Here is a 49,645-nt window from a genome sequence, read left to right on the forward strand (position 1 = left end):
AAGTGATTCCTTATAAATCGTTTTAGCTCTTTCTATTGAAATCAGAGAACCTTCTTTAACCTCATTTAGCTCCTGCTCTTTAGGGACTTCTAATGCTAAAAAGGTAATTCTGCCTGTCTCTTTTCCGACGGTTATAACACTAGCATGCTGATCCACTCTTACATCTTTATAATAATAATGAAAGTAAAATTCATAGGTTTCTTCTAACAGCTCGAAATCGTCTTCGAAATCTTCGTAGTCTTCCTCTAATTCCAATTGGTCCTCTAAATGGTCCACTTCATCTAAATCATCTTCGTTCTCTTCTAGTTCTATATCAAAATTTTCTTGTTCTTGTTTCTCAAGCTTGAAATTTTGATCGGCATTTGGATAAAGCTGAAACAAAAATTGTAACGCTTTTTCTTTTGCTTCGTCATAGCTTATTTTCTCATTAGAACAGGAGACACTTTCTTGACTTGTTATCTTTATTAGATTTCCACTATGCTCTTCAAAACAAAGTTTGATAATCTGCTCCTCAGCTTCTTCCATTTCATAAGAAAAGCTTTCCTTCTCAACTGCAACGCCCGACCAGATTTCTATTCGATTTCCATCTATAATTTTTTGATTAATTAATTGATAATCAGGTGTAATCCCTATCATTTCGTAGATGCTCTTTTTAAGTGGCACTAATTTATTGATTGGGGATTCTTCAATATTAAATTCTTGTCTAATACTAGAGCCTTCTTGACCATCAACTGGTATATCCATTACTTGTTCTATCACCTGGTAGGAGAATCGATACGTATCGTCACCGTTTTTATAAGTTGCTCGGTCAAATTTTTGAATCACTAATTCAAAATCTAATTGAGCGATATATTGTTTTAATGCTTCACTCTCTGGAATGATTTGTTCAGGATAATGAATGATATATGACTCATTACTGTAGTTGTAATGAGTCACTTGACCCGCTTTATTTACCGTCACAACAAACCCTGTACCTGGTAAAAAAAGATCATAAGTTGTTTCTTTTTTCTCGTAAACAATCATAAAGCTTTCATCTAATTCTAATAAAGAAGATAATTGAAAATCATTTAGATTTGGATTAAAAGCTTTAAAAAATTGTTTGCCTTTTTCTAAGATTTCGTTTTTATTTAACGTTGAAAGAGACTCTTCTTCTAATGGATGTAGAGAAAATGAGATTAAATTCCCTTCTTCTAATGAATAGGAACCTATTTCTTCTTTTGTCTCACCATTTAATAATGTAAATTCATTCTCAGCAAATTCCGAACGCTGGCTTGTAACTGGTACCGATATAAAAGGTAGGAGCTTCTCTATTATAGTCATGTTTGTTTTCCTTCTCTTTAATAGATATAATTTTAAAATGATTGCGTCTGTTGCATTAAATGCTTTCTAAATAAATAATTGGAAGCCAAAATGAAAGGCAATCCCGATAGCCATTGACCATACACTAATCGCGATTATTTGCCAAAGCGTTACATATTCCCTGCTAGTTCCAGCTGCAATGGCAATGATGGCACCGATATGATAGCCATATAATGGTCCTGCAAAGCTAACTCCAGGAACTCCATATTTTTGGAAAAGGCCTTGAGCTCTTTTCCACCTGCCGCCTTCTTTGTCTTTTTTAGGCTTACGAAACTTATCTATGAGCCAAATAAAAGCAACAACCGATAATATATTTCCTACAATACCAATGATAATGACCGCAATCGTAGGAAACCCTAAAGCAATCCCAACCGGTATAGCTAAATAAGATTCAAAAAATGGAATAATTGAAATAATAAATATTCCTAAGTATTGATAGATAACATCCAAATCATGAATGTACCTTATAATATCCTGCATCATGTTTTCCATAACATTCTCCTTCTTTTTCCATAATCATTAATATATACGTTAAATTAAGATGCATTGTTTCATATTTATTAGATTTTTTATGATTTTAAAGTAAAATCATAAAAAGCTGAGAACATTCCACATATTAAAGCAGCTATAGGGAAAATAAGCCAATTTATATACCATAGATGAAACACCAAACCAGTAATAAGAAATATAATGACGGCTAATGGCATCACAATTCCTGCCACTGCACCATTAAAGCTTTCAGACTTTTGTTCTTCTACTGAAACTACATAATCCTGTAGAAGCTTCTTATAGGTTTCATATAATCCACCAAAATAAATAAATATAAATACGGCTATAGCGACCATTAATAGAAGTAAGCTTATTCCATACATGACAAAATCTATTCCAATTGATGCAGTCCATAATAATGTTAGAGGAGAAAGAATACATAGAGCGATACCTAAGATGAGCATCATAACAAACGTCGGTTGAAAAGCATCACGGCTTTTTTGAACAATTCTTTTTACCTGCGCTGAAACTTCAAAGCTCCCTTCATCTATATGCTTATATTTTTGAAGCTTCATACCATTATAAATAAACAAACCGACTGCTACCGCTATACATACAAGGAATGTAGCTAATCCTAAAAATATACCACTACCTCCTGAAACCATTTGAATCATTAAAACTAATAAGGCAAAACCGACGATACAAAGAAAAACACCTAAACCAATCATTTTATTAAATGACTTCTTATCCTCAATATAAGCAAACACTTCAGCATCTTCTAAAAGAGGCAATGCTTCCTTTTCTTGAACGTTTAAACCTAGGTCAAATTCTTCGATAATCTCATCAATATTACCAAATTCTGAAATGACAACTCCAACCGCCTCATTTTCTGATTTTCCTTCTCTTTTTAACTCAAAATATTTCTCTTCCATATTTGCTAAAAGATCTTCTTTTAATTGTAATATCTCTTGTGATTTTGGTAATGGTGCAAACATATTATCTAAATAACTAATGATCGTATTCAATGTCTATTCTCCTCCTTAATAAATCGATTAATGACTTTTTTTGTTAGTGTCCACTCTTCACACTTTTCCTTGTAATAAAGCCTACCTTCTTCTGTAATTTTGTAATAGGTTCGCCTTTTCCCATGTGTTTGGTCTTTATGAAAAGATTCAATATATCCTTTTGTTAATAAACGATTGAACGCAGAATATAAGGTGGTCTCTTTAATAATATAATTTTCTTCTGATAACTCTTTTATATTTTTCGAAATTTCATATCCATATGAATCCTTCTCTAACAAGAGATAAAGAATAATCGTATCATTATAGCCGCGTATAACATCACTACTTATCAACTGATGTCTCCTTTCTAATCAACTTACTTAAAAGTGATTATTACTTTGACAGTCGTACTATGTCTGTCGTAGTAATTAAATCTTATCATGATTACTACGACAGGTAAAGTACTTTCCAAAAAAAATAACATAACCTTCCATAAGTTTGTCCTTTCAAAAAACACAATTAATCAAAAATTGTGCGATTACCAAATAATTGTTTAACAACATCAAGAAAGGGATATAGGTTAATATGTCTCTTCAACATATACAAAAACATCTTATTATGGTAAATTATAAACATAATCAATTATAAAATACCTTTTTGACCACTCTGAAAGGACATTCGTTTACACGCCGGAACAGTCCTCTGATAGAGGACATAAGTATATTCATAGTAGATGTTAAATAGTAAAAAAGGAGCGGATTTCTTATGACAAGTAATACATTACAACAATTTCTTATGACCAATTTAGATGATTTAAAAGAAAAAGGACTTTATAACACCATTGATACACTAGATGGCTCAAATGGAGCGAAAATTAAAATCAAAGGAAGAGAATTAATTAACCTTTCTTCTAATAACTACTTGGGGCTTGCAACAGATGAACGCCTTAAGGATGCTGCCATAAAAGCTGTGGAAGATTACGGAGTTGGTGCTGGGGCTGTTAGAACTATTAATGGTACTCTCAAATTGCATGATGAATTAGAGGCTAAATTAGCAGATTTTAAACATACAGAAGCAGCTATTGCGTACCAATCTGGATTTAATTGTAATATGGCTGCTATTTCAGCCGTTATGGATAAAAACGATGCCATCTTATCAGATGAATTAAATCACGCATCTATTATTGACGGATGTCGATTATCTAGAGCCAAAACCATTCGTTTTAATCACTCAGATATGGATGATTTACGTCAGAAAGCTAAGGAAGCAACTGAATCTGGTCTCTACAATAAGATTATGGTGATTACAGATGGTGTATTCTCTATGGATGGTGATATTGCTAAGCTTCCAGAGATTGTTCAAATAGCCGAAGAATTTGATTTGATTACCTATGTTGATGATGCTCATGGGTCAGGTGTCCTTGGAAAAGGCGCGGGAACGGTCAAGCATTTTGGTTTATCAGAGAAAATTGATTTTCAAATTGGTACACTCTCAAAAGCGATTGGTGTTGTTGGAGGCTATGTAGCTGGTAAAAAACATCTTATTGATTGGTTAAAAGTGAGAAGTCGTCCTTTCCTTTTCTCTACATCCCTAACCCCTGCTGATCTTGCTGCTACTATTACATCAATTGAAATTTTATCTAATAGTACTGATTTGCAAGAGAAATTATGGGAGAACAGTGAATACTTAAAAAATGGCTTAAAGAAATTAGGTTTTAACATTGGTGAAAGTGAAACTCCAATTACTCCTTGTATTATTGGTGATGAAGTAACGACTCAACACTTTAGTAAAAGACTTAATGACGAAGGTGTTTATGCAAAATCTATTGTCTTCCCTACTGTGCCTAAAGGAACAGGGCGCGTTCGCAATATGCCTACTGCTGCTCATACAAAGGAAATGCTTGATGATACGTTAGCCATTTATGAAAAAGTTGGGAAAGAAATGAATTTAATTTAAGAGTTGTTATCTTATTGCTTGATTTAGGAGGAGTTCACATGAAGAAAATCATAATAACTGGTGCTTTAGGACAGATTGGTTCTGAGTTAACCATGCAGTTAAGAAAACAATATGGAGTTAATCAAGTTATTGCTACAGATATTCAGAAAAGTAATAGTGATGTTGTCTATTCAGGCCCTTTTGAACAATTAGATGTGACGGACGATAAAGCTTTTTACGAAATTGCCCATAAATATGAAGTGGATACCGTTATCCATTTAGCCGCATTACTCTCTGCAACTGCAGAACAAAAGCCTCTTCTAGCATGGAATTTGAATATGGGTGGGTTAGTGAATGCATTAGAAGTGGCTCGTGAGCTAAACCTACAATTTTTTACACCAAGCTCGATAGGAGCCTTTGGACCTTCTACCCCAAAGAACCAAACGCCACAAGATACGATACAGCAACCGACTACGATGTACGGTGTAAATAAAGTATCTGGCGAATTATTATGCAATTACTATTTTCAAAAATTTGGAGTAGATACAAGAGGACTTCGTTTTCCGGGCTTAATTTCTTATGTTGCCCCTCCTGGAGGCGGTACTACTGACTATGCTGTTGAAATATATTATGATGCACTGAAAAAGGGGCATTATACTTCATATATTAATAGAGGAACCTATATGGATATGATGTATATGCCTGATGCATTAAATAGCATTATTCAATTAATGGAAGCAGATCCTGCTAAGCTTAAGCATAGAAACTCATTTAATGTTAGTAGTATGAGTATTGCACCAGAGCATATTGAGACAGAAATTAAAAAGCATATTCCTCATTTTTCACTTGATTACAAAGTAGATCCTATTAGAGAGCAAATTGCTCAAAGCTGGCCTGATGCTATTGATTCAAGCTGCGCAATAGAAGAGTGGGGTTTTAAGGCAGATTACGATTTAACGAAAATGACAGAAGATATGATATGGCAGCTAAGCCGCAAATTTCAAATGGAAACTGAAAAAGGCGCGATCTAAACCGCGCCTTTTTTGTTCACCCAATTAATCAGGATAATATTGTCCTTTTAACTTTTCCTTATAATTCTCTAATTTCTTTATTTTTTTGCCCGTTATCAATGAACCTATCACGACAAGAATTAGTAACGTTTCATGCGCTTGACCTCTATTTCCTAAGCTCATCATTTTAATCGTTTCCTCCCCTACTTCATATATGCCAACTGTAGCTCATTTATTTATGAAATACAATCAGTAATGTTTTGTGAATCCAGTAACTAATTAGATGAGCTTTTTGATAGATTGCTTAATACTTCATTGTTTAATAATTCCGTTAATTGTTGGGTGCTCTCTATCATTTCTTCATTTAATAGGCTAATGATTCCATCAGTGATATTAAAAGGTTCAAGACATACCTCTCCAATTGGTAGAGCCTCGATAACTGCAATGATTGGGATTAGTCCCTCTTTAAAATATAGTCTTCTTTTCTTTGGAAGCTCTTTGATCATCGCAAGTTGTTCCTCATTACACATTAAGTAAAGATCCAGTTGCTTTTTCATTTCTTCCACTAACATAAATGGTGGTTTTTTATAAAAAAGTAGCTTTCTTAAATCATTAGTAATCTCTAAATCAATGATTAAATATTGAAAAAGTTCGTTGAAGTTCTTTTCTTTCGTTTCTCTTAAAATCGTGTCTTTAAACTGCTGAATCGCATCATTCGAATTCTCATTAATATCGGCTTCAAAAGAGTCGTTTTTATAATGAAGTGAAACTAGTTCAATATTTGCTTGCTCTTGGCAAAAAGCTAAATCAATATGGGCATTGTTTGATTGAAGAAAAATTCCATTATGAATAGGCACTCTGCTTTGCAAACCGATAAATCCAAGGTAGGCTTCTGTCTCACTTTTAAAATAGTTAACCTTCTGTTCAAAAGCTTCATTAATCATTCTCGTCAATAGAATCGTGTTTTTCAACACTTGAAGCTTACGAGTCATGAATACAAAAGTATACTCACATTGATAAGCTTCTCTTACTTTTTCAAATTGATTTAATATCCAAGCTGTTTTTTGCATAGCTCTCTGGTTAAATTTACTATAATTTGCTAGATACTGTTCCAAATGAATTTGTACTTTTTTTCTAGCCACAATTAAACATTGAGTGTTTCGGTATTTAATAATCGTACATTCTAAAGCATTTGAGGATATTTCTATTATGGCATAATATCTCATCATCTCTACTCCATATGATTTTTTCCTGCCATTCCTTTAAATCACTACCAATAATCGTTAAACTTCTCTACCTAATATTGTAGTGAAAGTTTATGAACCAAATATAAAAATTACTTTTGATTTATGTTAAAAACGTAAAGAAAAGGTAAATGGATCAATTTCATCATTCATATCTTATAATGAAAACTGAACGATTAGATTTTTGATTTCCACTTTAGGTAGATGCTTTCCCAAGGGCTTGTCTTCAGCTAACTCCGACTACGCAAAGCTTCGTCAGAGTGGATCTTCACACTGCGCTCATCCTTTGGGAGTCACTACCTACGTTGCAATCAATATGTGAATTAGCAAACATTGAAAATATTCAAAACATACTTTATAAGAAACGTTCGGTTTCATTCACTTATAGAGCAATTATGAAATTCACTCAAATAGATAAACTTACCCTAAATATGTTGTTGAATTACTTAGGGTAGCTACCGTTTCTTCGATAAGCTTTTCCTTTTGAACCTTTCTCTGATCCAGCTTCCTTTTCGTCCAATAGAGCTCTTGCTTTTGACCTTTCCTCGATTTCAGCGCTGCTTTCCGTCCAAAAGTACCCTTTTCTATCATCAAACTCTCCGTTAATGCAAAAAAACATTTGAGAATAGTTTCTCAAATGTTTTTGAATAGTAGCCTTTTAGGTCCCACAAAAGGTTTTATAAGGAGTAGCGGATTTATTAGGTGGTGCTGTATATTTTTCTTCATAGAAATTATGTTCAAAAGGGTTTGTTACGACCTTTAATAGTTCATTCCATTTTTGATAATTCTCCTGCTCTACCGCTTCCTCTAACGCTTCTTCAACTAAATGATTTCTTGGAATAGCCGCTGGATTATTTTCTTTCATTAATGAAATAGATTCTTCCTTAGATTGGCTTTGCTGTTTTAATAAGTGTTCCCACTGTTTTTTCCATTGCTTAAATTCATCGAATTGATACACCTCTGAATCATTGCACTTTTCAAATGTTAAATCTATAAAGGTATTAGTAAAATCTAAATCGTTTTTCTCCATTAGTTTGAGGAGAGCTTCGCTTAATTCCATTTCATCGCTGTTACTTTGGAAAAGACCGAGCTTTTTACTCATACCACTGTACCAGAAGGAATCATAATAGGTTTGAAATTGCCCAATGGCTCCTTCTGCCGTTTTCAACGCTTCATCCTGATTTTCGTTCAATAAAGGTAAGATAGATTCAGCTAGCCTTGCTAAATTCCAAGCTGCCATATAAGGCTGATTACCGTAAGCATAACGGCCTTGATGATCGATAGAGCTAAAAACCGTTGCTTGATTATATTCATTCATAAAAGCACAAGGTCCATAATCTATCGTTTCTCCACTTATTGTCATATTATCGGTATTCATCACTCCATGAACGAAGCCTACTAATTGCCATTTTGCGATTAAAGAAGCCTGTTGTTTCATAACCGTTTGCAATAAACCTAAATAACGATTTTCATGTTCGATAAGAGAAGTAAAATGTCTAGTTATCGTATAGTCTGCCAGTGCTCTCAAGTCATCTATAGAACCATACTGTCTAGCATATTGAAAGGTTCCTACACGAATATGACTGGAAGCCACCCTTGTTAAGGTCGCACCTGGCAATACAGTTTCTCTATACACCGGGTTTCCAGTACTAGTCACTGCTAAGCTTCTGGTCGTTGGAATTCCTAATGCAAACATGGCTTCACTTATTAAATATTCTCTTAACATTGGAGCTAAAGCAGCTCGGCCATCTCCTCCACGGGAAAAATGGGTAGGACCCGAACCCTTTAAATGAATATCATATCGTTCCTTCTGAGGAGAAATTTGTTCTCCAATTAAGAGGGCTCTTCCATCACCTAACATCGTAAAATGTCCAAATTGATGCCCTGCATATGCTAGTGAAATGGACATCCCCCCATTTGGAGTTTTAGAGCCTGATAACACTTGGGCACCAGACTCTGTATGAAAGGCTTCTGAATTTAGGCCTAATTGCTCACCAAGCTGTTTATTAAAGACAACAATTTTTGGATCTGACGTATTATCCAGTTGCTCTATTTTATAAAAAATTTCAGGAAGTGTATGATAGCTTTTCTCCAAGTTCCACCCGAAATCATTGTCAAACGATTGACTCATATTTCATCCTCCTTTGTTTGAAATCATCTCAATATATTTAACTTAGGAGCTTACAATATCTTTACTGTTGATTATATCGTTATTATGGCAAAAGTAAAAAACATCTATTCGAAACGAATGAATGTTTTTAAAGGTACCTCTCTTTGAGAGCGCTTTCTAAAATAAAATCAATCACAAGCCTCTATTCGGTGAATATACTTTTTTTTGTTTTTGATGTTATCATTTAATTCGTTAATAAATTGTTTTAAAATCTTATAATCTTGATTCAGTAAAATAGGATCTTTTATCACTAATTGCTCTATCCCTTTATGAAGATAAACCGTAATAAAAGCTTGTGATAGGCTCTTTTTTTGATTCTCATCATGCTGCAATTCTACTCTTCTTACTGCACTTCTCTCCACATCCATATAACCTTCAACCCTACCTTGAAAATGCCTTTCTATTCGTAAACGCTCTTTATCATAGGTTAAATAATGAGTCCATTTGTCCGATTCATAAAAAATATAAATATGCTCATAGAAGAAGCTTTTTTCTTCATTGCTAGTAATAGATGTATGGAGATTGCGTTCATTCCAAAAGACGAAGCTGACAGTAGCAATCACAATCAATACGATAAGCATGATCCAACCCACTTGATAACTCCCCCTCGATTATCGATTATATTGTCTATTCGACACTTTTTAGCGTAATCCTCCATTTTATCAATGACAAAGGTCACACTTTGATAATAGGCCATTTCTCGTCTATCTACTAGAGTAAGAGGAGATAGTCTCTCTTTCATTCTTAAATCTATTACCTTTGAGAGGAGAAAAATAATGGAGCCTTTATATCAAAAGTGACTGAATAAAAAACTTCCTTCTTCTATTAGAAAAAAATAGGTTAGCGCCATAAAAAGGGGCATCTATCAAAATACCAAACGAAAACAGGCGACTTTCTTATGAAATAGTCACCTGTTTTTTGTGAAGTTTTGTCCCTATATTCTTTAATTTCCCTTTAAAATATACACATCGAATTTTTTTAATGTTGTTGATGCCGAGGCGACTTCTCCCGTTAAAATATCGGTTTTACCTACGAATTCCTCTGGCATAGCCTTTTCATCATCATGCTGATTAATGACAAAGTAATAGGCATGCTCTTGATTTTCTCTCTTTGTAATTTCTAATCCATCACTTTTTGCCACCAAGGCATTTATTTTTGCACCTTCTACTACTTGTTGTAGTATTTCGCTAATGCCAGACTTTTCAAGCTGAGTTCCTACATACCAAAACTTCCCTTTGCCAAAATCATTTTTAGTGACAGAAGGACTATTAGCGTAGAAATCTTCCTCATAGTAAGCTACCGCTTCTGCACCTTCTAAATGAATAATATCACAGAGTAAATTGCAAGAATGTTTACTCCCATTTGTAAATGCCACCTGATTTGATTGCTCAGGAGCTAGTGCATCAATTTCCTCTACCCATACTCCTGCCATTTCTCTTAATGGACCAGGATATCCACCTAAATAAACATTATCCGATTCATTAACAATCCCGCTCATGAAGGTTGTGACGAAATGTCCTCCATTCTTAACAAAATCAGTTAAACGGTTGGCTAGTCCGTCTTTAAGCATATATAAAACAGGAGCAACGACTAAATCATAATCCGAGAAATCACTATCAACTGAAATCATATCTACCGGAATATTGCGGTCGTAAAAGAATTCATAGTATTGGTGAATTTGATCAACATATTTTAAATCTTTATTTGGACCACTTGTATATTCTAAAGCCCAATAATTATCCCAATCAAAAATGATGCCTACTTTACTATTAAAGCGCGTTCCAATTACTTCGCTTAATGTTTCTAATTCTTTACCTAATTGTGCAACCTCACGAAAAACTCGAGTTTCTTCATGACCGACGTGTTCAATAACAGCTCCATGAAATTTTTCACAGGCGCCAACTGAACGTCGTAATTGGAAATATTGAATCGTATCGGCTCCATGCGCAATTGTTTGATAGCTTTGTGCTCTCATTTTTCCTGGACGCTTTAACGAATTGTAAGGTTGCCAATTTTGCTGACTTGGCGTTTGTTCCATCAGCATAAATGGCTGTCCATCCTTTAACCCTCTCATTAAATCATGAGTCATCGCTGTCAAGCTTAGAGGCGTATTGTAGCTAGGATAATTATCCCAAGAAACAATATCTAACTCTTTAGCCCATTTAAAGTAATCTAGTATCTTATAAGTACCCATTAAATTAGTAGTAATCGGTGTATTTGGATCAAACGAGCGGATCGCATTCTTTTCCATTTTATAATTTTCTAGCATACTATCCGAATTAAAACGGCGGTAATCAATCGATATACCTGCAAATGCCGTTTTATCTCGACCAATGCCCTCACTTAGTGCATTAGGTAGGACAATCTCATCCCACTCATAAATCGTATGACCCCAAAACTCCAAATTCCAAGCTTTGTTTAGATTTTCAATCGTTTTATAACGGTTTTGAACCCAGATACGGAATGCCTTCTCACAGTTTTCACAGAAGCATTCGCCACCATATTCATTGTTTATATGCCAGCATGTAACATGAGGATGGTCTCCATATCTTTCCGCTAATTTCTCTGCCATTCTTCTTGCATATTTTTGATAAACTAAACTGTTCGGGCAAGCATTGTGTCTTTGACCAAACTTATGATGACGACCTTCATAATCAGTTCTCGCTACCTCAGGGTATTTTTTTACCATCCATGCAGGTAGGGAAGCCGTAGACGTGGCTAAAACAATATCATACTTTTCTTCACTTAGCATTTCTATGATTTGATCTAATTCATCAAAATAATATTCATCCTCTGATGGTTGAATTTTTGCCCAAGAGAAAACATTAATAGTAGCTGAATTGATTGAAGCCTTCTTAAAAATTCTCATATCCTCTGACCAGATATCCTTTGGCCATTGATTTGGATTATAATCTCCTCCATAAAGCATTCTATTAAAAAGTTGCTTACTCATGTAAACGCCTCCATTTAAAGTTATTTATTTATAATTATAGAAAGGTTTTTGACTAAATTGTATAATAAGAACAACTATTTAATATAAAAATACGAAACAATTATAGGTGATAATAATGGAAGTATATTATGATTTAATGGATGGGATGAATCCGCTCTCCTTAGAGAGTATTGGAAGCGAGTGGGAGCAGCCTCCTGTTGTAAGAAACTCTGGATATCCTTACTATCATTGGATACAAACTTTATCAGGCGAAGGAATCCTTTTAATAGAGAAGGAAGCGATTGTTCTTAAGCCGGGTGAGGGTGTGTTAATTCCCCCTTTTATACCTCATCAATATGACTCTAATAAACCTAGAGAGTGGGTCACTAATTTTGTTACAATTGGTGGTTCACTAGCCTCTCAAATTCCTATTATTATTGATAGTAATCATTTTTTAAGAGCAAAGGATACAGATGACTTTTCTTTTAGTAAGCACATTACTGAAATGCTAACGAATATAAAAAAAGAAAACAAAAAAAATACAAAACAAAGATTATCGATTGAACTGTATACTTTTCTACTAAATTTAAAAGACTTTGGAATGAAAGAGCACAAGCAAACGAGTAAGCTCTATCAAGAATATGTTGATCCTGCGATACATTGGATTGAAGCTCATTATCAGGAAAAGCACGATATTGTAGAAATATCGAACCAACTATTTATCTCATCTCAATATTTAAATCGATTGTTCAAGCGTTATATGGGAATCTCTATTCACCAATATATTATTGCTTATCGCTTAAAAAAAGCCAAAGAACTTCTAGTCACCAATCGAACGTTAAAAATACAAGATGTTTCATTTATGACAGGTTTTACTGATTGTAGTCATTTTATTTCATCCTTTAAAAAACAAACCGGCTATACACCAAAAGAATTCCGACAAATTCATTAAACCTAAATTCGTTTGAACATTGATAAAGGATGTCGCCAACCTAACTCACTTAGAAAAAGTGGATATCGGCATGGTCACTTCATTCCAGTGGGTCTCCGTACCTTGTTTCTGCTAGATTACATATTTCATAGAGAATCTACAAATTCAACAGGATTTTCCTTCTTTTTATAAGAAGGAGGGTCCTGTTCATTATTTGTGTTTGCATTATCTCTACATGAGCTCATCTAAAAACAGCACTTATCCAAGTCTCTTTCCTTAACTTGCATATTTCTACATAAATCTACTTTTTTTATTGTTTTTATGTAAAAAAATGAAAAAATAGCACAATTACTTTTACAATTGTGATATATTTACCATTATGTAAGTCCTACATACTTCAAAAATAGAAAGAAAGAAAGGAAGGAAAATATAATGCTTTATTGCAAAGAATGTGGTCATCAAAACAACTCTTCAGATCGTTTTTGCTCAGAATGTGGCCAAGCTCTATCTCAAAACCGTGAAGCTTCACCTTCACTCAATCAAGAGAAGCCTCTTAAAAGTAAAATGAAGTGGACCAAAAAACAATTGATTATCACGATAAGCTCAGCTATAGCTGCTGTTTTATTATTTGTCGGTTTTCAAATAGGCTCGGTTCTTACTGACAAAGATAGACTGATTGACCAATTTGGTACGGCACTATTAGATGGAGATACAAAAAAGATCGTTCAGCTCCTTCATTCGGATGATTCCAGATTAGAGATTACGGAAGAAAACGTTCAATTTTTAGTGAAGCATATAGAAGAAAATCCATCATATTACACGTATCTAATCGATTCATTAAAGAGCCAATCAGCATTTTTAGAGAATTCAGATGGTGAGTTTTCAGAAGATGAGCTAGACGAGTATTATCACTTTGATCACCCTTTTTATTTAACCAAAAATGGAACATTCGCACTTATTTTCGATCATTATTCAATTAATGTTTATCCATTTTATATTAACCTGGCGACAAACTATGCTAATACGACCATCTTTATTAATGACGAAGAGATACTAACAACAGATGAAGAAGATGTGGTCTTTGAATATGGTCCGTTTATGCCAGGTTATTATGATTTTAAAGCTGTTTACCATAATGATTATGCTAGCCTTGAAACCTCAGAATCACTCTCACTGTTCAGTGTATTTGATCAAGGCTATTTTCTTGATTTATCCATTTTTGCTGACTATATCACCATATCTAACGATTATTTATCGCTCTCTACCAATAGCCAATTATACATAAATGATACGGCGGTCGATTATGACTTAGATTCTGCTGAACCATTTGGTCCGGTGACTCTTGATGGAAGCTTAACCTTACATGCTGTTCTCGATTTCCCTTGGGGCAGTGTTGCAACAGAGCCAGTTGCGATTGAAGGGGATTGGATAGATTTAGTGATGGATTCACCTTTTGCGGAGGAAAATAGTGAAGCTCTTTTTCATAGTATTCTACATTATGGTGTTGATTTTGCTGAAGCTTTTAATCAAGGTGACTCCTCTCAATTTACAAATATAACGGAATCATTTCGAGAAGAGCTTAAAGATGAAATCGAATTATTAAAATCCTACGATGAAACCTGGGTCGGAGAATTTATAAAGGTTGAAATCGATCCAAATATGTATGTTGAGTTAAATGAAAATGATGAATATACAGCTTATGCAAATGCTCGCTTTCATTACGACTCTGTTTACACAGATAGTAGTAATGAGCATATAGAAACCTCTTTAGATACGACAGATGTTGAGCTTGCTCTTATTTACAATCAGGAAGAAAATAGTTGGAGTATTGATTCTGAATATACGAATTGGTACTATGATCCAACGAATTCTATTGAATTAACATCAGCGAATTTACAATAAAGGAGAAATGAAAAATGAATTGCAATCAATGTGGACAGCCGTTAGAAGCTAATTCGAAATTTTGTACAGCTTGCGGCTTTAAAATGGGGGAACCCCAAAACGAGGAAATATCAGCTACAGCCACTACTGAAGGACAAAACGATACGACTAAAAGCCTTCAAGAAAATGAATACGTTAAGCAAGGAAAAGTCGTCAGTCAACAATACTGGAAATTTTTCCTCTCAACGATTAAAAATCCTATGTTAGAAAGTAAACAACTATCAGAAAAAAATAAAGTAAACGGTATTATCACGATACTATTATTTTCTCTTTTACTTCCTATGTTTTTGTATAGCTTATTATCCAATGCTCCCTTTATTCAACCTACATTTGGTGATACTATATTGAAGCCCTTCTTATTTATTTTAGCTTTTATACTCGTTTTAATTGCTGTGATGCTCGGAGTATCTAAGCTCATGCAAGTACAGTATTCTTATTTTGATATTTTAGCACGGTACTCCGCCTTTTTATTAGTACCGGTAGTAGTAGCTTTAGCTTCAGTCGTTTTTTCTGTTTTATCCGTCTATACCTTTAGTTATATTTTATTTATTATAAGCTTATTAACGGCCTTTATAGCTACCGTTTCAACCCTTCATTCTTTAAAAGGTAATGAAACAAAAGGATTAGATGTTTTTTATGGGATTATTATGACAAAATTAGTCATGATTTTCATCTTTTTCATGATCGGTGATAGTATTGTTGGTGTATTTTTGAGTGAATTATTTTCGTTTTTTTAATTTTTTATCATTAGACCATTTTCATGATTTCTATCTTATAATGTAAACCGAAATGATAGATGTTTTTGATTTTCACTTTATGTAGATGCTTTCCCAAGGGCTTGTCTTCAGCTAACTCTGGCTACCAAGAGCGTCGTCAGAGTGGATCTTCACACTGCGCTCATCCTTTGGGAGTCACTACCTACCGTTCAATCAGCAAGTGAATTCGCAAACATTCAAGACATTTTTTATAATGAATGGTCTGCTTGAATCACTTAAACCCATTCATCATACATATCCTTTAATGAGAACTGAGCGATTAGGTTTTTGATTTTAACATTAGGTTTCGTCTTTCATAAGATTTATCCGTTCAACAGAACCCTCCTTCTTTTTGAAAGAAGGAGGGTTCATTGTTCGATATTTGTGTTTTTATATACCGGCTTTATTAAAAAATGAATTTGGTACTAGACCGTACCTTACTCTCTTATTTAAAATCAATATCCATAGCATCCGCTATTTTTTTGGGTAAATCCGTATTATCTAGTAGACCTCTAAATAAATCTGTTCCAGGTCCGTAAGCATAAAGTGGCAAATCGACCCCTGTATGAGCATTTGTTGACCACCCAACATAAGCACGCTCACTAATGATTTTATTCACAGCAATAGCTAATTCTTCTTCAGCAGCTTCTTCTAATATAAGCCTCTCTTCTTCTGTCAACTCAAAGCCAGCTAACTCTTGAACGACTTCTTGAGCATTACTTCTCTCCTCATTCATTTGACTAGCTATATAATTCCCTGTTGCTTTCACTTGGTGTAAAATTTCTACCTTTGACAAATACTCATCATACCCACCTACAGTCATACCGCCTGTTTCATGATCGCCCACAACAATGACTAACGTCTCTCCATCTTCTTTAGCAAAATCTAGGGCAACTTCCACTGCCTCTTCGAAAGCTGCTGTATCAGTCATCGCCCAAACTGCATCATGAGCATGACCAGCCCAGTCAATTTGACTTCCTTCAACCATTAAGAAAAAGCCACTTTCATTACTATTCAATAGTGTCATGGCTGAGTCGGTCATCTCAGCTAAGCTAGGTTCATCTGTTAAATGACGTTCTAATTCAGTAGACATAGCATCTGGTGCAAATAATCCAAGTACCTTTTCGTTTTGATTTTCTAAAGACATTAATTCATCCTTATTTTCAACATAATCAAAGCCTTTATCTTGTGCCTCTGTGATTAAATTTCTATCTGGTTGATTTCCACCCTCATTTTCTGGTAAAAAGTTGTTTCTTCCTCCACCAAACAAAAGGTCAACTCTTTCAACCATTTGTAAAGCTATTTCTGCTTCACTTCCTCTAGATTCAACATTAGATGCAAATACTGCTGGAGTTGCATGTGTAATAGTTGAGGTAGCTACTAAACCAGTTGCTTTATTTTCTTTAGATGCAGCATCTAAAATAGAAGAGACCATTTCGCCATCAGGTGTAACACTAATCATGCCATTGTTTGTTTTGACTCCAGTAGCCATTGCCGTTCCCGCAGCGGCTGAATCGGTTACCCAGTTGTCAGAAGAGTGAGTTTTCATCATCCCTACTAGCATTGAATCAAAAATGGTTTCCTCGCCTTTAAAGATTCGATAGTTTGTTGCATATCCCGTTGAAAAACCATCAGGTATCATAAGAATGACATTCTTAGCCTGGTTTTCAGAGAGGTCATTATCTGCTGTTTTTTCTGCTCCTGCCGTTTGTACAGCCTCTGGTTGATCATAAAGGATAAATCCTACTACAAATATTGATATGCTAACCACACAAACACCAAGCCACTGTAATAATTTCATTGTAAAGCCTCCTATGTATCTGGAATATGTTTCATGGTTAGTATAATCTCTCTTTATGAACCTCAAATAAATTGATTGTAAACTCATTTAAAGAATTTGTAACTCTATTTTTAATACCTCTGAGTGCGAACAGATAGACAAAAGACCCTCTAATAGTACCTCTTCATTCATTTAAATAGGACATTTAGAATAGTATGATTCTATTTTTTTTGAATATGTATCCTTTAAAAATACCGTTCAAAATAAGTTGCATTAAATAAGGTGTATGACCTTGTTAACAAAAACATTAAACTAGCTTAATAAAGCTAGTTTTAACAAACAAGAAATTACCGTATTGTTTTCATCTTTAAAACATGCTACACTTTTTTTAAATAAGAGCGAAAGGGCTGATGGGTGGACAATGGATAACTAATTCTCTTTTCAAACGTATGAAATGATATATATTTCAACGAACGAAGATAGGATTAGTCTGACCATTTTTCCATACTCCATTGAACTATAATCATTTATAGTCTCTTTCTGTACGGTCAAAAACGGACTAATCCTTCCAAATGAATTTGGGAGGATTTTTTGTTCTCCCTTTTAAAAGGAGAGATTGTATGCAGGAAATAGTAAAGATACAGCATTTAAAATATGAAATAGATGACCATGTTCTTATTAACGAAATGAATACTCATATCAGAAAGGGTGATGTAATAGGGGTTATCGGAAAAAATGGAAGTGGAAAATCTACCTTACTTCAACTTATTTATCAGCAACTAGAACCGACAGCTGGAAAAATTTCCTTTTCGAAAAACCATATAAAAATACAATGGGTTAAACAGGAAACAAAGGAATACTCTTTGAGCGAATTAACTCCAGAGGAACAAGCATTGTTAAATAAATGGAATGTTCCTAAAATAGCCTATTCTAGATTAAGTGGTGGAGAGAAATTAAAAGCACGACTTGCAAGAGCCTTTAAGGAGGAGTCTGAGCTCTTATTATTAGATGAACCGACTAATCATCTTGACGAACAGAGCATATCCTTACTCACTCAGCAATTAAAGGGTTTCAAAGGAGCTATCATCGTTGTTTCTCATGATCGATTTTTTTTAGACGAAGTGGCTACAAAAATTTGGTCTCTAGAAAACGGAGCTTTTATTGAACATAAGGGGAATTATTCTAGCTATATGAAAGTAAGAGAGGAAAAAAGGAAATCACAGCAAAAAGCCTATGAGAAACAACAAAAAAAGGTAGAAAGAATTGAAGAGCAAATGAATCAGCTTTCTTCTTGGTCACAGAAAGCGCATTCTCAATCTACAAAAAAAGAAGGATTTAAAGAATATTATCGAGTCAAGGCTAAACGAACAGATGCACAAATAAAGTCTAAACAAAAACGCCTTGAATCAGAGCTTGAAAAGCATAAAGTCGACCAAGTAGAGCCTGAATATCAAGTTCAATTTTCAATGAATGCTAATCAAAAGGTGGGAAAAAGGTTTTTAGAAGTCAGAGATCTGGAGAAATCCTTTGATGAACGGTTATTGTTCCATCAGGCAAATTTTACGATTCAACATGGAGAAAAAGTAGCTCTACTCGGACCAAATGGATCTGGAAAAACGACTTTTTTAAAGATGCTATCAGGTGATTCAGAAAAAAGTGGTGGTGAGATTTGGATTTCTCCAACCACTGAAATTGGCTATTTAACACAAGAAGTATTCGATTTACCCATTGATCAAAGTCCTTCTACTCTTTTCTATAGAGAAACCTTTGAAGAACGAGGACATGTTCAAAACTTAATGAAAAATCTAGGCTTTCTAGCTCACCAATGGACGGAGCCTATTGAACATTTAAGCATGGGAGAACGTGTGAAGTGTAAACTAATGAAATATATATTAGAGGAAAAAGATGTATTAATATTAGATGAACCGACTAACCATTTGGATTTAGTTTCTCGTGAGCAGCTCGAACAGACACTTTCAGGCTATAATGGCACTTTAATCGTTGTTACCCACGATCGATATTTCAGAGAAAAAACAACAAACACCCAGCTCGTCTTTTCGAATTCAACGATTAAGAAACAGTTACATCATGATAAGCCAAAGCAAGCTGATCAAGATACTGAATTAGAGGAAACCCTTTTAAAGCTTGAAACGGAAAGACAAGAGGTACTAGGAAAACTCAGCTTTTTATCCCCTAACCATAAGGAATATAAAGAGCTCGACCAAAAATTTGTTGAACTTACAATTACAATAAAAAAGCTATCACAATAAAAGGTCGATCCTTCATAGTGACCATTTAACCATAAAGTGAGACTTCTTATGCGATTGTGCGATGAAGTCTCACTTTCATTAAAAAAATATCTATTTAGCCTATAAGATCTCTTCTATTATAGTTAATGAATCCTAAAATAATAAACAGAGATGAAATAGCGGTTAATACAATTAAGCTTCCAAGCTTTAATTCTTCTAATGGTAATTGAGGAATGTAAGAAAATGGAGTCAATTTTTCCATCCATGTCGGGAACTGAAAAAAGCCCTCAAAATAAATAATAAAAAACGAATAGCCTAAAAGCACCCAAATAGCATTCATCAGCTGGGGTCGATACCCGAATAAAAGAACGGCTAACCCAACAAAAATCCAGATAGCAGGAACAAATACGACAGTCGCTTCCCAAATATGAGAAAAAGAAAGTGTATCATTCATCACCAAAATTGCTATCGACCAAACTCCAATCTTAGAAACAATGAGGAATATGAATGAACTCACTAACGATAAGATAAAATGAATTCCAAGCCACTTATTTCTTGAGACGGTTCGAATTAAAAGGTGCTCACTACGCCCACCTCTTTCTTCCTTTTGAAGTCTCATTAAAATTAAAATAGCAGGGATAGTCGCAACCATAGCATTTAGGGACATAATTAAGGAAACAAACGAACTCATCATATCAGCTTCTTGCTGAGAAGCTAGCATTTGCTGCATTACATCACTTGAAAAAAAGAATTCTAGTTCTCCAAAAAGAGCTCCATAGGATGCCCCCATTACATACATGACCAATAACCAGACAAGAAGTTGCGTTCGTTGCAGTCTTAGAACAAATCCCCAAGAACTTGTAATAAATGTACTGGCAGTCGCTTTTCCTTGTTTAGCAGCTATTAAACTAGAACCAAGATCTCGTTTAAGATTCAATATAATTGAGAGAATACTAAAAATCATTGAAAATCCAAATAATAGCCACACAGGGTTCCAATTATTGATAACAAAAACCTCCGCATGAACGACCCAGCCTAAAGGAGACAGCATCGACCAGCTACCATCACTTACATCTCCGACTGCCCTCACTAAATAAGATAGTCCTAAAATCATAAAGGAGAAACTAATAGTCCCTCTACTATTTTCATTTAATTGAGCTAAAACGGCTGTAAGGGTAGAGAAAAATAACCCTGTTCCTGCTAGCACACTGCCAAATAGGACAGACCCTTGCCAATCAATTGATTCAATTTGGAGGCTCATTAAACCTAAAGTCATCAAGATAGCTAAAAGAATATTTTGAATAAAAGCAGCAAGCAAAGTCGAAGTTACATTGGTTAATCGCCCTACTGGTAAGGAACGAAATAATTCCAGCCTACCTTCCTCTTCATCCGCTCTCGTATGTTTGGCAACAAATAGTATAGAAATAAGACCAATAATAAATGCGGTAATTAACAGCATTTGATGAGATAGCATTGCACCATCACTGTAACCCTCTAAACCAGAGCTAAAGCCGACTATTGCCGTAACAGCTGGATTTTTCATCGATTCAGCCATAATTTGACGTTCTTCTTCTGATTGAAATAAGCTTGAAAAAGAAGCAGCTGTTGCAACGATAATCAGTACAGTTGTTAAAATCCAAGCGGGTATGCGAATTTTATCTACTTTAAAAATAAGAAGTAAGCTCACACCTAAATGATGAAAATAGGATTTATTCATATGATTTAGCCCCTCTAAGCTTGTTATCACGAGTGTCATAATGACTCATAAACAATTCTTCTAATGAAGGTGGTTGACTGATTAAATTCGTCACTTCGAACTTACTTACAAACTCGATTAATGATGCTAATTCATTTTTATCAATTTGAAGGTGATTTGTACCTTCTTGGATTTTCCATTCATAAACACCCTTTAGCTCTTTAACACCCTTAAGTGGTTTTCTTGTTTCAACAAGGATGGTCATTTTAGTTAAGTGACGTAAGCTTTCTAAACGACCTGATTCAATCATTTCTCCTTGACGAATAATTCCTACTGAATCACATAACCTCTCGACCTCTGATAAAATATGGCTAGAAAGTAATACACTTTTACCTTTATTTTTTGCCTCTAAGACACATTCCTGAAAGACCTTCTCCATCAGCGGATCTAACCCTGTTGTTGGTTCGTCTAAAATATATAAATCAGCTTCTGCTGCAAAGGCGGCAACTAATGCTACTTTTTGACGATTCCCTTTAGAATAGGAACGGCATTTTTTTGTAGGGTCTAATTGAAATCTTTCAATAAATTCCTGTTTATTCTGAGTATCTCTTATATCACGTAGTCTTAAAAAAATATCAATGACCTCTCCACCTGATAAATTAGGCCATAAATGAACATCGGCTGGAACATAAGCGAGCTTTTTATGGATTTCAACCGCATCCTTCCATACATCCTTTCCAAAAATCCGTGCCTGCCCACTAGTTGCTTTTAAAAGTCCTAGAAGGGTTCGAATGGTCGTAGATTTACCAGCTCCATTTGGCCCGATAAAACCATAAACTTCACCTTGCTTTACTTGTAAATCAATGCCTTTAAGGGCTTGAAACGTACCGAAATTTTTCTGTAATTTTTCAACTTCTATAATGTTCATCTACATCACCCTTTTTATAGTTTTGAAATTTTTAAACTTATATATTTCATAATATACATATTTATTTTTATTTTCAATAGGTTTTGAACTATATTTATTGTTAAATTTCATTTTTTTGATTAAACTGATACTGAGGTGAAAAAGGATGGACGGATTTAAACGTCGAAGTGAAAAAAAGAAACTGGATATTATTCAAGCTTCTTTTCTTTTATTTATGGAATATGGAATTCAGAAAGTGTCTATCTCTGAAATTGCCAAAAAAGCCCATGTATCACAGGTTACCATTTATAACTATTTTGAAAACAAACATAATTTGATATATGAAACTTATAAATTTTATATTGATAATGAAGTATCGGATTTCATAAAATTAGTAAAGGAAGATATCCCCTTCCCAGAAAAAATTAAAAAATTAATACTACAATCCAGACAAGCTTCAGCACAAATTCATGAGGAATTTTATCAATACATGATTCAGGATTATTCAAAAGAACATAATTATTTAGAGCTGTCTTATACTGAACAAGTTCTTCCTTATTTCGATGAGTTAATACATGAGGGAAAGAAGAATGGCTTTATTGACAAGCAGCTTTCCAACCAAGTCATCATGATGTATATTCAAATGTTTGCTGAATACACAAAAAAAGAGGAAGTTAGTATGGCTCTCCTTCCGAATAGTGAGGAATTTTCCAAAGTGTTTTTTTATGGCCTCTTTGGTTATAAAGATACGAATAAGTTAAACTTGTAAATAAATATCCCTTTTCATAGTCCTTCCTTTTTTGGTTATACTAATCATATTTTCAATGAAGGAGGATTTCTATGAAAAAGACAGTTCAATCTTTATTCAAAAGTAATAACTTCTTTATTTATCTAGCTTGTTTTCTTTTATGCTTTCTATTTGTGCTTTTTATTCCAAAAGTAAATGGGGAGGAATCTATGCTAGCTAACCTTAATGTGACAATAGATAAACAATCTTTTCAAACATCTTATATAAAAAAAGATGGACACATACTAGTACCCGCGTTATTTCTGAAACATTCAGGGGTTTTTGTTGATTGGGAAGAGTTACACCATTCTGTTCTCATTTCTTCTCAAAAAGAACAGAAAATTGCCCTGCCAATTGGCGAGAAGTATTATTATGAATTGAATCCTAAAGAGGATTTCTGGAATAGAGTTGATTTACCAGCGACCTCAACAGATTACGAAGGAAGTCCATATATTCCGATTGTTCCTATTCTTGAGAAGTTTGGTATGGAAATTAAACTCGACTCTGATGAGAAAACCTTAAACATAAAAACTCCTTACGAAAATGACTATCAATCTTTTTATAAAGGTTCCACCAATCAAAAACGAGTAGCCTTAACCTTTGATGATGGACCAGAAAACCATTACACCCCAGAAATTTTACGTATTTTGAAAGATAAAAAAATATCTGCCACCTTTTTTGTGGTGGGAAGTCAGGTAGAAAAGCATCCTGAAATGTTGCGACAAATCGCTAGAGAAGGTCATACGATAGGAAACCATACATGGGATCACCCTAATTTAATAAAAAAGTGGTCTCGTGAAGTCAAAGAAGAAATCATTAAAACACAAAACATGATCACGGATACGGTTGGCTCTCATTCTTCTTTATTTCGAGCTCCATATGGCTCTATCACAAAAGCAGATTTAATTACATTACATGAACTAGGACTTCACAATATTCTGTGGTCAGTAGATACGCTTGATTGGAGCGGGCATTCAGCAAAGGAGATTTTATCAGTTGTTCACAAACAAATCAGTCCAGGTGGTATTATTTTACAGCACAATTTTCAATCAGAGGAACATCTATTAGATGGAACCATTGAAGCCTTACCAAAAATAATTGATGATTTACAGAAGCAAGGATATACATTTGTAACGGTGGATGATTTAATGTAAACGAACTGGAGCAAACCTAACCATTAGAAGAGGGAGGCAACAATTGCAAACATTAATCTACCATCCAAAGTGGGAAAAGACCCTTTCGAAACAGGACCGCTCCCTCATTGAAAAAATATTTAGACAAACTAGCTCATATATCACTAGTTTGTCTACAACTATGATAAGAATTGCCCAAAATTATAAGGGCGATTTATTAGTAACGGTGCTGATTCACAATCCACAAGAGCAGCCTTTTTACTTTAAAAATCAATGTATTAGTTATATAGAAGATTTCACATGCTTGGCAACTCAAGCCTTTACGATTGATTCACTTGTGATTCCTCCTTATACGAGTATGCCTTGGACCTTCATTTTTACAAAAAACAGTTTAGAAAAGGAGCCTACACTTCACGGCACGATCAACATCCATAAGAATTTGGGACTTTAAATAGAAATAAGAAGTTCTACAGATTTAGTTGTTTCGGCTGTTCGCTCTCCCAAGACACTACGCGTCCAGTGAAGTGCTGCCAAACTAACTTTTTTAAAGTCGATTTCGGCATGGCCACTTATCCCACTAGAGTCTCCGTACCGTGTGCGCAATATTACGCATTCCATAGAGAATCTACTAATTTAACAGGACCCTCCTTCTTTTGACAAGAAGGAGGGTCCTGTTCGTACTTAAATTCACTTCTATTCAACGATATTAGAGCTCTTAGTGACTAAAGGAATTAGTTTCGTTTAAATAATTTAAGAAACCTTTGCCAGAACCCTTCGCTTGTTTCTTCTTCATCTACTTCAGCCGTAGAATCATCTTTCTTTAAAGCTTCTGTTTTCATCACAAATTGGACTGAAGAAATGACTTCATTGTTCTCAGAAGAAGTAAACGAGATGGCTTCAAAATCTGATTTATCAAATTCTGCAATCATTTGATCGATTTCTTCCTGCATTTCTTCAGGCAGCTTACTTGTCACATCTGCTAATTCTTTCGTTCCTTTTTCTAACTCATTCGTACCAGAAGAGAGTTCGGATGCTCCATTCTTCATCTCTATTATTCCACCATGTAAGCTTTGGTAAGAACTAGAGAGCTGATTGACTCCATCGGTATAGCTTTCCAATCCAGCATGAAAATCATTATAATGGGACGATAGTTCTTTTAATCCATCCTGCAAAGGCTGCAATAACTCATTCACATCTAAGTCTTCCAGCACGGAAAGGCCTTGACCTATTTCAGAAACATGCTGACTCATTTCCTTCATTGCGTTACTAGACTCTTTAAGCGCAGGTTCCACTGCTTGAAAGCCCTCTTTCACAGCAGCATAGGTCGCTTTTACAGTCTGGGCAGCTTGATAGTTAGCTACTAGAGTATCCACCACTTCTGAATCTGCACCACTTTGATAAAGAAGCATAATATCCTCTTCTGTTAATGGTTTTTCTGGAATGGTAGAAACCGCCTCATCTAAAGCTTGAAAAGCAGTTGAGTAGTGACCACTTAAAGTCGATAATCCATCTGCTGCTTCATTCATACCATTTGATATAGCCGCTAGCCCTTGGAAAAGCTCCTCCAGATCGCCTAGCTCTCCCGGAGATAATTCTCCATTTAGAGATTGATTTATTTGTATTAACGCATCTTTTAATGATTCAGAACCAGAAATGATTTCATTTCCAGCATTCGCAACATCCTTTAACCCACTTTGAAAGGATTGAGAGCCTGATGATAATTCATCAAAGCCGTTAGTAAATTGATTCATTCCATCATTTAGCTCTACTACTCCTTCATGTAAATCATTGATTGCATCTGATAGTGAAACCATCCCTTCAGTCATTTCATCGGTATCAGGAAATTCAATCGGCATAGAGGCAGGTACTGCAGCAATTTCAATACCATCCCATTCAAAATCAAGAACATCTGCTTCAATGATGAAAGTCGCTTCTTTTTCAGGCAAAACCGTAAAGGTTACTTGTTTATTTTTCCCTGCATTTGCTAGCATCGCATCAGGAGCCGTTACATTCGAAAATTTTTCTTCTTCTAAATTTATAGAAATTTGTAGCATATAATTTTCGAAAAAGCTAGGCTCTATGGAAGAGTTTTGCTTACTTTCAATTTCTACTTTTAGCTTCCCATCTACTCCAATCAAATTTTCAGGTAATTGCTCTTGACCATCTATTTGATAAGACACCGAGATATCCCAGGGTAAATCGACTGCTTGTTCAAGATTTCCTTGGTAATAAAAGATGCCTTCCTGTGCTTCCATTTCAACTTTTCCATCAGAAAGCTCGATTTCTGTTAAATCCGTTAAATTCGTAACGTTCGTATAAGAACCAAAATCCTCGACAACTCCTGGTTCTGTTACATTTAAATAATTGACCACATACGCTTCACTGACCTCTCCCGTAGGAGATAGATTTACATAAACTACTTCATCTTTTTCTTTTAAGCTTCCTTTGTCGTTCGTTTCATTTGCTAAGGAAATAGCAGATGGCTGTATTAAAAAGGAAGGCATTAGTAACAAAGTAATGAGACCAATACTTACTGTACGTTTTTTAATCATGTGAATCCTCCTTGAAATTAGAACGATAAGTGGTTTTTCTTATCACTTTATCAAATACGATAAGCATCGCTGGTAATAAAATAATAACCATGAAAAAGGCTAACAAAGCTCCTCGGCCTAACAGAAGTCCAATTGAAGATACAACCGGATTAGAAGAAGTTAGCCATAAAACGAAGCCGACACTCGACAAAATCGAAGCTGAAATAATAATGGCAAACAATTTATCATCTAACGCCTGTTTAATAGCTTTTAATGGCGATTGAGTCCTTCTATGCTCTTTATAGGTTTCCATTAGTAAAATCGCATAATCTACAGTGGCGGCTAACTGAACCGTACTGACAATTAAATAACCTACGAATACTAACGATGAGTCAGTAAAATAAGGAACAGATAGGTTAATCCATACCGCTGATTGAATCGTTAATAACAAAACAATAGGAATCGAAATCGATTTAAATACAAGCATTAAAATAGCGCCGATAGTTACAACCGTCATAATATTAACCACGACATTGTCTCTTGTGACTGTGCTTTTCATATCATAAAGAGTCACACTTTCTCCTACGGTCAGTGCAGAATCTCCATAATAGGATTGAGCCATGTCTCGGACTGATTCAACCAATTCAAAAGGCCTTTCCCCTTCTGGACCTTCACTTGTGTTTACAATAATTCGACTATAATGTTCTGACATAAACTCATCCGTAATCGATTCATCTAAAAAGTTTGGTGGTATAGCTGCTCCAACTAAATTTACATAGGATATGGCACTAGTGATAGATTCCATTTCTTCTAAATCTTGAACGAGCTTTTCTTCTTTAGCTAAATCACCATTTGGAACAAGTAATACAATAGGTGTCGTTTGGCCAAAGGCTTCTTTTATCGCTATTTCATCCTGACCAGCCCTTGTATTTTCAGGCTGATCTCCTAATCCGTAAGTAAAAGATGTGTTGCTTTGCGCCAAAAAGGCAGGAACTATTAATATAGCAACGATTATTATACTTGGGTATTTTAATTTAACTAATTTACTCCCTACTCCTTTGAACTCAGGAATAATTTGTTTATGCTTCGTTTTATCTATCCATTTAAAGAAGCACAAAGTTAGAGCAGGTAAAAAGACAACAACGCTTATGAAGCTAAACAGGATTCCTTTTACTAAATTCAAGCCTAAATCTGCACCAATTTCAAAATTCATTAGCATCAGAGCCATAAAACCAAAGAATGTCGTCGCTGCACTAGTCGCAATTACAGGGAAGGACTCCTTCAAAGCTAGCTTCATAGCTTCTTCTGGTGAATTTGTTTTTTTCCTGAAATCTGCAAAACTATGAAGAAGGAAAATCGCATAATCTAGCGATACGGCTAATTGAAGGATCGGTGCGACTGATTGAGTGATAAAGGATATCTCTCCTAAAAAAATATTTGTTCCTAAATTTATTAAAATAGAAACCCCTATAGCTGTTAAGAAAAACAGTGGTTCTACCCACGATGTAGTTGATAAAACTAATATTATAATAATGATAGGAACGAGTAACAGGGCAGCATACATCGTTTCATTTCCGGTCATTTTTTGTGAAGTTGCCGTATTAAGTGCTTCGCCAGCAATAGCTCCATCATCACCAATTATTTCATAAATGGCATCTGTAGCCTCAACCTCATCCCCAACCTCTATACTTAAAGAAAAAAGAGCACTATTATCTTGATAATAGGATTCTAGAATTTCAGAATCAATCATTTCAAGAGGTATTTTTAAATCTATGGCATCATCTAACCAAATGACATCTACAACGCCAGGCACTTCCATTAGCTGTTCTTTGAATTGAAGAGCCTCCTGAATGCTTACATCTTCAATCATCACTCTTGTATTCGGAACACTTGCAGAAAATTCTTCCTCCATTATTTCCATCGCTATAGTGGATTCAGCATCTTCCGGCAAATAATCCGCCATATTGTAATTAATAGAGACGAAGAACTGCGCTCCAACTGATATGAGGGTTAGTATAGCAAAAATAATCACAATTGATTTTCTTCGTTTTATAATCTGTTCTAGTAAGTTTGACATTCCACACCTCTTATTGAACTAATTCCATTTTTACTTTATCATTATAACTACACAGTGTTGCTTAGACAACAAACAGTTGTTTAAAAAATGTTAGCTAAACAACACATTCACTTAAGCTGTTGGAAAAAAAGAATAAATTTTTTAGAAATAGGTGATTTTTTGGATAGAAGAAAACAATATACAAGAATGGTGTTAAAGGAGAGCTTGCTTGAGCTTCTAAAAATTAAGGCGATTGCAAACATTACGATTAAAGAGCTATGTGAACGTGCTGACATTAATCGCTCGACCTTTTATAGTCACTACTCTGACCAATATGAGCTTCTTACAAGCATTGAAGATGAAGTGCTCGATGAATTACAAAATACATTACAGCTATACAATCATTCAGATAAGAATGAAACCTTTGAAATGCTTCAAAGAATATTTGAGTATATGGCATCTAAAAAGGATATATGTCAAATGCTACTAAGTGATTATGGAGGGCGAAATTTTCAAAATCGCGTCATGAGTATTACACATCAATATATTATTCAAAAATGGGAGGATGAACAGAACATTTTAAAAAGCCATTCAGAATACGTGACCCTATTTGTGCTAAGTGGCAGCATAGAGGTCGTTAAAAGCTGGTTATCAAATGGAATGGAAGATTCTCCTGAGGCCATGGCCCGATGGATTAACGACTTTACAAGTAATGGGCTTTCCTGTATACCAAAGAATGAAAATTCACGATTAAAATAAAGGTGTTCTCATTTATGTTTTTACATTATTTGAAAAGAAGATGGAGTAATTTGGCACAACATCTATTTAGAAGAGACCGGGACATTACGCATGAAAGAAAATATCGACACATGTTAGGTGCCTGGTCGTTCGCTCCCACAAGACACTCCACTCTGTTTCTCCTTTAATAAACCCAAACAATATGAATGAGGAAATAAAAAAAGATAATAGTTAACCCTGTAAATATTAGATTTTCTATAGCACTTCCTGTTTTGATCGTTAATGGAAAACGTACCGTAAGCTTTAAAGGATAAAAGAAACGAATCCCTCTTCTAGTAAATGCATCTAAAATCAGATGGCTAATCATTCCTGCTAGGAGGCCCACAGTTAACGCTTCGACTGGTACAAAACGGTTCATTACAAAAGCAATAATGAATAAAAATAGTAAGCTATGTGTAAATGTTCGATGTCCAAACAATGTATTAATAATTGTTGAAAGTAAAGGAAATCGCCTCCCTATTTTACTTCCTCCATGACAAATATCAGGTAATAAGCTGCCTACTGCTCCTGATATGATTAATGCTAACGGTTCATAGTTCGTATAATGTGCAATGGTCGAAGCCATAGTAACTCCAGCGATAAGATGTGTTTTCCCTGTCACGTCCGTACCTTCTTTCTATGAAAATCCTGATGAAAACTTAGTTTATCATATCTTTATAAAAATAAGAACGTACATTCTTAATAAACTATCATGATTTTTTAATTATATTGAATAACGAACTACCAAAAAAGAAGCGGGTGAGACAATACTCATGGACGAATGATTTTACAATTGTTAGGTGCCAAGCTGTTGCTCCAAGACACTTCGCGTCCGGTGGGTGCTGCCGAATGAACTTTTTTAAAAGTGGATTTCGGCATAGCTACTTACTCCAATTGGAGTCTCTGTGCCTTGTATCCGCTAGCTTACGCCTTCTACCCTTTCAATTTTCCCTTATCTTGGTCTAACTAGAATATACAAAAAGTCGTATAGCTCTTATTTGGCTACACGACTTTTTCTTTGTCATTTTGCAATTAAAATTTTTTGTCATTCACTTTTGGTAGTGTTTCAAAATCTGGTATTTCCGCAATATATACATGACCATATCCACTCATGTCACTTGTAAAAACAACCTTAGTTCCGTCAGTCGTTAATCGCGGATGCACATGAAGCTTTTGCGACTGAAAACTTCCTCTGTGTTTACATAAAATTCTAGGCCCTTCCAATTGATTATTCTTCTTCTTCCACAAAAAAAGACTATCTTGATCGACGTTACCGTATGCACTTGACTGCTGACCATCACCCACTATCAGTTCCGCATCATTAGAAAAAATATGCATATTTTGATATGGAAATTCATACTCCTCTAACTCGGTATTATCGTATTTAATCGACCCTAAAAACTTACCTTCTGTATTTTTAACATCTTCCGTAAACCCATGATAGCCGACCGTAACACCATCAGCATGCCAATATTCATGCCCTGCATATTGGTTAGATTTTCCCTCTCTTAATTTCCATACCTCTCCTTTTTCCATGTCCATTGCCCACATCCGATGGTCCACCTTATTCCATGGCCCTTCATGACAAAAGGTTAATAAAGATCGTTTAGTAGGAGAGGCATTTACATGCCCAATCCAACGATTTTCTTCGTGAATGACGGTTACTTCTTTAGTATCAAGAGATAGTTTGCAAATTTGAGAATGTGGACGTGCCGCTTCTAATTCTGCAAACCCTAAATAACCATTTGTTAAATCACTTGCGATAGTAGAGGATAAATCCTCCCTCAAACCAAAGAGTACGCTCTTTCCATCGGCAGTACAGCTTGAGCCACTAAAAATGTAACCCTCTGGTAGCTGAAATAACGACTGTTCCTTTAAATCATCTAAATTTAAAGAAAATAATTGTCGGTCATGCATAAAATAAGCTTCGTTTTTTAATGGATTTAGGAATGTGTTTTGAATATTGACCTGCTCTCCTACTTTAAAGTCAGTTAATTGCGTAATCTGTCCAGTCGATAAATCGACACTAAACAAATTGGTTTTGTTTTCTCGATCAGATCCAATTAATAAATTATTTCCATCATTATAAAAGCCTTCATTTGTAAAATATAAGTGAAAATTATGTGCATAATAGCTAGTTAATTTAATTATTTTTGCTCCACTAATAGAGTCATAGAACACAGAGGTTTCTGATTCAAACACTTTTCCTTTTCCCATGATGTAATCACTACCTTTCGATACTTTTAATACTTAATGCTTGATTCGCTTCCAATTGTACGGTTATTTCTGATGAGCTTAACACATTTTGCTCTTTATCCGCAGCTATAATCAAAATTTTCTGCTCTTTAATAAAGCTCGGTAAGAGTAGGGTTATATTTGTATTACTTATCGCTTTAAGCCTTGCTTTAAATGACTTTTTTTGAAGGTCCCATTGAAAAGAAACGATGCCTGAGTGAAATCTAAAATTCTTAACCTCTCCTTTTTTCCATCTGTAAGGAACGGCAGGTAAAAGACGTACCTGTTTTTGAGAAACAAATAATAGCATCTCTTGAATAGCCCCAACTATGCCAAGATTAGCGTCCATTTGCACCGGCGCGGTTTCAATTTCCATGCTCAGCCCCATACTCCTCCAGTCATTATGTACCGTATATAAATTAGTTAATAAGCAAGACTGTGTTAAACGGTCTATTTGCTCTAGAGCACTTGTACCTTCTCCTAAGCGAGCATAAATGGAAGCCATATGAGCGAATGACCAACCAGTTTGTGCTTCTATTTCTCTTAATGAAACAGCCTTTCTAAAAGGAGCTAGCTGTTCTTCATCCGTAGAATTAGCCATTTCTTTCCCTGGAAACAGAGGATATAAATGAGATAAATGCCTATGTTCATAGCGATCCTGAAAATCATTATGAGCCCATTCCTTTATAGCTCCTTCTTTATTCACTTTATATGGAGGCAGTGTCTGTATCATTTCTTTCCACTTATTTATTTCATTTAAAAACAATTGGCTCTCTTCACAGGCTTCTATTAAATGTTGAAGAAGCTCCTTTATAAGAGCAATATCCATTGTTGCATTAATAGTAGTAGGCATTGGGTGAGCAAGTGACTCTCCCGCTTCTGGCATATAATTATAAGGGGTGTTCTCAGGCGAGATCGATGGATAAATAGATGTTTCCCCATGCAATTCTACTAAAAAATCCTCATAAAAATGAGCCACTTCTTTCATAAATGGTAGAAGCTTATGTTCAAGAAAATGTTGATCCTTCGTATATAGATAATATTCATAAAAGGTCTGTGAAAGCCATGCCGCTGCTCCAGTCCAATTTAAAATAACGGGTACAATTTGGCTTGGTAGACCTATCTCAGGTGTTGTACCAGCTGGAATATAAATGCCCCTACATCCATAAAGATGCTGAGCATTTAATCGAAAATCGCCTAACATACGCTCATAGTAATCAAACATAACGGGGACTAACCTCGATAACCCTCCTACCCCTGCATGCCAATACATCATTTGGATATTTTCATTCGCCATTCGATGTCCCCACATCAATTGATAATCTCCTGCCCAAAGTCCATACATTCCGAATGGCTGTGTGCCTTCTTCACTAGTTCCTGAAATGAACAAATACCTACCAAAATGCCAAAGCTTTTCAATCAACTGAGGAGAAGCCTCCCCTTGATAAGCACTCATTAATAGCTCCTCATTAGAACAGCTACTATCCTCCGTTTCTAATCTGAAATCAGCACAATGAAAAAGCTCCTGATGTAGGGGCAAATGTCTCGTTAGAAGCTCCTGATAGGTAGCCGTGCATTGTCTAAGCTCTTTTTCAAGCTTTCCCCACATAAACGTTGAGTTTGATTGAACAAACACTTTCATTAATATCCTTACTTTTTTTACATTTTTGCATGTAATACTCTGATTCTTTACTAAGAGCTCACCTTCACTCGGTATAACCTTCGCCACTACACCAAAATCAGTTTGATCGTCGTTTTTTGCAGAAAAGTATAGAAAATAATCAGCCGCCTTACTCTTAGAATGTTCCTCTAGTTCCCGGATGCGCTGCTCCATTTTAGGCTGGTCGGTAGAATGTAAAGATAGCTTAAAATGAATCCAATCCAAAGGCTTTGTCGATTCTATTTCGTAAACAATTAAATCATCTGCCCTTGAAACAAATAGCTTTCTTACCATATTATAATCTTCTTCGTTCCAGCTTACCGTTACCTCACCTGTCTCCATATTAAGCTTTCTGTTATATTTTTTAAAAGCCTGAGCGACTGGCATTTCTACTTTAAAATCAGCTAAAGGCAAAAGAGAGGAAAGCTGAGATTGATAGTTTTTCTCCTTGAGAGTATTACTTAGTACCCTGCTTGCCTCACGATACTTTTTCGTCTCCATAAGCTCTCTCGTTTTTTGTAAATGTTGACTCACATCTGGAAGGTTATCTTTCACTCCCATATGCCATAAGTCTTGATGATTAATTAATATCGTCTCGTTCTTAATCCCACCATAAACAGCTGCTCCTATCTTTCCATTTCCTGAGGGTAGAGCTTCTCTCCACATGTTTTTCCACCAAGATGCAGGATAGTTTAGATGGAGCTGATAACGACTATGATTTTCCTTTTTCAATCGTATCTCCACCTTACGAAAAAATCTTCCATTCCTTCGGAGTTTGATATTTCTCCCATTCCACACTTAACAGCAATAAGGGAGCGACTCCCATTAAATGATTGCTTACCACCTTTTCACTCATATAGTATGGATAGGATCCATCTCGATACTTCGGGTATCCTCCTAGCCCTGCCCCTTTACAAATTTGATGCAAATGCACACCTTTTTCATCCTCGGTTACAAAATAATTTAAAATACCCTCATAGGCACTCTCCGCTGCTTTTTGTGGAATACCTGATAAATAACCTAGCCTAATTCCCTTTAAAATAGAGTAAGTAATCATGCATGAACCTGAAGATTCTAGATAATTACCTTCTCTGCCATTCTGATCCATAACCTGATACCATAGACCACTACGTTCTTCTTGAACGGCTATAATAGCATGTACGAGTCTCTCAAAAATCCCCATGATTTGACCCCGTTTAGGATGATCCACAGGAAAATGCTCTAAGGAGTCGACAATGGCCATGACATACCAACCAACAGCTCTGGACCAAACATGCAAGGACTTGCCTGTTACCTTATCGCACCAGCGTTGCTCTAAGCTCTCATCCCAAGCATGATGTAGAAGTCCAGTACTAGAGTTTCTTGTTACTTTCTCGATTAATAGAATTTGCTTGGCTACTTCATCAAAACCTTCCTCCATTTTGAACACTTTAGAGTATTCTGCTAGAAATGGGGAAGACATGTAGACACCATCAAGCCACATTTGAAAGGGGTATATTTTTTTGTGCCAAAATCCGCCTTCTTCTGTACGGGGCTGACCTTTTAATTGAGTATATAATAGCTCTAAAGCCTTTTTATACTTTAACTCCTGACTTTCTTCCCATAGATTAAATAAATTTTTTCCTTTATTAATATGATCTAGGTTGTATTCGTTGATTGTATAGCCATCAATTTTGCCCTCTTCTGTAATAAACAAATCAATATGATCCTTAACGATTTTATGGTAGTAGGGGGTCTCTCTCCATTCCGCATACCAATCAAATGCTTTTAAAGTCATACCAGCTACATAGCCCCATTGATTTCCTATTTTAGGGTGATAGCCGTCAACAAAATCCGCTTCAATTGTTTTTATTAACCTGTCAGCTAATTGTGTATTCTTCATGTAGACCTCCTTCTTTTTTTACAGCAAATTTTGAATATCTTCATATTGGACCTTCCAATAATCCTGTGGAAATCCTCTTATACCATCCTTGTTCACACTATAAAGCAACAAAGCTACAGCCGTTAAAAGTCCTCCGTTTCCTGGAAGATAGGCATATAAACCAGGACGTTGATAATTATGACCATTCATTAGGTACGTATTTTTTGTTTGATTCATCATTAGAAAATCGATCGCCATTTCCGCTTCGCCTAATCTTGCAGCGGTCATAGCGCACATCGGAAAATCCCAGCCCCAAGCTGATTCCCAATTCCATTCTGACTTCACTTTTTTTAAAGTATTCAACATGACATCTCTATCTACCATCGTCCCCGGTAAAATTCCTAGTGCGCCAAGCATAGAAGGATGATCATGATTTTTTTCCTCAAACGTTGTTGGACAATTTTCATGAGCCAAATAAACTCCTTTATTTTGAGGTAATGGTGCAAGTGAGTTGGCTACATGACTCCAAAGGGAATTTCCCTCCTCCTTTAATCTTTTTGCCCATTCAATCGCTATCTCGAGCCCATATTTCCAATATTCTAATTCATAGGGTGGATTTAAGCTATCCTCCATTCGATGACATTCTTGTGCTGGTATTAAAGGAGGGCCTAATACGTAAACTTCCTTTTCATCGTCCCATTTAGCAAACGAAACTAAAAAGTCGGCAGATTTGTAAATGATTTCTTTATATTGTAGTAGGATATCCTTCGACTCTCTAGCTCTATAAAGAAGCTCTGCTAAAGCGATCGGATGAACTTGCTGCCATATTAATCCCGGTGCAACAGGTGAAGGAGTTTGTTGTCCTGTATGAGCAACCATCTTTGGCCACCTTATTCCTGTATAACCTTGTGAACTCGCTAATTTTTCTCCTTTTTCCTTCATTTCTATATACCAGCCCATACTTCGCTCTAATATGTCGGCTCGGCCCCATAAAGGGAAATGAGAAGCATGCCACCAATGCATTTCTAAATGGGCTTTCCCAAACCAGCTGTTATACATAAATCCCGTCTCTTGCGGTGGCAAAGAGCCTCCACTATGGATGGCACACAAATATTGAGATAAAACGATTCTCCTTTCAAGCTCATGTGCTCTTCGGTCTTTACTACCAGAAAAATCTATGCAGCCACCTGTTAACCAAAACGCTTTCCAGTAGTCGTTACTTTCCCGGCATACCTCTTTGAACGAGCATGTTGATGGATCGTCCTTTGAAAAGCTGGTGATAAAGGTGAATTCATCTATTTCTTTATTGGGTTGCAAAGTAAACTCGTGCTCAGCCGTCTGCTGTATACTTCCTGAGCTCCATGCCCATTTCACTTGATATTGGTCATCATCCATTTCCCTTTTTACTGTAGCTGTGTGAGAGTCCAGCTTTAATAAGGTCGATTTGTGCTGTTCATCATTTCCATAATGAAGTTGGATCGTTTTGTCCCAGCTTTTATGGGTCATATTCGGGTTAGGAAAAACAGTACTTACCTGTAATTGACCTGTTTTTATTAAAGGAGATACGATATGTACCGCTATAATATCTTCAGTGGGATGACAAACCGTTTGAACTTCTACTGGCGTATCATCTACTAAAAATTTACTTTTTATTAAACCTTTTGAAAGCTCATGAACTTGATTAATCTTTGAAATTTGCTGTAACTCTACCTTTTGCCCCTCTTCCGTATAAAGCTGTAAAGACACTCTTCCTAATTGTAAACGGTGAGGATTTTGTCTGAGCCAATGGTAGGCCTCCTCTTTATCCTCTGCTTTCATTGGATAAGGAACCTCTCTGTCATAGGTTTTAAAAGATTGATAACGTATATCCTGTTCCGTATAATAATCTTCCCCATGAGTGGAGTGCCACCCCCAATTTGATTGAGTACTTATAGGGGCTTCATAGTGCTCTGAGAACGTTTGTAAACCTGTAAAATCAACACTAAATCCAAGATCACCGTTTCCCACTGATAGTGGTGCTTTTGGTTCAACGCCTGTAATTCTAGGATTATGTCTTTCTACGACTTTTAATTTATCCATCCTAACCACCTCAGTCCATCTTTCTTACATGTTTATTTTCTGACAAATATTTAAATTGACCTCTATATTTACCTGGCGTAATATTTTTATATTTCCTAAAAACTCGTATAAAGCTATTTTCGTGCTGGTAGCCTACTTCATTGGCAATATCCGAAATTTTCTTGTCAGTACTCATCAGTAATTCTGTCGCTTTTTCTATTCTCAGGCTTGTAAAATATCCATAAATCGTATCATTCATTTGTTCCTTGAAGATTTGGCTCGCTAAGCTCACACTTATATGGACAGATTCCGCTATTTCTTGGATACCTATAGGCTCCTGAATTTGTTTTTTCATAAACTCTATCATCTGATTACAAATCATATACTCTTTTTGCTGCTGAATTTTATTAAACTCCTCCGCTAGCATTTGTGAGCAGCTTTTTAAATCTAGTATGATATCTTTTAAATCCATCGTTTCATACTCTTCAAGTGCTTTTGATTGTTTCCTTAATGCATGACTCATTGAAATATCTAATACCTCTTCTTTAATAGAAGCCAAAAAAGTAAGGGCTTTCAAAGGATCATATGGCTGTTCCTTAAGCTGCTCATTTAACGAGTGAATCCAATGAGAGGCTTTGTTTGAATTGCCAGAACGGATTATATCTATTAAAGATTCCTGAGGTACATCCACTATTACAGTACTCTGTTTTTTTTGATTTACATATTGATCATAATCATTTAAACTTCCATATCCATTAAAGATTCTTAGATATAAGCTATCTCTTGCTTCTAGCATCTTGCTTTCCAATAACCCAATATCTGTTTCACTTTTACTCATTCCGATTGAGATATTAAACTCAAGCAATTCCTCTACTAAAGCAATCGATCGTTTTAAAGGAGATATTAATTCCTTCCTATTGAAATGCCCTTTTAACAGAACGGCTGCTTTATCTTTACCTAAATCTACACACTCACACGTACCATGGTTACTTAAGACTTCAGACAAAATATTGGTAATGGCGAATCGTAATAATGAATAATCTGATTCAGGAAATTGATTAGACCATTCTTGATAATGATCAATGGATGCAATGATAAAAATATAATGGTCTTCCTCCCACTTTTGAAAATACAAATTCCATTTTTCATAGACATCTTCTTTACTCTTCATATTTCCTCTATAAATATCATTAAAAAATTTCGTCGTCGCTTCCATTTTTACTTTTTGAACCATTCTAGACAAATAAGTGTGGTCACTTATTAAATCAGTTGCTAAGTTTTCTAGCTGGGTTAAATCACCCATCCCTTTACGATCTTCATTGAGCTTAAATAATTTCTTTAAACGACGTATCGGCTTAAAGGCTTGATTGTTCAAATAAATAATCGAAAGCAATCCCAAAATTAATGAAATAGCAGAAACGATAAATACAGCATTTCGGATATTTTTTGATTTAGCTAATAAACTATCCTGTGAAACAATCGAAACATAGTTCCAGTCAGTAAGCGATGAGCTCATATTTGTTACTAATAATTTGTCTCCGTTATGAACCATTTCCGTTATTTTATCTGATTGCAAATCCTCTAGCTGATTAATTGGTATCGACTCTATCGTTTGATTTGGTTTTTCATATACCATTTCATTATTTTGATCGGTAATATACCACGTATTATTTATAGTAGAGTGATAGGCAGGAGTTAACTTTGAAAAGAGCTCTCTTTGATCGAGATTAATCGCTATAATTCCTCTAAACGATTGATTCATATTTATTTTCCTAAATAGAGTGATTTCTGATTGATGAGAAGCTTGCCCAAGTAGCACATCTCTTTTTTTCACAATTAACGTTTCCTTTTCAAGCTCATCCTTTACATCTATCCAATTCGAATCTCTAAAATTTAGTTTATTAGAGCTAAATCCTTGTGGCATAGCGACAAAGCTTTCCTGATTCAAGTCATAAATATAGATACTTTTAATATAGGGAGAATTTTTTATAACCGTTGATAATAATTGATAAATTCTAGTTACATTTTCATATGAATTTTGATAAGGGCTTTTTAAGAAATCATTGATACTTGGCTCTAGTGACAAGTTAATCGCGACTTGATTCGTCTCTTCAATATACGTATCAATTAATTCCATATTTATTTGTAGCATTTGTTGTTGAGGCTCGTGTAATTGATCTTGTAGAACACTTTTAGATGAATAGTAGGAGGCTAAGCCAACCGTGAGTATTAAAAAAAAGATGGCCGTACTAATGAGAAGTACTAATCGTGTTTGAGTATTTGACCAGATGTTTTTTGTCCATCTAAAAAGTGATCGGGGCATGTTCATTCCTCCTTTTTCAAAATTATATCACATACCCCACCTATTATTTCATTACTCTAAATATTCAAGTATTTCATTAGCGGCTAACAGAACAATTCCGACACCATGAGGATCATTTATTTTCCATGGAAGGTCATATTTATAATAATGATTAGAAAAAGAATAGCTAGAACCTTTGCATATAGCAAAGATATTTCCACCTTTATCGATTGCTTTTTGGCATAAACCATTCCAACCGTCTATCGCAGCATTTAAATAGCGATTTTTTTCACTATCTTGAAACCAGCCTAATCTTACTCCTGCTGAGAAAGCATAAACAAACATAGCCGTACATGACGCTTCCTCATAGGATTCACGGTCCGTTAAAACCTGTGACCACAAGCCATTCTCACCTTGCTCTTTAATAATTCCTTCACTTAACTGTATAAAAAACTGATGAATGTCATCATATAAGTCATGGTCTGTATCTAACACTTTTAATAATTCAGTAAGGGAGAATAGAACCCATCCATTCGCTCTTCCCCAAGGTGTATTTGTTCTTTTCTCCTTTTTCACATGATAGACATGTGACATTAATTGAAGCTCTTCCATATAAAGATATTTTTTATAAAGTAACAATTGTCGAGCGGCTTCATCAAGAAAACGGTTATCGCCCTTTAATTGTGCATATTGACATAAAAATGGAACACTCATGTACATATCATCACACCACATGGTTTGATGCATGCTAGGAGATACTCCAAACTTTCGATAGAGTGTACGATCATTTAAGCGACTTTGCTGATTCATTATGTAATCAGCTATTTGATCCGCTATTTCTTCTGCACCTTCGAGCTTTCGATATCGATGAGCACGTAACATAAGCGAACCAAAAGAACCGCAATCATCTAGACTATCGATATCAGCTAGCTGATTATTAAGCCCTGGTGCCCCAAACTTTTCTTTGTCCCATAATGAATAACGATAAGTCGATGTTGCAAATTCAACATGACTTAATACGTACTCTTCAATATCCTTTCTTTTGAACCTAGCACTAATCTCCAACAGACCGTAGAGAGTTACTCCTAATGGATAATTCCATTTTCCAAAATGTTCATTTTCTAAAAAAGGTCGTATGCTAGCATTTTTTATTTCAGGAATCCATCTCCTATTTCCTAAAGTGAGAAAAGGCGGCTGAAACCATTCCAGGCAAAACTCTTCTGACTGTTCAAAGTACCCTAAATAAAGCCAGGGACTTTTTAACCCCTTAACCTGCTGTGGAACTTGAAACAATGACTGTGAATCATGAGTAAAGGTAAAGCCCCATGCTTCTTCTCCACAATAAGAGATGATAACCAAATCATGCACACCCCTAGGAACCTCTAAACTAAATGTAAAATCCCCTTCACTTATTAAATCATATACTGACTGATGATTAATTAAAAAGCTCGTTCTTCCATAGCTGTAACCTGAAAGAGTAATAGAATTCCTCCCACTCTTATTATTCAGCTTAGTCCAAGCATAGGCTTTACTATTTTTTTTCATCCCATAGAGCTCAGCTAGCTGTCCTTTGTATTGGTCCTCTTTGATTTCCCTTGGATACCATGTTAAACCGGAATTTTTCTCAAGCTGAGAATGAAATAGGACCTCGTTCATGTCTGCTTGGTGACTAAATGTAAAAATCCAGCCCTCTTCTCCGTCTCTTTCTTTCGTTGGAGCTAAAAAATGAAAAGGTTGATTCTTTCGATTAGCTGTACCAAATATCGCTCTACACCCATGAATATCCTTTTCCAATTCCAAGATAAAATGATTCCAGCCTTTCTCTAATAAAAGAGACCATTTAGTATCAACTTCATTTTCACTCTTATCTGTTGCAGCACTCCATACTTTAATGCTATTACAAAACAGCTTCACTTTACCTGTTGCCCTAATTGAAAAAGGAAAACTTCCCTTTTCATCTCTCCATAGTTTCGCCCATGCATAGACTTTATCGCCGATATTCATTTCTGGAAGCATCTGGTCAAAAGGAAATTCGTAGCGATGATCAGCACGCTTTTTAATATCACTATGACGAGTTATTCTATAAACAGGTGGTAATGAAGGATGGTTTCCAATATAGTTTTGAGCGATTACTGAGGCCATTTTATCTATTTCTGAACAGGCAACATAGTGATTAATGCTTTCGTTTGGTAGAAAATAACCTTTTTCACTCATGTCGAACACTCGCTTTTTCCTTACTCAATACCTCTTCGATTGTAATAGGTCGATTCTTATGAGCAGACTTCCAAACCGCTTCTCCTACTGCAACTGAATAAGCTCCATCTCTAGCGCCTGATAACCTTTGATAAGGTTTATTCTGACGTTCGCCTAAAAAGAGGTCCTCCAATAACAAAGGATCGCCGCCCCCATGTCCACCCTCTCGATGAACAACATGTATGATTTCTTTTGAACCAAACAATGGATAATAATCAATCGTTTGTACTGGTGTCGGAAAAGGTGCCCGTTTTGGTGCATGATATTCGAGCGTCTCAATTCTTCCCTTTGTCCCATTAATAGCAAGACGGTAGCCTTCATATGGTAAAGAAAAATTGACAGAATAGCTTAGTAAGGCTCCTTCTTTATACTTAACAGTTGCTGTGTAGGTATCCTCAATATTAATTTCAGAATCAAAAATACATTGATCAGGTCGATATTCTGAATAAGGAAAATTCCCTTGCTTCCCTTCTAGCATTACTAAATGTTCATCCTCCACTTTTGCACGCTTTAGCCTATTATTCCACCTAGAATAATACTCACAGTCCTCTGTTTCAAGACAAGTTCCACAATGTCGATGGTCTTTTTTGGAAGGATTAAGTTCTCCTTCTGAACCATAATAATTTAAGGCTCCGTAAGCAAATACCTCTTCTGGTACTTGGTCAATCCACCAATTGACTAAATCAAAATGATGTGTGCTTTTATGGATCGAAAGACCTCCAGATAGATCTCTATTCCGGTTCCAGCGTTTGAAATAGCTTGAACCATGGTGAGTATCCAGATACCAATTCAAATCTATTGATGTTACTCTTCCTATTTTCCCGTCTAAAATTAATTCTTTAATCTTCGTATGAACCGGTGTATAGCGATAATTAAAAGTAACCGTGACCTTGCCTTTACTTTTTTTCTCAGCTTCTATAATAGCGCGACAGTCTGACCCTCTAGTAGCCATAGGCTTTTCTGAAATGACATCTAGATTATGCTCAAGAGCGCTAATAATATATTTTGCATGAGTATCATCGCGACCAGCTACGATAATAACATCGGGATTTGTTTCTTGTATCATTTTTTCAAATTGATGCTCTTGATAGGATTGCACGTGGTGATGCTTAGGAAATCTTTCCCTAAAAACTTCAAAACGAAGTTCATCATAATCAAGTATTCCTACGATTTCACTGTTAAAGGAAAAATCATTAATAATCGGTTTTGCAAACATTCCTAAAGCTCTGCCGCTTAATCCACATATTGCATACTTTGTTTTCAACAACTAACAGTCCTTTCACTATAAAGTCTATGAATAGAGGCGAAGCGATTAGCTCCGCCGCATTGTCTAATTTAATCGCTCATACCATTCTTGAACATTAGCTGTTACTTGCTCTCCTCCTGATTGGTACCAGCGATCCACAAACTCATCAAACCTTTCTAGTGGCCATTCACCAATGACAATCTTGGTTAAATATTCTTGAAAAAGCTTATGTGACTGAATATCTGGATAGCCTTCATATACAGTAGATGGTAAGCCATCTCCGGCAATTCTCCTCGCATCATCTGTGCTTACTTCAAAGATATCCTTCACCATCTGCTGCTGTTCATCAGGAAATGTTTGCTCAATTCGTAAATCCATATCTTCTTGTGTGGTTAGGTTTCTCATACCTAAAGCAATTGGAGTTTCATCTGTAGCAGGAATCAAAACCTTTTCTCCATCTATTACCTCATGCTGTGCACCTTCTATACCAAAACGAATAAAATCATCGAACTCAGAGTCATAGAAAAAGTCTAATAATTGTAGTGAAGCTATCGCTTGCTCCTCAGAAGCCTTTGGAATCATCCATTCTGGCTCGCCCATACTTTTTTGTGTAATAAAGCCTTCAAAGCCTTCTGCATTCGGCAAAGGCATTCCTACCACATAAGCATTTGGATCTCCTTGTTTCATCGCATCATATCGTTCACCTAAATTGGCAGGTAAATGATACCAGCTTCCAACGAGATTATTATTAATTTTTGCTGTCCATACATCGCTTTTATTCAAAAAGGTTTCTTGATCTAATAATCCTTCTTCATATAATTCTCTAATAAATGCAATAGCCTCTCTCATATTTTCAGTAATTCCAGCGTATTGAATTTCATCTTCATAAATATCCCATTCTGGCTGTCCTTCCCACATAGCTACCCCAAACATCGAAAATAAATGATCCATCCATGTTCCAAACTCTCGACCAGAGGTGGGAATTTCATCTCTCTGACCATTTCCATTTGGATCTTCATCTCTAAAGGCTATGAGCATCTCTTTATACTCATCCACCGTTTCTGGCATTTCCAGTCCAACATTATCTAACCAATCCTGTCGAAGTAAAGCGGCTCTTTCAGGAATCATGTATACCTTTGGAACATAGTAAATATGTCCATCTGGAGTTGCTGACCTTACTACATCCCAAGCTTCTTCAGGGATACTATTCCATACATTTGGTGCATATTCAGGTAACAAATCCTCAAGTGGAAGAGCTGCACCTTGTTGGATGAGCGTCCTTTCCATCCCTCCAATTGGTCGGAATATATCTGGATAATCCTCAGAAGCAAAAAGCATATTAATATATTCTGTCGCATCAGAACCAGCAGGTGGAGTCATTAATTCATATTCAACCCCTGTTTCCTCTAAGACATACTGAACATGAGGGTCATCACTCCCTGGTAAGACACCTTTTGATAAATGACTTTTGAACACTCGAACATGCTTACTTTCTTCTTCAGTATCATTCGTGGTTTGCGTATTGTCTGTTTCGGTGCTTGAGCACCCAACTATACAGATGAACGATAATAGAAGTAAAATTCCAGATAACCAACGCTTATTTAGATACATAAAAATCCCCCTTATTTTTTGGTTGTCCTATTAATCCTTTAAGGATCCGAGCACGGCACCTTTTACAAAATATTTTTGTAGGTAAGGATAAACTAAAACGATTGGTACCGTCGCAAAGATAATCGTTGCAGCCTTTAATGTCGTTGTGTTAAAAGCCAATTCATTCATAATTAAGTTAACCGCTGCGATTTCTTCCGGCGCCTGAAAATATTCTCGTAGCCTTAATTGAAGAGGATATAATTCAGGTGAACGAATAAACAAAATCGCCGTTTGAAAGGTGTTCCAGTAAGCTACTGCATAAAATAAGCTAATGGTTGCTAATACCGGTTTAGAGAGCGGTAAGTATATTTGAAACAAAAGTCTAAACGAATGGCACCCATCAATTTTGGCAGCATCATCAAGCTCACTAGGAATTCCCATAAAGAACGTTCGAACAATGACCATATTGAAGGTACTAATCAGTCCAGGAATGATTAAAGCCCATGTTGTATCCATAATTCCTAACCCTCGAACGGTTAAAAAGAAAGGTATCATCGGAGCGTTAAAAATCATCGTAATCACAATCATAAACATAATGGGCTTGCGGAGCATAAACTCTTTTCTCGATAATGGAAACGCTGTCATAACTGTGAATAACATACTTAAAAAGGTTCCAAAAACCGTTATATAAAGAGTGACAGCAAAGGATCTCCATAATACACTATTTTTTAAAATATGTGACCAAGTATCCAATGTAAAATCAACTGGCCATAAAAAGACTGACTTTGAATCTGCGGCAATTGGTGAGCTAAACGATACAGCAAGCAATTGTAACAATGGAAGGATCATTGTTAAAGCCAGTATTATTAGCACTGAATAATTGAAAAATTCAAATATTTTTTCTCCCAATGATTTTCTCATTACCACAACCCCTGTTCCGTTTTTCTTGCCATTCTGTTAAATATCCATAATAGAGTAAATCCAACTAGTGACTGAAATAATCCGATTGCAGTTGTCATACTATATTGTCCTTGCAATACACCCGCTCGATAGACATACGTTTCAATAATATCACCAACAGAGTACGTCATAGGTGTTAGTAAATTAAATATTTGATCGAAGCCTAGCTCTAAAAAGTTCCCTATATTAAGTAAGAACAAGATTAGAATGGTTGGGAACATTAAAGGTAATGTAATATACCGCATTTGCTTCCACCTATTTGCACCATCAATAACAGAGGCTTCATACAAACTCGGATTGATTGCAGTAATGGCCGCTAAATAGACAATCGTCCCCCAGCCGATATTTTTCCAAACACTTGAAAGTACTACAATACTTCTAAAATAACTTTCCTCTTGCATAAATAAAATCGTTTCTGCCCCAAACCATTCTCGGACAGCATTTACAACCCCTTGAGAGGATAGTAATTCAAATACAATTCCACCGACAATAACCCAAGAGAGAAAGTGAGGAAGGTAAAATAAACTTTGAACTGATTTTTTAATAAATCTCACCCTAATCTCATTAAATAAAAGAGCCAATATAATCGGTGCAGGAAAACCAAAAATCAACAAATAAAAAGCAATTAAAAAAGTATTTCGAAGAACTTGATAAAAATCTTGATAAGTAAATAAATGAATGAAATTATCCAATCCAACCCATGGGCTGTTCCATAATCCATTAAAAATTTGATAATCTTGAAATGCTATAACACTACCTAATAATGGAACGTATTTTAGAACAATATAAAATACCACTCCTGGAAGGATCATTACATAGAGCATCCAATGTTTTTTAATATTTTCTAATAATGATTCCTTTTTGTTAGGGACTATTTTTGTATGCCCTTTCATTTCTACGTTTGTTAATTTCAAATAGCATTTCCCCCCTTTAAGATATTTTCTATCCCCTCCTCTTCGTAGCACTTTTAAGCCTAGCAAATGGAAAGTGGATGAGTAACCCAACTATAGCTAGCTAGTTTAAAAATAACAATCAACAATTGAAACAATTCGTTAACCATTTAAAGATATCCACTAATTTATTGTAATTGTGTGTTCATTTAAGAAATGTTTATCATAAATAAAAGCACAAAAAGACAGCTATTGGCCCCCTTAACCCCTGGAAATAAGATTCGAATATTAAATGGACTTATTGTTCATTCATTTTTATAGTTCTGCCACTTACTAACACCTAGCTTTTTAAACTAATCATTATAATCATCCTGCCTTCTATTCCTCAATTCATTTGGTTTTTCATTATTAATAAAACCGCTTTAAATAAAATACCCTTTTTCATTCACTCTTTTTTGTATAAACTTACTGTTTTTAATAAGAATATAAAGGCTAGGAGAAATAGAAAAAAAAGGAGCTACACAATGAACAGGTTTAATATGAAAAATTCATTTATGGTTTTGGCTATTTTGATAAGCTTTTATTTTAGTATGAACAATCATACTTTTGCGAACGAGGATATACATCAAGAAGTGGGTACCATTGAGCCAAGTACTTTCATTAATAATCAAGAGCTTACTAACCTAAAAGATGTTTCTAATGAGAACGTACGTCAGCTTCAGCAACCAGTAGATCTGAATGAATTACAACGTAGATATCCAGATATTGTGTTTTTAGAAGACCCCAATAATACTCAAAATCAAATTGCCTTAACGTTTGACGACGGTCCCGATCAACGATTTACAAATGATATTTTAGATATTCTTCGAGAATACAATGTTCCAGCTACTTTTTTCTTACTCGGGTCCAGAGCTGTTGCATACCCTGAAATTGTTACTCGTATTCAAAATGAAGGACACATCATCGGCAACCATACATATTTTCATCCAAATTTGGTCGAAGAAGGAGATTTAGCAACTCTTGAAAGAGAAGTTTCGAGAACCGAAGATGCTTTATACGAGCTTATAAACTATCGTACCTCATTGTTTCGACCACCTTATGGATTTTTATTTAACGAGCTAGTCGAGAAGGTAGCTGAATTACAATATGATGTAATCGCTTGGTCTGTGGACTCATTAGATTGGCAGGAGGAACCACCAGAAATTATTGCTAACAGAGTTATAAATGAAGTCAATGCTGGCTCGATTATATTAATGCATGATGGAGCAGATTGGGATGGAAATCGAACCAATACAATAGAAGCTCTTCGTCAAATCATTCCTACCCTACAAGAGCAGGGATACAATTTTGTAACCGTACCTGAATTATTAAATATACCTTATCAAAAATAGATAAGGTTAACCTCTTCGTAGATGAATTACGAAGAGGTTTTTTCGGTTGGGTAAGGGTTTAAATTCATATAAAAAAATTAATTAATTTTTTATATTCATGTGTTATATTTTTATTACATGTGTTAAAATTAACTCAAACACAAAAAGGAGGATGAAGGTGCAAGTTACTGATGAAATTGCCACAAAATTATGAGTCAGCAATCACAAAATGGAAATCAATTACTAGCGACGTTGGAAGCATTGTCTAACCCTCATCGAATGAGGATAATTTCTATCCTTCTTTTAGGCAGACAATATGTTAGCCAGCTATCAAGAAATGTTGAATTAAGCCGCCCATTACTGTATATGCATCTAAAAAAGCTTGAAGCTGCAAACTTAGTAAAATCAGAATTAGAGCTTTCAGAGGATGGAAAAGCAATGAAATATTACGAATTAACAAATTTTAGCTTTACGATTACCCCTGAAATTATAGCCGAAGCCACAAAAACATTAACAATAAAAAAAGGAGGAAGTAGTAATGAATGATTTCAACATTTTTGGAATAGGCGGAATGATTTTTTTATTACTGATTATCGCTCTAGGTGTCATTGTCATCGTTTCATCAATGAAGGTGTGGCAAACCAAACTAAAGTCTACCAATGAGCAATCCTATCAAAAGCTAAGTGAAGATATGATAGAATTACAAAAACAATCTAACTTACACCAAGAGAATATTAATCAACAGCTTACACAAATGAACAGCCGTTTAAAGGAAGTCAGTCGCTTTTTAAAAGAAGTTGAATAATTTTTATTGGAAAGTAAGAAGATTTTTATTAGTTCTTTTTATCGGATAGCTTAAATGTATAAGGAATGTTGCTTTCAGCCTTCTAATGATTGATTTAGGAGGCTGTTTTTTGTTTTTGAGCTTTCTTTTTGGTCCTTTTTCTAGGTTTCGCTGCTTTTTCGGGTGGATAGGGCTTTCCCTTTTGACCCTTTTCTTGGCTCACCACCTTTTTCAGGTGAATAAAGCTCTTCCTTTTGACCACTTTCCTGATTGCATGCTCTTTTCGGGTGAATAGAGCTTTTCCTTTTGACCCTTTTCCTGGCTCACCAACTTTTTCGGGTGAATAGAGCTCTTCCTTTTGACCCTTTTCTTGGCTCTCCAGCTTTTTCGGGTGAATAGAGCTCTTCCTTTTGACCCTTTTCTTAGCTATTCAGCTTTTTCGGGTGGATAGAGCCTTCCCGTTTAAACTCCCAGCGCTTTTACTCCTACTACAGTTGAACAGTTCGTTCCCTTTTGACCCTTTTCTTGGCTCACCAACTTTTTCAGGTGAATAGAGCTCTTCCTTTTGACCCTTTTCTTGGCTATCCATCTTTTTCAGGTGAATAGAGTTCTTCCTTTTGACCCTTTTCCTGGCTCTCCAAGTCAAGTCTATATTTATGTGTAAAAGAATTCACAATGAGTTGATGACTTTGTTAGGCTGTTTTTAAGTCGAATCTGTCTTGGGCGTAGTCATACAAACTAAAGATGTTT

39 protein-coding genes (1 of these 39 running past the window's edge) are annotated in these 49,645 nt (G+C 35.4%); 13 read left to right on the forward strand and 26 right to left on the reverse strand.

The genetic code is table 11. The features are described from left to right. From AZF04_RS03835 to AZF04_RS03850, 4 genes are all read right to left on the reverse strand, one after another. Positions 1-1,320, reverse strand: partial view of a YcdB/YcdC domain-containing protein gene (locus tag AZF04_RS03835; protein ID WP_061947638.1) — the 5' portion only. 165 nt of this gene lie to the left of the window's left edge; only the first 1,320 of its 1,485 coding nucleotides appear in the window; the start codon lies at positions 1,318-1,320; its stop codon lies off the left edge, out of view. A 66-nt stretch (positions 1,321-1,386) separates the two neighbouring features. Then, positions 1,387-1,851 carry a small multi-drug export protein gene (locus AZF04_RS03840; protein ID WP_235599918.1) on the reverse strand — a complete coding sequence of 155 codons (465 nt, stop codon included), beginning with the start codon at positions 1,849-1,851 and terminating at the stop codon, positions 1,387-1,389. Positions 1,852-1,928: 77 nt separating this feature from the next. Next, positions 1,929-2,873, reverse strand: a complete 945-nt coding sequence (locus AZF04_RS03845; protein WP_061947639.1) for a permease prefix domain 1-containing protein — start codon at positions 2,871-2,873, stop codon at positions 1,929-1,931. Continuing rightward, the gene (locus tag AZF04_RS03850; protein ID WP_045478065.1) at positions 2,870-3,205 is read right to left on the reverse strand and encodes a PadR family transcriptional regulator; all 336 of its coding nucleotides are present in this window, start codon (positions 3,203-3,205) and stop codon (positions 2,870-2,872) included. The genes AZF04_RS03845 and AZF04_RS03850 overlap by 4 nt, the downstream gene beginning before the upstream one ends. Positions 3,206-3,617: 412 nt before the next feature. Between AZF04_RS03850 and AZF04_RS03855 the strand changes: the two genes are divergently transcribed. Further along, positions 3,618-4,808, forward strand: coding sequence for a glycine C-acetyltransferase (locus AZF04_RS03855; protein WP_061947640.1), 1,191 nt, complete (start codon positions 3,618-3,620; stop codon positions 4,806-4,808). 38 nt (positions 4,809-4,846) lie between these two features. Beyond that, positions 4,847-5,818 carry an L-threonine 3-dehydrogenase gene (locus tag AZF04_RS03860; RefSeq protein WP_061947641.1) on the forward strand — a complete coding sequence of 324 codons (972 nt, stop codon included), beginning with the start codon at positions 4,847-4,849 and terminating at the stop codon, positions 5,816-5,818. A 24-nt stretch (positions 5,819-5,842) separates the two neighbouring features. Here the strand turns inward: AZF04_RS03860 and AZF04_RS21370 are convergent, their stop codons facing one another. The 6 genes from AZF04_RS21370 to AZF04_RS03880 form a co-directional block, all read right to left on the reverse strand. After that, positions 5,843-5,983 (reverse strand): hypothetical protein, encoded by a 141-nt coding sequence (locus AZF04_RS21370; protein WP_169802512.1) that lies wholly within the window; start codon positions 5,981-5,983, stop codon positions 5,843-5,845. 89 nt (positions 5,984-6,072) lie between these two features. Beyond that, a complete protein-coding gene (locus AZF04_RS03865) occupies positions 6,073-7,023 on the reverse strand; it encodes a Ppx/GppA phosphatase family protein (RefSeq protein WP_061947642.1) in 951 nt (316 codons plus the stop codon). A 460-nt stretch (positions 7,024-7,483) separates the two neighbouring features. Continuing rightward, a complete protein-coding gene (locus AZF04_RS21100; protein WP_156479514.1) occupies positions 7,484-7,660 on the reverse strand; it encodes a hypothetical protein in 177 nt (58 codons plus the stop codon). Positions 7,661-7,699: 39 nt separating this feature from the next. After that, positions 7,700-9,172, reverse strand: coding sequence for a protein adenylyltransferase SelO (locus tag AZF04_RS03870; protein WP_061947643.1), 1,473 nt, complete (start codon positions 9,170-9,172; stop codon positions 7,700-7,702). A gap of 167 nt (positions 9,173-9,339) precedes the next feature. Beyond that, positions 9,340-9,804 (reverse strand): hypothetical protein, encoded by a 465-nt coding sequence (locus AZF04_RS03875; protein WP_061947644.1) that lies wholly within the window; start codon positions 9,802-9,804, stop codon positions 9,340-9,342. Between the two features lie 350 nt (positions 9,805-10,154). Next, positions 10,155-12,164 carry a beta-galactosidase gene (locus AZF04_RS03880; protein WP_061947645.1) on the reverse strand — a complete coding sequence of 670 codons (2,010 nt, stop codon included), beginning with the start codon at positions 12,162-12,164 and terminating at the stop codon, positions 10,155-10,157. Positions 12,165-12,279: 115 nt separating this feature from the next. Here AZF04_RS03880 and AZF04_RS03885 point away from each other — a divergent pair, with 115 nt between their 5' ends. The 3 genes from AZF04_RS03885 to AZF04_RS03895 all read left to right on the forward strand — a co-directional run bounded on the left by AZF04_RS03885 (position 12,280) and on the right by AZF04_RS03895 (position 15,752). After that, positions 12,280-13,095, forward strand: a complete 816-nt coding sequence (locus AZF04_RS03885; RefSeq protein WP_061947646.1) for an AraC family transcriptional regulator — start codon at positions 12,280-12,282, stop codon at positions 13,093-13,095. 411 nt (positions 13,096-13,506) lie between these two features. Next, a complete protein-coding gene (locus AZF04_RS03890; RefSeq protein ID WP_061947647.1) occupies positions 13,507-14,976 on the forward strand; it encodes a zinc ribbon domain-containing protein in 1,470 nt (489 codons plus the stop codon). A gap of 14 nt (positions 14,977-14,990) precedes the next feature. Then, positions 14,991-15,752: a zinc ribbon domain-containing protein gene (locus AZF04_RS03895; protein WP_061947648.1), complete on the forward strand. Its 762-nt coding sequence runs from the start codon at positions 14,991-14,993 to the stop codon at positions 15,750-15,752. Positions 15,753-16,215: 463 nt separating this feature from the next. Here AZF04_RS03895 and AZF04_RS03900 read toward each other — a convergent pair whose 3' ends face one another. Beyond that, positions 16,216-17,571 carry an alkaline phosphatase gene (locus tag AZF04_RS03900; RefSeq protein WP_061947649.1) on the reverse strand — a complete coding sequence of 452 codons (1,356 nt, stop codon included), beginning with the start codon at positions 17,569-17,571 and terminating at the stop codon, positions 16,216-16,218. 599 nt (positions 17,572-18,170) lie between these two features. Here AZF04_RS03900 and abc-f point away from each other — a divergent pair. Then, positions 18,171-19,820: a ribosomal protection-like ABC-F family protein gene (gene abc-f, locus AZF04_RS03905; RefSeq protein ID WP_061947650.1), complete on the forward strand. Its 1,650-nt coding sequence runs from the start codon at positions 18,171-18,173 to the stop codon at positions 19,818-19,820. Between the two features lie 94 nt (positions 19,821-19,914). On the opposite strand, the gene AZF04_RS03910 is transcribed toward abc-f, so the two are convergent. Together AZF04_RS03910 and AZF04_RS03915 are read right to left on the reverse strand one after the other, a co-directional pair. Then, positions 19,915-21,516 (reverse strand): ABC transporter permease, encoded by a 1,602-nt coding sequence (locus tag AZF04_RS03910; RefSeq protein ID WP_061947651.1) that lies wholly within the window; start codon positions 21,514-21,516, stop codon positions 19,915-19,917. After that, the gene (locus AZF04_RS03915) at positions 21,509-22,423 is read right to left on the reverse strand and encodes an ABC transporter ATP-binding protein (RefSeq protein ID WP_061947652.1); all 915 of its coding nucleotides are present in this window, start codon (positions 22,421-22,423) and stop codon (positions 21,509-21,511) included. The genes AZF04_RS03910 and AZF04_RS03915 overlap by 8 nt, the downstream gene beginning before the upstream one ends. A gap of 145 nt (positions 22,424-22,568) precedes the next feature. On the opposite strand from AZF04_RS03915, the gene AZF04_RS03920 reads away from it, so the two are divergent. The 3 genes from AZF04_RS03920 to AZF04_RS03930 all read left to right on the forward strand — a co-directional run bounded on the left by AZF04_RS03920 (position 22,569) and on the right by AZF04_RS03930 (position 24,773). Then, on the forward strand, positions 22,569-23,171 hold the full coding sequence (locus AZF04_RS03920) for a TetR/AcrR family transcriptional regulator (protein ID WP_061947653.1): 603 nt from the start codon (positions 22,569-22,571) through the stop codon (positions 23,169-23,171). Positions 23,172-23,242: 71 nt separating this feature from the next. Next, a complete protein-coding gene (locus AZF04_RS03925; RefSeq protein WP_061947654.1) occupies positions 23,243-24,343 on the forward strand; it encodes a polysaccharide deacetylase family protein in 1,101 nt (366 codons plus the stop codon). A 43-nt stretch (positions 24,344-24,386) separates the two neighbouring features. Then, positions 24,387-24,773 carry an SLAP domain-containing protein gene (locus AZF04_RS03930; RefSeq protein ID WP_061947655.1) on the forward strand — a complete coding sequence of 129 codons (387 nt, stop codon included), beginning with the start codon at positions 24,387-24,389 and terminating at the stop codon, positions 24,771-24,773. A gap of 280 nt (positions 24,774-25,053) precedes the next feature. Here AZF04_RS03930 and AZF04_RS03935 read toward each other — a convergent pair whose 3' ends face one another. Then, positions 25,054-26,874, reverse strand: a complete 1,821-nt coding sequence (locus AZF04_RS03935; RefSeq protein ID WP_061947656.1) for a hypothetical protein — start codon at positions 26,872-26,874, stop codon at positions 25,054-25,056. Next, the gene (locus AZF04_RS03940; protein WP_061947657.1) at positions 26,867-28,930 is read right to left on the reverse strand and encodes an efflux RND transporter permease subunit; all 2,064 of its coding nucleotides are present in this window, start codon (positions 28,928-28,930) and stop codon (positions 26,867-26,869) included. Before AZF04_RS03940 ends, AZF04_RS03935 begins: the two co-directional genes overlap by 8 nt. 159 nt (positions 28,931-29,089) lie before the next feature. On the opposite strand from AZF04_RS03940, the gene AZF04_RS03945 reads away from it, so the two are divergent. Beyond that, positions 29,090-29,668, forward strand: a complete 579-nt coding sequence (locus tag AZF04_RS03945; RefSeq protein ID WP_235599919.1) for a TetR/AcrR family transcriptional regulator — start codon at positions 29,090-29,092, stop codon at positions 29,666-29,668. Between the two features lie 163 nt (positions 29,669-29,831). Here AZF04_RS03945 and AZF04_RS03950 read toward each other — a convergent pair whose 3' ends face one another. The 11 genes from AZF04_RS03950 to AZF04_RS04000 all read right to left on the reverse strand — a co-directional run bounded on the left by AZF04_RS03950 (position 29,832) and on the right by AZF04_RS04000 (position 46,744). After that, a complete protein-coding gene (locus AZF04_RS03950) occupies positions 29,832-30,308 on the reverse strand; it encodes a metal-dependent hydrolase (protein WP_061947658.1) in 477 nt (158 codons plus the stop codon). 410 nt (positions 30,309-30,718) lie between these two features. Then, positions 30,719-31,903 carry an oligogalacturonate lyase family protein gene (locus AZF04_RS03955; RefSeq protein WP_061947659.1) on the reverse strand — a complete coding sequence of 395 codons (1,185 nt, stop codon included), beginning with the start codon at positions 31,901-31,903 and terminating at the stop codon, positions 30,719-30,721. 10 nt (positions 31,904-31,913) lie between these two features. Continuing rightward, positions 31,914-34,313 carry a glycosyl hydrolase family 95 catalytic domain-containing protein gene (locus AZF04_RS03960; protein ID WP_153017205.1) on the reverse strand — a complete coding sequence of 800 codons (2,400 nt, stop codon included), beginning with the start codon at positions 34,311-34,313 and terminating at the stop codon, positions 31,914-31,916. Between the two features lie 13 nt (positions 34,314-34,326). Then, positions 34,327-35,463 (reverse strand): glycoside hydrolase family 88/105 protein, encoded by a 1,137-nt coding sequence (locus AZF04_RS03965; protein WP_061947660.1) that lies wholly within the window; start codon positions 35,461-35,463, stop codon positions 34,327-34,329. Positions 35,464-35,481: 18 nt separating this feature from the next. Continuing rightward, positions 35,482-37,521, reverse strand: coding sequence for a hypothetical protein (locus AZF04_RS03970; protein ID WP_061947661.1), 2,040 nt, complete (start codon positions 37,519-37,521; stop codon positions 35,482-35,484). Positions 37,522-37,531: 10 nt separating this feature from the next. Then, positions 37,532-39,823: an AraC family transcriptional regulator gene (locus AZF04_RS03975; RefSeq protein WP_061947662.1), complete on the reverse strand. Its 2,292-nt coding sequence runs from the start codon at positions 39,821-39,823 to the stop codon at positions 37,532-37,534. Between the two features lie 51 nt (positions 39,824-39,874). Beyond that, entirely contained in the window at positions 39,875-42,016 is a 2,142-nt protein-coding gene (locus tag AZF04_RS03980; RefSeq protein WP_061947663.1) for a glycoside hydrolase family 88/105 protein, read from the reverse strand. Beyond that, on the reverse strand, positions 42,009-43,319 hold the full coding sequence (locus tag AZF04_RS03985; RefSeq protein ID WP_082795290.1) for a Gfo/Idh/MocA family protein: 1,311 nt from the start codon (positions 43,317-43,319) through the stop codon (positions 42,009-42,011). The genes AZF04_RS03980 and AZF04_RS03985 overlap by 8 nt, the downstream gene beginning before the upstream one ends. 66 nt (positions 43,320-43,385) lie before the next feature. Further along, positions 43,386-44,912: an extracellular solute-binding protein gene (locus AZF04_RS03990; protein ID WP_082795291.1), complete on the reverse strand. Its 1,527-nt coding sequence runs from the start codon at positions 44,910-44,912 to the stop codon at positions 43,386-43,388. Positions 44,913-44,942: 30 nt separating this feature from the next. Then, positions 44,943-45,812: a carbohydrate ABC transporter permease gene (locus tag AZF04_RS03995; RefSeq protein ID WP_045478144.1), complete on the reverse strand. Its 870-nt coding sequence runs from the start codon at positions 45,810-45,812 to the stop codon at positions 44,943-44,945. Continuing rightward, positions 45,812-46,744: an ABC transporter permease gene (locus AZF04_RS04000; protein ID WP_061947672.1), complete on the reverse strand. Its 933-nt coding sequence runs from the start codon at positions 46,742-46,744 to the stop codon at positions 45,812-45,814. The genes AZF04_RS03995 and AZF04_RS04000 overlap by 1 nt, the downstream gene beginning before the upstream one ends. A gap of 521 nt (positions 46,745-47,265) precedes the next feature. On the opposite strand from AZF04_RS04000, the gene AZF04_RS04005 reads away from it, so the two are divergent. From AZF04_RS04005 to AZF04_RS04015, 3 genes are all read left to right on the forward strand, one after another. Beyond that, on the forward strand, positions 47,266-48,132 hold the full coding sequence (locus tag AZF04_RS04005) for a polysaccharide deacetylase family protein (protein WP_082795292.1): 867 nt from the start codon (positions 47,266-47,268) through the stop codon (positions 48,130-48,132). Between the two features lie 189 nt (positions 48,133-48,321). Next, positions 48,322-48,657, forward strand: coding sequence for an ArsR/SmtB family transcription factor (locus AZF04_RS04010; RefSeq protein ID WP_061947664.1), 336 nt, complete (start codon positions 48,322-48,324; stop codon positions 48,655-48,657). Then, a complete protein-coding gene (locus tag AZF04_RS04015) occupies positions 48,650-48,916 on the forward strand; it encodes a hypothetical protein (protein ID WP_061947665.1) in 267 nt (88 codons plus the stop codon). Before AZF04_RS04010 ends, AZF04_RS04015 begins: the two co-directional genes overlap by 8 nt. Positions 48,917-49,645: the final 729 nt, after the last annotated feature.

The sequence above is a fragment of the Alkalihalobacillus trypoxylicola genome (assembly GCF_001590785.1).
GTDB classification, from domain to species: domain Bacteria; phylum Bacillota; class Bacilli; order Bacillales; family Bacillaceae_D; genus Alkalihalobacillus; species Alkalihalobacillus trypoxylicola.

Bases quoted from the DNA above. Each gene is read 5' to 3' on its own strand.
- AZF04_RS03840 (WP_235599918.1), bottom strand. From the start codon at position 1,851: ATGGAAAACATGATGCAGGATATTATAAGGTACATTCATGATTTGGAT.
- AZF04_RS03855 (WP_061947640.1), top strand. From the start codon at position 3,618: ATGACAAGTAATACATTACAACAATTTCTTATGACCAATTTAGATGAT.
- AZF04_RS03860 (WP_061947641.1), top strand. From the start codon at position 4,847: ATGAAGAAAATCATAATAACTGGTGCTTTAGGACAGATTGGTTCTGAG.
- AZF04_RS21370 (WP_169802512.1), bottom strand. From the start codon at position 5,983: ATGATGAGCTTAGGAAATAGAGGTCAAGCGCATGAAACGTTACTAATT.
- AZF04_RS03865 (WP_061947642.1), bottom strand. From the start codon at position 7,023: ATGAGATATTATGCCATAATAGAAATATCCTCAAATGCTTTAGAATGT.
- AZF04_RS21100 (WP_156479514.1), bottom strand. From the start codon at position 7,660: ATGTTTTTTTGCATTAACGGAGAGTTTGATGATAGAAAAGGGTACTTT.
- AZF04_RS03870 (WP_061947643.1), bottom strand. From the start codon at position 9,172: ATGAGTCAATCGTTTGACAATGATTTCGGGTGGAACTTGGAGAAAAGC.
- AZF04_RS03880 (WP_061947645.1), bottom strand. From the start codon at position 12,164: ATGAGTAAGCAACTTTTTAATAGAATGCTTTATGGAGGAGATTATAAT.
- AZF04_RS03885 (WP_061947646.1), top strand. From the start codon at position 12,280: ATGGAAGTATATTATGATTTAATGGATGGGATGAATCCGCTCTCCTTA.
- AZF04_RS03890 (WP_061947647.1), top strand. From the start codon at position 13,507: ATGCTTTATTGCAAAGAATGTGGTCATCAAAACAACTCTTCAGATCGT.
- AZF04_RS03895 (WP_061947648.1), top strand. From the start codon at position 14,991: ATGAATTGCAATCAATGTGGACAGCCGTTAGAAGCTAATTCGAAATTT.
- AZF04_RS03900 (WP_061947649.1), bottom strand. From the start codon at position 17,571: ATGAAATTATTACAGTGGCTTGGTGTTTGTGTGGTTAGCATATCAATA.
- abc-f (WP_061947650.1), top strand. From the start codon at position 18,171: ATGCAGGAAATAGTAAAGATACAGCATTTAAAATATGAAATAGATGAC.
- AZF04_RS03910 (WP_061947651.1), bottom strand. From the start codon at position 21,516: ATGAATAAATCCTATTTTCATCATTTAGGTGTGAGCTTACTTCTTATT.
- AZF04_RS03915 (WP_061947652.1), bottom strand. From the start codon at position 22,423: ATGAACATTATAGAAGTTGAAAAATTACAGAAAAATTTCGGTACGTTT.
- AZF04_RS03920 (WP_061947653.1), top strand. From the start codon at position 22,569: ATGGACGGATTTAAACGTCGAAGTGAAAAAAAGAAACTGGATATTATT.
- AZF04_RS03925 (WP_061947654.1), top strand. From the start codon at position 23,243: ATGAAAAAGACAGTTCAATCTTTATTCAAAAGTAATAACTTCTTTATT.
- AZF04_RS03935 (WP_061947656.1), bottom strand. From the start codon at position 26,874: ATGATTAAAAAACGTACAGTAAGTATTGGTCTCATTACTTTGTTACTA.
- AZF04_RS03940 (WP_061947657.1), bottom strand. From the start codon at position 28,930: ATGTCAAACTTACTAGAACAGATTATAAAACGAAGAAAATCAATTGTG.
- AZF04_RS03955 (WP_061947659.1), bottom strand. From the start codon at position 31,903: ATGGGAAAAGGAAAAGTGTTTGAATCAGAAACCTCTGTGTTCTATGAC.
- AZF04_RS03965 (WP_061947660.1), bottom strand. From the start codon at position 35,463: ATGAAGAATACACAATTAGCTGACAGGTTAATAAAAACAATTGAAGCG.
- AZF04_RS03970 (WP_061947661.1), bottom strand. From the start codon at position 37,521: ATGGATAAATTAAAAGTCGTAGAAAGACATAATCCTAGAATTACAGGC.
- AZF04_RS03975 (WP_061947662.1), bottom strand. From the start codon at position 39,823: ATGCCCCGATCACTTTTTAGATGGACAAAAAACATCTGGTCAAATACT.
- AZF04_RS03980 (WP_061947663.1), bottom strand. From the start codon at position 42,016: ATGAGTGAAAAAGGTTATTTTCTACCAAACGAAAGCATTAATCACTAT.
- AZF04_RS03990 (WP_082795291.1), bottom strand. From the start codon at position 44,912: ATGTATCTAAATAAGCGTTGGTTATCTGGAATTTTACTTCTATTATCG.
- AZF04_RS03995 (WP_045478144.1), bottom strand. From the start codon at position 45,812: ATGAGAAAATCATTGGGAGAAAAAATATTTGAATTTTTCAATTATTCA.
- AZF04_RS04000 (WP_061947672.1), bottom strand. From the start codon at position 46,744: ATGAAAGGGCATACAAAAATAGTCCCTAACAAAAAGGAATCATTATTA.
- AZF04_RS04005 (WP_082795292.1), top strand. From the start codon at position 47,266: ATGAACAGGTTTAATATGAAAAATTCATTTATGGTTTTGGCTATTTTG.
- AZF04_RS04010 (WP_061947664.1), top strand. From the start codon at position 48,322: ATGAGTCAGCAATCACAAAATGGAAATCAATTACTAGCGACGTTGGAA.
- AZF04_RS04015 (WP_061947665.1), top strand. From the start codon at position 48,650: ATGAATGATTTCAACATTTTTGGAATAGGCGGAATGATTTTTTTATTA.